52 protein-coding genes and 2 pseudogenes (1 of these 54 cut by a window edge) are annotated in these 55,309 nt (G+C 63.4%); 20 read left to right on the forward strand and 34 right to left on the reverse strand.

Annotated elements, in window-relative coordinates:
* From PMM47T1_RS24040 to PMM47T1_RS29305, 3 genes and pseudogenes are all read right to left on the reverse strand, one after another.
* The coding region (locus tag PMM47T1_RS24040) for a type VI secretion system Vgr family protein (protein ID WP_008373913.1) at positions 1–985 on the reverse strand (985 nt) is incomplete at its 3' end.
* 217 nt (positions 986–1,202) lie between these two features.
* A pseudogene (tssB, locus tag PMM47T1_RS24045) lies at positions 1,203–1,758 on the reverse strand (type VI secretion system contractile sheath small subunit).
* A gap of 386 nt (positions 1,759–2,144) precedes the next feature.
* Positions 2,145–2,320 (reverse strand): annotated as a pseudogene (locus PMM47T1_RS29305) (IS5/IS1182 family transposase); the annotation flags it as partial.
* A 188-nt stretch (positions 2,321–2,508) separates the two neighbouring features.
* Here PMM47T1_RS29305 and idi point away from each other — a divergent pair.
* On the forward strand, positions 2,509–3,105 hold the full coding sequence (gene idi / locus PMM47T1_RS24050; RefSeq protein ID WP_008373918.1) for an isopentenyl-diphosphate Delta-isomerase: 597 nt from the start codon (positions 2,509–2,511) through the stop codon (positions 3,103–3,105).
* A gap of 142 nt (positions 3,106–3,247) precedes the next feature.
* On the opposite strand, the gene PMM47T1_RS24055 is transcribed toward idi, so the two are convergent.
* From PMM47T1_RS24055 to PMM47T1_RS24090, 8 genes are all read right to left on the reverse strand, one after another.
* Positions 3,248–4,621, reverse strand: a complete 1,374-nt coding sequence (locus PMM47T1_RS24055) for a DUF1329 domain-containing protein (protein WP_008373919.1) — start codon at positions 4,619–4,621, stop codon at positions 3,248–3,250.
* Positions 4,622–4,634: 13 nt separating this feature from the next.
* Complete coding sequence (locus tag PMM47T1_RS24060) at positions 4,635–6,428, reverse strand: DUF1302 domain-containing protein (protein ID WP_008373921.1); 1,794 nt, start codon at positions 6,426–6,428, stop codon at positions 4,635–4,637.
* Between the two features lie 389 nt (positions 6,429–6,817).
* Positions 6,818–8,107: an MFS transporter gene (locus tag PMM47T1_RS24065; RefSeq protein WP_008373922.1), complete on the reverse strand. Its 1,290-nt coding sequence runs from the start codon at positions 8,105–8,107 to the stop codon at positions 6,818–6,820.
* A 43-nt stretch (positions 8,108–8,150) separates the two neighbouring features.
* Positions 8,151–9,290 (reverse strand): mandelate racemase/muconate lactonizing enzyme family protein, encoded by a 1,140-nt coding sequence (locus PMM47T1_RS24070; RefSeq protein WP_008373924.1) that lies wholly within the window; start codon positions 9,288–9,290, stop codon positions 8,151–8,153.
* 212 nt (positions 9,291–9,502) lie between these two features.
* Positions 9,503–10,459: a 2-hydroxyacid dehydrogenase gene (locus PMM47T1_RS24075; RefSeq protein WP_008373925.1), complete on the reverse strand. Its 957-nt coding sequence runs from the start codon at positions 10,457–10,459 to the stop codon at positions 9,503–9,505.
* A 31-nt stretch (positions 10,460–10,490) separates the two neighbouring features.
* Complete coding sequence (locus PMM47T1_RS24080; protein WP_008373926.1) at positions 10,491–11,255, reverse strand: SDR family oxidoreductase; 765 nt, start codon at positions 11,253–11,255, stop codon at positions 10,491–10,493.
* A gap of 33 nt (positions 11,256–11,288) precedes the next feature.
* Positions 11,289–11,978, reverse strand: a complete 690-nt coding sequence (locus PMM47T1_RS24085; protein ID WP_008373927.1) for a fumarylacetoacetate hydrolase family protein — start codon at positions 11,976–11,978, stop codon at positions 11,289–11,291.
* A 96-nt stretch (positions 11,979–12,074) separates the two neighbouring features.
* The gene (locus tag PMM47T1_RS24090; RefSeq protein WP_238536657.1) at positions 12,075–13,322 is read right to left on the reverse strand and encodes an MFS transporter; all 1,248 of its coding nucleotides are present in this window, start codon (positions 13,320–13,322) and stop codon (positions 12,075–12,077) included.
* 592 nt (positions 13,323–13,914) lie between these two features.
* On the opposite strand from PMM47T1_RS24090, the gene PMM47T1_RS24095 reads away from it, so the two are divergent.
* Entirely contained in the window at positions 13,915–14,817 is a 903-nt protein-coding gene (locus tag PMM47T1_RS24095; RefSeq protein ID WP_008373930.1) for a helix-turn-helix transcriptional regulator, read from the forward strand.
* Here the strand turns inward: PMM47T1_RS24095 and PMM47T1_RS24100 are convergent.
* On the reverse strand, positions 14,814–15,614 hold the full coding sequence (locus PMM47T1_RS24100) for an AraC family transcriptional regulator (protein WP_008373933.1): 801 nt from the start codon (positions 15,612–15,614) through the stop codon (positions 14,814–14,816). The two genes, PMM47T1_RS24095 and PMM47T1_RS24100, sit on opposite strands and share 4 nt — an antisense overlap.
* Positions 15,615–15,741: 127 nt before the next feature.
* Here PMM47T1_RS24100 and PMM47T1_RS24105 point away from each other — a divergent pair, with 127 nt between their 5' ends.
* The 3 genes from PMM47T1_RS24105 to PMM47T1_RS24115 all read left to right on the forward strand — a co-directional run bounded on the left by PMM47T1_RS24105 (position 15,742) and on the right by PMM47T1_RS24115 (position 17,851).
* A complete protein-coding gene (locus tag PMM47T1_RS24105) occupies positions 15,742–16,104 on the forward strand; it encodes a cupin domain-containing protein (protein WP_008373935.1) in 363 nt (120 codons plus the stop codon).
* A 256-nt stretch (positions 16,105–16,360) separates the two neighbouring features.
* A complete protein-coding gene (locus PMM47T1_RS24110; protein ID WP_008373937.1) occupies positions 16,361–17,485 on the forward strand; it encodes an alkene reductase in 1,125 nt (374 codons plus the stop codon).
* Positions 17,486–17,545: 60 nt separating this feature from the next.
* Positions 17,546–17,851, forward strand: coding sequence for an ArsR/SmtB family transcription factor (locus tag PMM47T1_RS24115; protein ID WP_008373938.1), 306 nt, complete (start codon positions 17,546–17,548; stop codon positions 17,849–17,851).
* Between the two features lie 64 nt (positions 17,852–17,915).
* On the opposite strand, the gene PMM47T1_RS24120 is transcribed toward PMM47T1_RS24115, so the two are convergent.
* From PMM47T1_RS24120 to PMM47T1_RS24140, 5 genes are all read right to left on the reverse strand, one after another.
* Positions 17,916–18,809, reverse strand: coding sequence for a metal ABC transporter substrate-binding protein (locus PMM47T1_RS24120; protein WP_008373939.1), 894 nt, complete (start codon positions 18,807–18,809; stop codon positions 17,916–17,918).
* Between the two features lie 9 nt (positions 18,810–18,818).
* A complete protein-coding gene (locus tag PMM47T1_RS24125) occupies positions 18,819–19,688 on the reverse strand; it encodes a metal ABC transporter permease (protein WP_008373941.1) in 870 nt (289 codons plus the stop codon).
* Positions 19,688–20,437: a zinc ABC transporter ATP-binding protein AztA gene (gene aztA, locus PMM47T1_RS24130; protein ID WP_008373943.1), complete on the reverse strand. Its 750-nt coding sequence runs from the start codon at positions 20,435–20,437 to the stop codon at positions 19,688–19,690. Before aztA ends, PMM47T1_RS24125 begins: the two co-directional genes overlap by 1 nt.
* A gap of 296 nt (positions 20,438–20,733) precedes the next feature.
* On the reverse strand, positions 20,734–21,666 hold the full coding sequence (gene folE2 / locus PMM47T1_RS24135; RefSeq protein WP_085989385.1) for a GTP cyclohydrolase FolE2: 933 nt from the start codon (positions 21,664–21,666) through the stop codon (positions 20,734–20,736).
* Between the two features lie 149 nt (positions 21,667–21,815).
* Complete coding sequence (locus PMM47T1_RS24140; protein WP_008373947.1) at positions 21,816–22,031, reverse strand: hypothetical protein; 216 nt, start codon at positions 22,029–22,031, stop codon at positions 21,816–21,818.
* 152 nt (positions 22,032–22,183) lie between these two features.
* On the opposite strand from PMM47T1_RS24140, the gene PMM47T1_RS24145 reads away from it, so the two are divergent.
* Positions 22,184–22,966, forward strand: a complete 783-nt coding sequence (locus PMM47T1_RS24145; protein ID WP_008373948.1) for a transporter substrate-binding domain-containing protein — start codon at positions 22,184–22,186, stop codon at positions 22,964–22,966.
* A 27-nt stretch (positions 22,967–22,993) separates the two neighbouring features.
* Here the strand turns inward: PMM47T1_RS24145 and PMM47T1_RS24150 are convergent, their stop codons facing one another.
* The 3 genes from PMM47T1_RS24150 to PMM47T1_RS24160 form a co-directional block, all read right to left on the reverse strand.
* Positions 22,994–23,884, reverse strand: coding sequence for a bestrophin family protein (locus PMM47T1_RS24150; protein ID WP_008373950.1), 891 nt, complete (start codon positions 23,882–23,884; stop codon positions 22,994–22,996).
* A 232-nt stretch (positions 23,885–24,116) separates the two neighbouring features.
* Positions 24,117–24,902, reverse strand: coding sequence for a sulfite exporter TauE/SafE family protein (locus PMM47T1_RS24155; protein ID WP_008373952.1), 786 nt, complete (start codon positions 24,900–24,902; stop codon positions 24,117–24,119).
* Positions 24,903–25,002: 100 nt separating this feature from the next.
* The gene (locus PMM47T1_RS24160) at positions 25,003–25,311 is read right to left on the reverse strand and encodes a signal peptidase II (protein WP_008373955.1); all 309 of its coding nucleotides are present in this window, start codon (positions 25,309–25,311) and stop codon (positions 25,003–25,005) included.
* A 158-nt stretch (positions 25,312–25,469) separates the two neighbouring features.
* On the opposite strand from PMM47T1_RS24160, the gene PMM47T1_RS24165 reads away from it, so the two are divergent.
* Positions 25,470–26,447: a zinc-binding dehydrogenase gene (locus tag PMM47T1_RS24165; protein ID WP_008373956.1), complete on the forward strand. Its 978-nt coding sequence runs from the start codon at positions 25,470–25,472 to the stop codon at positions 26,445–26,447.
* A 20-nt stretch (positions 26,448–26,467) separates the two neighbouring features.
* On the opposite strand, the gene PMM47T1_RS24170 is transcribed toward PMM47T1_RS24165, so the two are convergent.
* The 4 genes from PMM47T1_RS24170 to PMM47T1_RS24185 all read right to left on the reverse strand — a co-directional run bounded on the left by PMM47T1_RS24170 (position 26,468) and on the right by PMM47T1_RS24185 (position 29,920).
* Entirely contained in the window at positions 26,468–27,754 is a 1,287-nt protein-coding gene (locus PMM47T1_RS24170; protein WP_008373957.1) for an MFS transporter, read from the reverse strand.
* A 28-nt stretch (positions 27,755–27,782) separates the two neighbouring features.
* Complete coding sequence (locus tag PMM47T1_RS24175; RefSeq protein ID WP_008373958.1) at positions 27,783–28,175, reverse strand: tautomerase family protein; 393 nt, start codon at positions 28,173–28,175, stop codon at positions 27,783–27,785.
* A 95-nt stretch (positions 28,176–28,270) separates the two neighbouring features.
* Positions 28,271–28,639: an SMI1/KNR4 family protein gene (locus PMM47T1_RS24180; RefSeq protein ID WP_008373960.1), complete on the reverse strand. Its 369-nt coding sequence runs from the start codon at positions 28,637–28,639 to the stop codon at positions 28,271–28,273.
* A gap of 75 nt (positions 28,640–28,714) precedes the next feature.
* Positions 28,715–29,920 (reverse strand): sugar transporter, encoded by a 1,206-nt coding sequence (locus PMM47T1_RS24185; protein WP_008373961.1) that lies wholly within the window; start codon positions 29,918–29,920, stop codon positions 28,715–28,717.
* Positions 29,921–30,459: 539 nt separating this feature from the next.
* Here PMM47T1_RS24185 and PMM47T1_RS24190 point away from each other — a divergent pair.
* From PMM47T1_RS24190 to PMM47T1_RS24205, 4 genes are all read left to right on the forward strand, one after another.
* On the forward strand, positions 30,460–31,269 hold the full coding sequence (locus PMM47T1_RS24190) for a gamma-glutamyl-gamma-aminobutyrate hydrolase family protein (RefSeq protein WP_008373963.1): 810 nt from the start codon (positions 30,460–30,462) through the stop codon (positions 31,267–31,269).
* A 392-nt stretch (positions 31,270–31,661) separates the two neighbouring features.
* On the forward strand, positions 31,662–33,035 hold the full coding sequence (locus PMM47T1_RS24195) for a DHA2 family efflux MFS transporter permease subunit (RefSeq protein ID WP_008373965.1): 1,374 nt from the start codon (positions 31,662–31,664) through the stop codon (positions 33,033–33,035).
* A gap of 62 nt (positions 33,036–33,097) precedes the next feature.
* Positions 33,098–33,697, forward strand: a complete 600-nt coding sequence (locus PMM47T1_RS24200) for a plasmid pRiA4b ORF-3 family protein (protein ID WP_008373967.1) — start codon at positions 33,098–33,100, stop codon at positions 33,695–33,697.
* A 109-nt stretch (positions 33,698–33,806) separates the two neighbouring features.
* Positions 33,807–35,450, forward strand: a complete 1,644-nt coding sequence (locus PMM47T1_RS24205; RefSeq protein ID WP_008373968.1) for an ArnT family glycosyltransferase — start codon at positions 33,807–33,809, stop codon at positions 35,448–35,450.
* Between the two features lie 59 nt (positions 35,451–35,509).
* On the opposite strand, the gene PMM47T1_RS30475 is transcribed toward PMM47T1_RS24205, so the two are convergent.
* Both PMM47T1_RS30475 and fabV read right to left on the reverse strand, forming a co-directional pair.
* Positions 35,510–35,626 carry a fumarylacetoacetate hydrolase family protein gene (locus PMM47T1_RS30475; protein ID WP_238536656.1) on the reverse strand — a complete coding sequence of 39 codons (117 nt, stop codon included), beginning with the start codon at positions 35,624–35,626 and terminating at the stop codon, positions 35,510–35,512.
* 105 nt (positions 35,627–35,731) lie between these two features.
* Positions 35,732–36,928 (reverse strand): enoyl-ACP reductase FabV, encoded by a 1,197-nt coding sequence (gene fabV / locus PMM47T1_RS24210; RefSeq protein WP_008373970.1) that lies wholly within the window; start codon positions 36,926–36,928, stop codon positions 35,732–35,734.
* A 307-nt stretch (positions 36,929–37,235) separates the two neighbouring features.
* Here fabV and PMM47T1_RS24215 point away from each other — a divergent pair, with 307 nt between their 5' ends.
* The 3 genes from PMM47T1_RS24215 to PMM47T1_RS24225 are packed head-to-tail and all read left to right on the forward strand — an operon-like array spanning position 37,236 to position 40,196.
* Positions 37,236–38,018, forward strand: coding sequence for an endonuclease/exonuclease/phosphatase family protein (locus PMM47T1_RS24215; RefSeq protein ID WP_008373971.1), 783 nt, complete (start codon positions 37,236–37,238; stop codon positions 38,016–38,018).
* Positions 38,015–39,244 (forward strand): cardiolipin synthase ClsB, encoded by a 1,230-nt coding sequence (gene clsB / locus PMM47T1_RS24220; RefSeq protein WP_008373973.1) that lies wholly within the window; start codon positions 38,015–38,017, stop codon positions 39,242–39,244. Before PMM47T1_RS24215 ends, clsB begins: the two co-directional genes overlap by 4 nt.
* Complete coding sequence (locus PMM47T1_RS24225) at positions 39,237–40,196, forward strand: lysylphosphatidylglycerol synthase domain-containing protein (RefSeq protein ID WP_008373974.1); 960 nt, start codon at positions 39,237–39,239, stop codon at positions 40,194–40,196. The genes clsB and PMM47T1_RS24225 overlap by 8 nt, the downstream gene beginning before the upstream one ends.
* 117 nt (positions 40,197–40,313) lie before the next feature.
* Here the strand turns inward: PMM47T1_RS24225 and PMM47T1_RS24230 are convergent, their stop codons facing one another.
* From PMM47T1_RS24230 to PMM47T1_RS24245, 4 genes are all read right to left on the reverse strand, one after another.
* Positions 40,314–42,359: a hybrid sensor histidine kinase/response regulator gene (locus tag PMM47T1_RS24230; RefSeq protein ID WP_008373975.1), complete on the reverse strand. Its 2,046-nt coding sequence runs from the start codon at positions 42,357–42,359 to the stop codon at positions 40,314–40,316.
* A 76-nt stretch (positions 42,360–42,435) separates the two neighbouring features.
* Positions 42,436–43,113: a response regulator gene (locus PMM47T1_RS24235; protein WP_008373976.1), complete on the reverse strand. Its 678-nt coding sequence runs from the start codon at positions 43,111–43,113 to the stop codon at positions 42,436–42,438.
* Positions 43,110–44,492 (reverse strand): ATP-binding protein, encoded by a 1,383-nt coding sequence (locus PMM47T1_RS24240; protein WP_008373978.1) that lies wholly within the window; start codon positions 44,490–44,492, stop codon positions 43,110–43,112. Before PMM47T1_RS24240 ends, PMM47T1_RS24235 begins: the two co-directional genes overlap by 4 nt.
* A gap of 415 nt (positions 44,493–44,907) precedes the next feature.
* On the reverse strand, positions 44,908–45,960 hold the full coding sequence (locus tag PMM47T1_RS24245; RefSeq protein ID WP_008373980.1) for an NAD(P)-dependent alcohol dehydrogenase: 1,053 nt from the start codon (positions 45,958–45,960) through the stop codon (positions 44,908–44,910).
* A gap of 181 nt (positions 45,961–46,141) precedes the next feature.
* On the opposite strand from PMM47T1_RS24245, the gene PMM47T1_RS24250 reads away from it, so the two are divergent.
* Complete coding sequence (locus tag PMM47T1_RS24250; protein WP_008373981.1) at positions 46,142–47,044, forward strand: AraC family transcriptional regulator; 903 nt, start codon at positions 46,142–46,144, stop codon at positions 47,042–47,044.
* Positions 47,045–47,168: 124 nt separating this feature from the next.
* Positions 47,169–47,948, forward strand: a complete 780-nt coding sequence (locus tag PMM47T1_RS24255; protein WP_008373982.1) for a CSS-motif domain-containing protein — start codon at positions 47,169–47,171, stop codon at positions 47,946–47,948.
* 86 nt (positions 47,949–48,034) lie between these two features.
* On the opposite strand, the gene hppD is transcribed toward PMM47T1_RS24255, so the two are convergent.
* On the reverse strand, positions 48,035–49,123 hold the full coding sequence (gene hppD, locus PMM47T1_RS24260; protein ID WP_008373983.1) for a 4-hydroxyphenylpyruvate dioxygenase: 1,089 nt from the start codon (positions 49,121–49,123) through the stop codon (positions 48,035–48,037).
* A gap of 320 nt (positions 49,124–49,443) precedes the next feature.
* Between hppD and PMM47T1_RS24265 the strand changes: the two genes are divergently transcribed.
* The 3 genes from PMM47T1_RS24265 (at position 49,444) to PMM47T1_RS24275 (ending at position 52,045) form a co-directional block, all read left to right on the forward strand.
* Positions 49,444–50,268, forward strand: a complete 825-nt coding sequence (locus tag PMM47T1_RS24265; RefSeq protein ID WP_008373984.1) for an HDOD domain-containing protein — start codon at positions 49,444–49,446, stop codon at positions 50,266–50,268.
* A gap of 229 nt (positions 50,269–50,497) precedes the next feature.
* On the forward strand, positions 50,498–50,809 hold the full coding sequence (locus tag PMM47T1_RS24270; RefSeq protein ID WP_043301488.1) for an RcnB family protein: 312 nt from the start codon (positions 50,498–50,500) through the stop codon (positions 50,807–50,809).
* A 306-nt stretch (positions 50,810–51,115) separates the two neighbouring features.
* Positions 51,116–52,045 carry an AEC family transporter gene (locus tag PMM47T1_RS24275; RefSeq protein WP_008373986.1) on the forward strand — a complete coding sequence of 310 codons (930 nt, stop codon included), beginning with the start codon at positions 51,116–51,118 and terminating at the stop codon, positions 52,043–52,045.
* A 4-nt stretch (positions 52,046–52,049) separates the two neighbouring features.
* Here the strand turns inward: PMM47T1_RS24275 and PMM47T1_RS24280 are convergent, their stop codons facing one another.
* A complete protein-coding gene (locus PMM47T1_RS24280; RefSeq protein WP_008373988.1) occupies positions 52,050–52,904 on the reverse strand; it encodes an SDR family oxidoreductase in 855 nt (284 codons plus the stop codon).
* Between the two features lie 87 nt (positions 52,905–52,991).
* Between PMM47T1_RS24280 and PMM47T1_RS24285 the strand changes: the two genes are divergently transcribed.
* Complete coding sequence (locus PMM47T1_RS24285) at positions 52,992–53,366, forward strand: winged helix-turn-helix transcriptional regulator (RefSeq protein WP_008373990.1); 375 nt, start codon at positions 52,992–52,994, stop codon at positions 53,364–53,366.
* Positions 53,367–53,471: 105 nt separating this feature from the next.
* Here the strand turns inward: PMM47T1_RS24285 and PMM47T1_RS24290 are convergent, their stop codons facing one another.
* Both PMM47T1_RS24290 and PMM47T1_RS24295 read right to left on the reverse strand, forming a co-directional pair.
* On the reverse strand, positions 53,472–54,059 hold the full coding sequence (locus PMM47T1_RS24290; protein ID WP_008373993.1) for a PqiC family protein: 588 nt from the start codon (positions 54,057–54,059) through the stop codon (positions 53,472–53,474).
* 5 nt (positions 54,060–54,064) lie between these two features.
* Positions 54,065–55,309, reverse strand: partial view of a PqiB family protein gene (locus PMM47T1_RS24295; RefSeq protein ID WP_008373996.1) — the 3' portion only. Its footprint extends 423 nt past the window's final position; only the last 1,245 of its 1,668 coding nucleotides appear in the window; its start codon lies beyond the right edge, outside the window; it ends in the stop codon at positions 54,065–54,067.

Here is a 55,309-nt window from a genome sequence, read left to right on the forward strand (position 1 = left end):
TCGCACTGCTGCTGATGCCACTGAGTTGAGTCTGGCGGTTGAGATAACGCTCGTGACGCAGGCGTGCATAGAAAAAACCGCTTTCGCTTTGCAGGTCTTCGTCATGGGCATAAGGGTCGCCCAGTACGGTGTACGGTTCAGCGTAGTGATAGGCCTCGCCGTAGGTGGTACTGGCACCACGGGTTTGATCGATGTCGCCGTTCAGGTGAGCATTGGCGACGCGGTGATGGTAGGCACGGATGTTGACGTGCTGCTCCACCACGTGATGGCTCGATTGCAGGCTCCACGCCCCGTCTTGCCCGCTGCTGCTCAGCCCTGATTGCGGGCGATACGCCAGTGCGACGTCGAATTGGTAGTGACGCTGGTCATCGTGGAACTCCACTACATCGATTTTCAGGCGTTCGTCGCAGGTAAAGCGGTACCAGATGCCCACCTCGGCCAGCAGGCGGGAGATGAAGGCCAGGTCGCTTTCGCCGTACTGCATGACCTGCTCGCGCTTGGGGTATTCACGTACCAGGTTGAATAGAAAGTCCTGGCCTTCGAAGTCGTGGCGGCTGCGCAGGATGCTTTCGACGATCTGCGGCACTGACTGGTGTTGGTAGATCCGAAATTGCCGGCCTTGGCCAAGCAAGGCCAGGTGCGGTTCCAGGGTGATTTCGTAACGGGCTTCATCGACGGAGCCAGACAGCCGTTTAAATCCAGTAACCACACCGTGCAGCGTGCGTAGCGGCTTGACCATGGGCGCACTCAGGCCCAAGAAAGGCAGGTTGTGCGGTGCACCGTGCAGGCTGAAACTGGCGTCCTGACCGAGGATTTTTTCGGCGCCGATATCGCTGTCGACGCAGGTGAATTCCACGCGGTAGTTGAACGGTTGGCTCAGGGCTTCTTTGCCCTCGAAAGCCAGGACATCAAGCCGTGCGTCAATGTCGCGAACACTCAGTGTGTGACGGCTGTGATCAAAAAAGGTGCGCAGTTGATTGAGCATGTTCAGGGCCTCCATGACCACGGACCGTCGTGCTTGGGTAGCACCTGGCTTTCTTTCAAAAACAAGACTGGGGTACTAACCGGCTCGCGATATATCACTTCGAACATGTGGCCGCCCTCTGCAACTTCAATGATTCTTTGATCAAATGACCAGGCTGAACGTGAGCTATATAACTACCCATCACTTCCTGCGTTTTTCCATCCGTTTTTATTCACTTTCAATTCGCATTCGCGCAATCAAAAGGAACCAACAATGTATCCACCACAAAATCAGCAGGAACGCTTACCACAACTACAATCGGGCAAATGATGAGTTCGTCACTCAGCGCGTCGTCCTTGAGGATGCGTTCCAACCCGTGGCGGAAGGTCGCGTTGTCCAACAGATTGGATTTGAGGTCACGCAGTAGGTTGCGCATCGCCAGCAGGGCTCGCAGCTGCAGAATCTGCCGCGCCACTTGGTCAGGCTCGAAGTCTTTCAGGCCCTGGAAACTCAACGCGACAGCGGTGTCAACGTTGCCATCGGCCAAGGTATTTTCAACCGCCAGTTTCAGGCTCGGAGAGAACGCTGCCAGCACGCTGTCGAAGTTGTTTTTATTAATACCAACCTTGATTCTTTCAGACAACGGACGCTGTTCTTTACCGTTGTTGTCATCACCCATCACCACCAGCTTAAAGTGGCAATTCAATTTTCTTCTGGGCGCCACCGGCGTGTAAGTCAAGCTTGATGTTGACCCGCGCCTTGGGCACTTCATTTTGAAAGCTGTTTGATGCCATAAGTCCTCCAGACACAATTCTACGAGACGGAAAAACCCCATCACAAAAACCAAGTAGCTCAGAGAAAAAATAATACTTGGCGTACCGCAGAGTAGAAAATTGCAGAGTGGGGATTCTAGTCAGCTCACAAGCATAAAAACAACCAATAAATATTCAAGCGCCTTGAATCCTTATGAATTTTGTTTTGTATGTAGGATTTTTCCTAAAGCCTCTGAGATTTGTCTGATATTGATCAGCACGGCAATGAAATGCCATATTCAATGCACTTTTAGATCGAGATCAGAGCGCCTGTACATGCAGCGGCACTAGGGAGGCGCTGAACAATTAACCCAGTTGCGCCCGGCGTATTCGATCTTGCGCTTGACCCGGAACAGCGCGCTGCCTTTGCGCGACAACCCGATCGCCGGGCGCCCGCGCTTGCCTGTGGTGTCGCTATAGAAAGGAGCCACTTGCGCCTCGAGTTGCGCCCAGGGCACCAGCCGTTCAAGGTCGGCGAAGACGCGGTTGCGACGAGTCTGCTTTTTCTTGCCAGTGTATCGCGTTCGGAGAAGGTCTTCTGCACGCCCGTGACAGGCCCACGCCAGAGGGGGTGGTTGAAGGTGCTCAGTGTGCCAAGGCTAAGGGCTGTTGGCTATTTTTGCAGCGGCGCCCTAGGCTGAATGAACGGCGGTGCCGATGATCGACCGGCGCGCCGCACGCGCAACATTGTGCACTATAGTGAGAGGCGTTGATGGGCTCAGGAGGTTGACCTTGACCACTCCGGAACCGGAAGGTCGCCCATGGCGGCATTCACGCAGTGTCGTATCGTTCAACGACGAACCGCTGGTGTTGGTAGACGAACAGGACCGCGAAATAGGTTTTCTCGACAAGGCGTCGGCCCACGAGGGCCAGGGCGTTTTGCACCGCGCCTTTTCGCTGCTGGTGTTCAACCACCAGGGCGAATTGCTGGTGCAACAGCGCGCTGCCGGCAAGCGCCTGTGGCCAGGCTACTGGTCCAATACCTGTTGCAGCCATCCGCGCCGCGGCGAAGCTCTGGAGGTGGCCATAAGCCGCCGCCTGGAAGAAGAGCTGGGCATGCGTTGCAACTTCAGTTTCCTGTTCAAGTTTCAGTATCAGGCCCAATTCGACGCCCATGGCGCCGAAAACGAGCTGTGCTGGGTGTACGCGGGCCGCTGCGACGACCTACCGGTGCTCAACCTCAATGAAGTATCGGCGCTGCGCTACCTGTCCCCCCAGGCGCTGGACGCGGAAATGGCCGCCCGGCCACACACCTTCACCCCCTGGTTCAAGAGCGAATGGCAGCGGGTGCGTCGCGAGCATGCCGAGGTGTTTGCCCCCCTGCCCTGACCTCTTTTGTCCTGTAGCAGCGGTGCAAGCCGCGTCGTTGCCGCAGCGCAATGCCTGGCACACCGCGTCGCAAGATGCAGCCTTCTACAGGGCTTGGCGCTGGGGGGGGAACCGCGTGCCGGGCGGCACGCGGTGGGAGGGGTCAGCGGGTGCCGGCGCTGCGCAGGGCGTTCGGCGTGAAGTCGGCCGGCGAGCTCTTGAGGTCGAACTGCACGAAACTGCGTTCTTCGTTGCTCATGCCGGTGGCGATGTAGCGGCCGTTCTGCAAGTCAAACAATGCCTCGAACGCTTCGGCCTGCACCTGGCGAGTGTAATACGGCATCAGCATTGCCTGGCCTACACGCCACATTTGCCCGCGGCCGTCATACAGGTCCGACATGGCAATGTTCCAGCTGTCCTCGTCCACATAGAAGGTGCGCTTGCCGTAGATGTTGCGCGCGCTGGGCTTGAGGGTCGCTTCCACCACCCACACGCGATGCAACTCATAGCGGGCCAGGTCCTGGTTGGTGTGCCCGGCCTTGAGGATGTCGTCGTACTTGACCGTCGGCAGCGCCAGGCGGAAGTTGTTGTACGGGATGTACATCTCCTGCTTGCCGATCAGCTTCCAGTCATAGCGGTCCGGCGCGCCGTTGAACATGTCGAAGTTGTCCGAGGTACGCATGCCGTCCGACGCCGTGCCCGGACCGTCATAGGCTACCTGCGGCGCACGCCGCACGCGGCGCTGGCCAGCGCTGTAGACCCAGGCTTCGCGCGGTTGCTTGATCTGGTTCAGCGAGTCATGCACCAGCAGCACGTCACCGGCCAGGCGTGCCGGCGCGGTCACTTCCTGCTTGAAGTACAGCAGCGCGTTCTGCGCTTCCTGTGGGTCTATGCCAGGCATCTGGTCGGGGAAGCCCACCTGATCCTTCAACTGCACCAGGCTGTAGGAGCCATTGGTCTGCGGCGCGGCCTGGGTATAGATACGGCTGAGGTTGCCACCACGGTAGCGGGTGATGTGGTTCCAGATCACCTCCAGGCCGTTCTGCGGGATGGGAAACGCGTAGAAGCGGCTTTGGTCGAAGTTCTCCAGGCCGTTGCCGTCCGCCACCAAGTTGACCTTGGCCGCGCTGGTTTTCGCCGCGGCGGCGACGTTGGCCGGCACCGAGACGCTCCGGTGGGTGGTGTACACCGGAATCTTGAACGTGTCGGGATAGCGCTTGAACATCGCGATTTCCCCGGCCGAGAGCTTGGCCTGGTATTGGCTCATGTTCTGGGCAGTAATGGTAAACAGCGGTTTCTCGCCGGCATAGGGGTCGCCCAGGAAGCCATTGCTGGTCACCGGTGCAGCGTCGGTTTTCAGGCCGCCATCCCAGGCCGGGATAGTGCCTTCCTTGTTGCCGGCCTTCTCACCGCCCAGGGGCGTCAGGCTGGTACCCAGCTTGGCCACCTGGTCGGCGCTCACGGCCGCCATCACGTTCACTGCCACCAGGCTCAGGGCCAGGGCGGCGCATTGCATTGCCTGCTTGCCAATCATCATGAGGTTCCCCACCTTAGAAGTTCACGCCGAAGCTGAGGGCGATGAAGTCGCGGTCAGACACGGTGTTGTAATCGCCACCAAAGAAGTTGGTGTAGTTGAGGCTGGCGGTGTAGGTGTTCTGGTAGTCGGCATCCAGCCCCAGGCTCACGGCCTTGACCCCTTCGTTGAACACCGGCCCATAGCCGTGCACGTCATGGGACCAGGCAATATTGGGCTTCAGGTTGATGCCGGCGATGGCGTTGGCGTAGTCCCAGATCGCCCGGGCGCGGTAGCCCCACGAGGTGGTGGTGTAAAACCCGCCCGAGCCGTACTCGGCGTCGGCGGCGGCGTTTTCGGGAATGCCGAACACGGCGTCACGGCCAAAGCGGTCGCCAGCGATATCGCTGACCCCGGACACATGGTCCATGCCCACTTCGCCCACCAGCGTCAGGCGCTGGGCGCCCATCACCTGATCAAAGAAGTGGGTGAAGGTGGTCTGCACTTGGGTGACCGGCTTGCGCACATACCCATCGTTGACCTGGTTGGCCTCGGCCAAGGCCGCTGCCGCGCCGCCGGTGGCCGCTGCGGTGGCCACCGAGCTGGCCAGCAACGTGGTCACATCGGTGGTGTTGAGTTGCAGCGGCATGTTCGGCCGGTAGCTGACCTCGCCGCTCCACGCGGTGCCTTCCGGCAGCGTGGTGGCAAAGCTCAGGCCGTACAGGCGGATGTCCTCGGGGTAGTCGAGGAAGTAGCTGCCGCGCCCCAGCAGGATGGGCTGCGCCAAGGCTGGCGTGGTGAGTGCCCGGCCGATGTCCGCAGCGCTCGCGTTTTTCACGCTCACGTAAGGGGTGCGGCTGTGATAGTTCATCACGTACGCACCGTACTCGGTGTCGTCCCCCAGCCAGCGCAGGGCCAGGCCCCACTGCCCGGAGTCACGCGCATCGTCGTCGGAGCCACGCGGCACGATCAGGCCTTCAGGCGTGACGTTTACCCCCAGCGAGGCCAGCGCAGCCTTGGTGCCAGGCTGGTTCAACGCATTCACCGTCGGCGCATCGAGAATGGTGTAGTTGTTGCGGCAACCCTTGGCGGCCACGTCGGTGGAGGAGAAGAAGGTGCCGCAGTTGTCGAGGATGGTGTTGTCCCAGCCCAGCTGGTAGAACGCCTCGGCGGACAGTTTGTCGGTCAGGCCCTGGGACACATACAGCATGTTGACCGGAATCAGGCCTTCCTTGATTTCCGCACCGGGTCGGCGAAAGGCCGATACATCAATAGGGTTGATGGAGTTGATACCGCCACCAATAAATGTACTTTCCCCCCAACTGACCACCTGTTTACCCAAACGAACACTTCCAGGCTTGTCTGCTACCTGGTAGTTGTAATAGGCGAAAGCGTCAAGCATCTCGATGCCGGAAGACTTTGCCGCTTCCTGACGATGGTCGTTACTGACGTTCTTGAAGTCCTGGTTCTCGTCCTGAAGTTCGAAGTCATACCAATACTTGGCGCGAGTAAAAATGCCAAAATTATCGTATTTCAATTCCAGGTCGTGTATACCCTTGAAAATCTTGGAGAAAGTCTCGCCTTTCTCGAAGTTCAAGCGCCCGTCATCGTTGGTTTGGGTAAACCCATGACCACCGTTGGCCGAACCAATCAGTTTTTGCGATGGGCTTTGGGTACTCCAACTGGCGCCAATCGACAGGGACGAATCGAACTGCCCCTCGACTTCGCCAATATTGAAATTCACCGCCTGGGCATCAAGGCTGACTGCACACCCCGCCACGATCGCCACAATAGTTGATGAAAAACCCGCGAACCTTATTTTTGTTATCATTTGGCGCTCCCTGGTGAATCCCCACATTATTGTTGCAGCGCCCGCGCAAACGCCCGGTGATGCATTTTTTTATACCGTGAAGGACAGCTAAGATGCGGAAGGTAGTTTGACTGCAAGCAAGTGAAACACCTTGCCAACAATCTATGTGCCATATCCGATACTGTCAAATTGACCTTGAGGGCCGCAGGCCCATGGCGCCGGGCCTGGGTACGGATATTGCTTGGCGGGTTAAATCCTTTCAGCACCGCCAATTGCGAGGGGTACAACGGGGCAATGCCGGTGGCTTATGGCGCCCCATAATCAAAAGCCCGCTGTAAGCGGGCTGTGATATTCACGACGTAATGCAGGCTGTATCACCAAATAGCATGTGTCTGTACCGGCTATGGTGCTCACGCGTGACGCGGAACGTGACGGGCCTGAGGCCCTGCGCCACCCGGCCCCTTCACCGCCGCGACCACCACCAGCACGCCCAAGGCGCAGACGGCGGCAGCCACCACAAAGGCCACGTTGTAGCCACCACCGTATTGCACGATCAGGCCAGTGAGCGAAGGCGCGATGATACCGGCGATGTTGGCCAGCAGGTGCACGAAGCCGCCAGTGCCGCCCACCCGGTTTTTCGGCACGATGTCCTGAATCAGCGCCCAGCAGATCTGCGGGGTCACGAACAGAAACACGCTGGACACGGTGATGCACAGCACCGCCATAGGCAGCGAGGCCACGCGGGTGGTCAACAGCACGCAGGCCGCGGCGACGCCCAGGCCCAGCACCAGCATGATCTTGCGGGCGCGAATCACGCTGCCGAGTTTCTTGCCCAGCAGGTCGGTCAGTATGCCACCGCCCAGAAAGCCCACTGCCGCGCCCAGCCAGGGGATCACACCAATGATGCTCATGCTTTTGATGTCCAGGTGCTGGAAGTCCATCAGGTAGCTGGGCAACCAGGTCAGGAAGAAATACAGCACGTAGTTGAAACAGAAGAACGCCGTGGCCACCGCCAGCACAGGAGCGGAGAACAGGTAGCTGGCCAGGCTGCGGCCTTCCTTCACACCCTCGATCACAGGTTCTGCGCGGCTGCTGCGGATCAGCTCACGCTCGGCCTCGCTGACCCGCGGGTGCTGCTCGGGCGAGTCACGGAATATCAGCAACCACGCGGCCAGCCACAGCCCACCCAGGATGGCGATGACCACGAACGATACCCGCCAGCCGAAATTCAACGCCACCAGCCCCACGATCGGCCCCGCCACCGCCGCGCCCAGGGGCTGCCCGCAGTTGGTCAGGCCCAGCGCGCGGCCGGCTTCCTCACGAGGGAACCAGTGGGTGATGGCCTTGTTGGTGGTAGTACCCATGGGACCCTCGCCCATGCCGAAGAACACGCGGAACACCAGCAGTTGCAGGTAGCCGGTGATCAACGCGGTCAGCCCGCAGAAAATCGACCAGGTGCCCGCCGCCCAGGCAAACACGCGCTTGGGCCCGTAAGTGTCGGCAGCCCAGCCGCCGACGAAGCACAGCGCGCAGTAGCCGATGAAAAAGCTGCTGAAAATAAAGCCCATCTGCGCGTCGTCAATGTGCAGTTCGCCCTTGAGCAACGGCGCCACCACCGACAGTGCGGCGCGGTCCAGGTAGTTGAGCATGCCGGCGAAGAACAGCAGCCCGGCGATGCGCCAGCGATAGGTGCCTTTCATTTTTATATGGCCTTTATTGTGATGAAGATATGGCGTGCCGCGCTCAGCTGATCAGCACGCGTTCGATGCAGTAACGCTCGATGACCTCCTGGTCGGGCGCAAAGCCCAGCCCCGGCACGGCGGCCAGGGTCAGGCGCGGCTTGAAATCCAGCGCCGGGTACAGCAGGCGCTCGAACTCGATAAAGGGCACTTCCACCGCCACATCGGCGGGCAACAGCGTGCACAGGTGCGCCACCGCCAACAGCCCCGGGCCGAAGTAGAAACAGTGCGGCACCACCTTCACGCCGTATTCGCGGGCCAGTTCAAACACCTGCAGCATGGCCGTGATGCCGCCGACCTTGGCAACGCTGGGCTGGGCCACGTCGATGGCGCCCTGTTCGAACAACGCGCGCAACCCGTTGACCCCGGCGGCGTTTTCACCTGCCGACAGGGGCACCCCAGCCTGCCGCACGCGCGCCAGGCCATGGGCATCATCCGGCGGCCACACCGGTTCCTCCAGCCAAGTCAGGTCCAGCGTGCGCAAGCGCTCGGCCATGTCGCACGCCTGCGCCACCGACCAGGGGCAATTGACGTCCACCATCAGCTCGCCGTCGGTGGCCGGCAGCGCTTCGCGGGCGGCAGCGATGGCTTCGTAGCGGGTTTCATGCAGTTTGATCTTGCGAAAGCCCTGGTCGCGGGCGCGGCGCACCTGGCGGAACACTTCGTCGGGGTCGCCGCCGTAGCTGACCAGGCTGGCGTACAGCTCCAGCGCTCGGGGCTGACCGCCCAGGTAGTCATACAACGGTTTGCCGGCGGCCTGGGCGGCCAGGTCCCACAGGGCCATGTCGATGCCCGACAGCGCGTACATCACCGGGCCCGTGCTGCCAAAGCCATGCAGCGCGCGGCGCGCGGTTTCCAGGGTGCGCAGGTGCTGATCACACGCGGTGCCGATGAACAGCGGCGCCACCATGGCCTGCAAGGCCGTGACAGTGGCAGGATTGGCGCCATGGCCAAACGCCTCGCCCCAGCCGACCTGACCACTGTCGGTGGTGACCTTGATCATCAGGCTTTCCATGCGCCGATGGCGTGGCGAGGCGGCGTTGAAGGCGTCGTCGTCCTGAGCCTGGCCTACGGTCTGGCGCTGGACGGTGCCGGCGCTGAAGGGAATGCTGAGGCGGATGAGTTCTATGTGCTGGATGTTCACAGGGGTGGGGGCCCGTCTTATCTTGTTGTAGATATACGTTATCGTACAACACCAATAAATGACAGGGGGTTTTGGCTGTTCGCTTCGGGGTTGTGGCGTTCATGACACCGTGCGCCGCCCGCGCGGCGCGCGCTGTCATGGACGCCGAAGAAACATCGGCATGCGCTTGGACCCCACGGTGAAATCCCTCCAAACGCCCACCGCCCTACCCCTCACCCCGTCACACACCCCACTGCCCGTTTCCCCGCAAACGTATCCACCAGGCTGGCCACCACCATCTCACCCATCCGCGTGCGGGTCTGCACCGTGGCGCTGGCGCGGTGCGGTTGCAGCACCACGTCTTCACGGCTGAACAACGCCTCGGGCACGTTTGGTTCATCGACGAACACGTCAAGGCCCGCGCCGGCCAAGGTTCCGGCCTGCAAGGCGGCCACCAGGTCCGCTTCATTGACCAGCTTGCCGCGCGCCACGTTGATGAGGTAGCCACCCTCGCCCAGCGCCGCCAGGACGCGCGCATCAATGATGCCTTCGGCCTTGTCGGCGGCGGCCGCGATAATCAAGGCGTCGCTCTGGCGGGCCAGTTCCACCAGGTCGGCGACGAAGGTATAAGGCACGTCGCCCATGGCTTGCAAATCGGTGTAGCTGATGGGGCAACCGAACGCGGCGGCGCGGGTGGCCACCGCGCGCCCTACCCGGCCCAGGCCGACAATGCCCACGCGCATGCCACTGACCTGGCGCGCCAGGGGCAAAGGCGCCAACGGCGTGGCACTGTGGGGCCATTGGCCGCTGCGCACGTAGCGGTCGCTGGTGCACAAGCCGCGGCAGGCGGCAATCAACAAGCCCATGGCCAGGTCGGCGACGTCTTCGGTCAGCGCGCCCAGGGTGGCGGTCACCACGATGCCACGGTCGCGGGCATAGGCCAGGTCCACCGCATCGGTACCCACGCCATTTACCGCCACCACTTCAAGGTTGGGCAACTGCTCCATCACCTGGCGGGTGATACCGGTATGCCCGCCGGTGATCACGCCACGGATCTGCGCGCCTACCTCACGCAGGTAGGCGGCTTTGTCGGTTTGCTGGTAGTAGGGATGCACGGTGAACAGGCTCGCCAGTTGCTCGCGAACTTCCGGGATGAGGATAGGGCTCAGTTGCAGGACATGGGGTTTCATGTAGACCTCGACAGCAAAAGGGGCGGACGGCTCAGCCGCGACCGACGAAAGGCATGTTGGTGGCCATCACGGTCATGTTCAGTACGTTGGCCGACAGCGGCAGGCCGGCGATGTAGCGCACCGCGTCGGCGATGTGCTGCACGTCCACCATGGGCTCCACGGCGATTTCACCATTGGCCTGGCGCACGCCCTTGGTCATGCGCACCGACAGTTCGGTCAAGGCGTTGCCGATGTCGATCTGGCTGCAGGCGATATTGAATTCGCGGCCGTCGAGCGCCAGGCTCTTGGTCAGGCCCAGCACCGCGTGCTTGCTGGAGGTGTACGAGGCACTGAACGGCCGTGGCGCGTGGGCCGATATCGAACCGTTGTTGATGATGCGCCCGCCCTGGGGCTGCTGCCGGCGCATCAGGCCGAACGCCCCGCGGCTGCACAGGAACACGCCGGTCAGGTTGGTGTTGATGACGTTCAGCCACTGGTCCACGGCCAGTTCGTCGATGGGCACCGCCGGGGTGTTGACCCCGGCGTTGTTGAAAATCACGTCGAGGCGGCCGTACACCTCTTCCACGGTGGCAAACAGTGCGTCAACGCTGGCTGGGTCACGCACGTCGGTCGGCACCGCCAGAGCTTCGCCGCCATTGGCGCGCGCCGTTTCCACCAGTTCCTGCAACGGTTCGGCGCGGCGGCCGGCCAGCACCAGGGTAAAGCCGTCGGCCAGCAGGCCCAGGGCCACGGAGCGGCCAATGCCGCTGCCGGCGCCAGTCACCAGGGCTACTTTGCGAGCAGTTGTTGTGGTCATTGTTGTTGCTCCTTGAGTAATAAGTGAAAAGCCTTAACGACGCGCGCCCACGCGCACGTCCAATTGACCGATGCCGTCGATGCCCGCGTTGATCACATCGCCCGGCTGCAGGGCCCCCACGCCCGGCGGCGTGCCGGTCATGATCAGGTCACCGGCGCGCAGGCGAATGGACTGCGACAGGCGACTGATGATTTGCGCCACCGACCAGATCTGCGCGTCCAGGCTGGAACGCTGGCGCTCCACACCGTTCACCTGCAACCACACCGCACCCTGCTGCGGGTGGCCGATGAGGCTCACCGGTACCACCGCAGTGATTGGCGCCGAGCCATCAAAGGCCTTGGCCGCTTCCCACGGTTGGCCGGCGGCCTTGGCGGCCATTTGCAGGTCGCGCCGGGTCAGGTCCAGGCCGGCAGCGTAGCCCCACACATGCTCCAGGGCACAGGCTTCGGGAATGTCGCTGCCCTCGGTGCCGATGGCCACCACCAGTTCAATCTCATGGCAGAACTCTTCAGTCAACGGCGGGTACACCAGTTCACCCTGCGCCTGCACCACGGCGGTGGCCGGCTTCATGAAGAACATCGGCGCCTGGCGCACTGCGTCCTGGGCGTCGCCCCAAGGGTAATTGCGGCCCAGGCAGAACACCCGGTTCACCGGAAAACGCGCCTCGCTGCCCTGCACGTCCAGGGTGACACCCGCGTCGGGGGCAAATACGTAATGACTCATGGCAACCCTCATGGCGTGTACGTCATGCCTCAAGCGTACGGCGCTGGAGGCTGAAAAAGTTGGAGGAAACCGGCGTTGATTTGGAGTAACCGGTGTTTAACGGGTGCGCAGTTGGATGCGGTACAGGCGCCCCAACAACAGCGAATACGACAGCGTGCCGCACAGCGCCACCGCGCCGATGAACCAGAACGCGTAGGCAAACGAGCCAGTGAAATGGACGATGCCGCCGATGACGATGGGGGTGATGATGCCGCCGATGTTGGCCGCCAGGCTGGTGATGCCGCCGGTCAGGCCGATCAGTTCCTTGGGCGCCACTTCCGACACCGCAGCCCACGACGCCGAGGCAATGCCCTGGGCGAAGAACGCGGTGGTCAGCACGGCAATGCACACCACGTTGGAGTCGGTGAAATTCACCAGCACGATGGACATGCCCAGCATCGAGCCCACCACCAATGGCAGCTTGCGGGCGAACGACATGGAGTGGCCACGGCGAATCAGCCAGTCCGAGACAATCCCGGCCAGCAGGATGCCCACGGTGGCACCCAGGAACGGCATGATGGCGAAGATGCCGACCTTGATCATGGTCAGGTGGCGTTCTTCGATCAGGTAGGTGGGGAACCAGGTCAGGAAGAAGTACAGCGCCGAGGTACTGGCGAACTTGCCGATGCAAATGGCCCAGATTTGCCGGTAGCTGAGCAGCTCACCGATCTGCCCCCAGCTGAAGCGGGTACGCTGGGCGCTGCTCTTGACCAGGCCGCCGCCGTCCTCGATGTACTTCAATTCCTCTGGGCTGACGCGCTTGCAGGCCAGCGGGTCGCGGTACAGGTAAAGCCAGGCGACACCGAAAGCGATGCCCACCAGGCCCGTACTGTAGAACACGTGCCGCCAGTCGCAGGTGGTGGCCAGCCACAACAGCGCGCCCGTGAACAGCGCGGTGCCCAGATACTGCCCGCACACGTAGATGCTGCTGGCCAGGCCACGCTCGCGGGCGGGAAACCACACCGCCACGGCGCGGCTGTTGGCGGGGAACGCCGGCGCTTCCAGGGCACCGACCGCCAGGCGCAGGCCGAACAGCGAAGCAAAACTGCCCGCCAGGCCCTGCCCCACGGTGACGGCCGACCAGGTGATCAGCGACAAGCCGTAGGTGAACCGCGAACCGAAGCGATCGGCAACAAAGCCGGCGGGCACCAAGGCCAGCGCGTAGGTCCAGGCGAAGCCGGAGAACACCAGGCCCATCTGAATCTTGTCCAGGCCCAGGTCCTTGGCCATGAACGGCGCGGCGATGGAAATGTTCACCCGGTCCACGTAGTTGATGATGGTGGCGATCAACAACAGCGACAGCATGAACCAGCGGCGGCGCGTGGGCAGCCGGGTGGCGCTGAGGGTGTGGTCAAACGTCTCGGTGGGGGCGGCGGTCAGCTCGGCGTCGACGTTGGGCATCTGCCGGCTGCTGGGTGCCAGATACTCGTGGGGAGTCGTCTGCATGGTACGAACACCTTCTAATTATTGTTGATAGATGTCGAATCGGACGCCTTCAAGGTGATCGTACAACTGATGAAAATCAACGGGGTGGTTAGAACGTTTTTGCACTGATGGCGGGGGGCGGGGTGAAAAGTCCAAAAATAAAACGCGGAAAAAATGGCGATAAAAACACGCGCAAAATCAGCTTAAGTATTGAAATAGAGCCATCGCGCCTACCAATGAGCAGCGAGGCATTTTTGTACTTGGCAAATGGCAGGAAGCAACGCAGAGTGAGCAAAGAGATCGTACAATTAGCGTCAAAGGGAGGTGTGGCCGGGAAAACACCGCGAACCCTGGAGATGCCCCGGACCAAGGCATCACCGCTGTCCGCGTTGTTTGCCAGGCGCCAGATATCAGCGATGCTGAAAAAACAACAAGCCAGGCAGCCCCCAAGGCTGACCCACAGGAGTCCCCCATGCAGTCCTCCAGCCGCGTGCCCACGTTCGGCATGCAGCAACGCAGCGAACGCCCCGATTTCTACATTCGCGACGAAAGCGTGCGCAAGGCCGAAACCGCGCCTCATCGGCACGAGTATTTTCAGATCCAGGTGAACCTGGGCGGCGACACGGTGCAGCACATCGGCAACGTGCAACGGCCCTTCCCGTCCCGGGCGCTGGCGTTCATCCTGCCGCACCGGGTGCACGTGATCCCGCACCCGCAGGACGCGCACTTCCAGGTCATCAACTTTTCCCAGGCGTTCCTGCTGCCGCACCTCACGTGCGACCCGCTGGACCTGGAAGACGTGTCCATTGCCCTGGCGCCCGAGCTGGCACCGTTCCGTTTCCAGGAGCATCTGGACTTCATCCTCCACCCGGGGCCCTTTGCCCAGGTGTGTGCGCTGCTGGAACAGATGCACGTGCTGGACCGTGATCGCCAGTTCGGCATGCGCGAATCGCTCAAGGGCCTGCTGTTGCAGTTGATTGGTGGGGTGTGCAGCCAATACGCCGAGCCGCTCAAGGCCCTGGCCAGCGGCAAGGCCGCCCAGGTTAGCCGTCGCGATGCCCTCAAGCGCATGTCGGACTACGTGCGCAAGCACCTGGCCGACCCCGAGCTGGACCTGAAGAAAGTGGCCGCCGCCACCTACCTGTCGCCCCATTACCTGACCCACTGGCTGCGCAAGGAAATCGGCAAGAGCTTCAGCGAACTGGTGCTGGAACGGCGCATGCACCTGGCCCGCCAGTTGCTGCTCGACACCCTCAAGCCAGTGGGCGAAATAGCCCGGTTGTGCGGCTTTGCCGACGAGGCCTATTTTTCCCGGCGCTTCCGCCACATCCATGGTTTGCCGCCGGGGCAGTACCGGCGCCAGCAGCAGGCCTAGGCCTTGCCGAGCATTCTCAGCCACCGCCCTGGTGAAACACCGAAGGCCTGGGTGTACAGGCGCGTCATGTGGCTCTGGTCATGGAAGCCTGCCATCAGCGCCGCATCCACCAGTGAGCTGCCGGCACGCAACGCGCGCCGCACGGTGTCCAGCCGGCGCTGGAGGATGTAGCGGTAGGGGCTGGTGCCATACAAGGCGCGAAAATCCCGTGACAGGCTCCAGCGGTCGCAGCCGCTGGCCTGGGCAAGGTCGTGCAGGGTGACGGGCTGGCCCAGGGTGGCGTGAATGAACGCCCGCGCACGCTCCGTGGCGACAAAATCCAGCGTGCGGCGCACAGGCCGCTGCCCGCCTGCGGTGGCCAGCGCCTGGGCCACCTCGAACAGGGCATCGTCCTCGGCCAGCGGGTCGATGGCGCTGTGCATGTCGCCCAACAACACTTGGGTGGCTGCAAACAGACGCGGGTCATCACACAGCCCACCTTCGATGAACGGCAAGGGCTTGCCGCCCAGCACCTGCTGGATCAGCGCCGGCTCCACGTAGATCATGCGGTACTGGAAGCCCGCCTCGGTGCCCGCCTGGCCGTCATGCACCTCGTCGGGGTGCAGCACCAGCGTGCCGCCCGGCAGGCTATGGCGCAGCGAGCGCCGGTAATTGAAGCTTTGCACCCCGGCCAGGGTGCGACCGATGGCGTAGGTGTCGTGGCGGTGTGGGGTAAAGCCATGGCCGGCAAAGCGCGCTTCAAGGCGCTCCACCCGCGTGGGGTGCGCGGCGGGCAGCACCCAATCACTGACAGCCATGTGACACCTCCCTGATCAACCCCATGCCGTGTTCGAGAAGCCCTCGCAACACTGCACGATCATACAAGACCGCGGCCGGACACGGTCATTAAGGTGTGACCCATCCCACACAGGAGCAACACTCACCATGGCCACCCCGATCAATTTTCAGCAAAAATTCAGCCTGCTCAGCGAACACTGGTCGCCCCGGGTCATCGCCGAGATGAACGACTACCAATTCAAGATCGCCCGCCTGCAAGGCGAGTTCGTGTGGCACAGTCACGCCGACACCGACGAAGCGTTCATCGTCCTCGAAGGCTGCCTGCGCATCGAACTGCGCGACGCAGTGGTGGTGCTCAACGCAGGCGATATGTGCGTGGTGAACAAGGGCATCGAACACCGGCCATGCGCCGAAGACGAGGTAAAACTGCTGCTGATCGAACCGCGTGGCGTGCTCAACACGGGCGACCAGGGCGGCGAGCGTACCGCGGCCAACGATATCTGGATCTGACCACGACCCTGTAGCCGCAGCCTTCGGCAGCTTGTGCCTGCGATGGCGCCCTCCAGCGCTGCCGATAGGCTGCGAAAGGTCCGCAGGGCCTTGCGCGGTGTGACGCCGATCGCGGGCACGCGGTGCGCGCCTTCGCAGCCTGGTGGCAGCTCCACGACGCCTGACAAGTCCGTTGCTGCAGCAGGCATCTTAATATTGCGATATCTCGATATCTAGTTTAGTCTGTGGGCCTTCATTTCCCCACAGGTTGTGCTCCTTGAAAGATTGCGCGCTGTTTCGCCCCGCCACCCTTGGCCCCTTCGCCTTGAAAAACAGCATCGTGCTGCCGCCCCTGACCCGCTCGCGCAGCAGCCAGCCGGGCAACGTTGCCAACGCGCTGATGGCCACCTACTACCGGCAGCGCAGCAGTGCCGGTTTCATGGTGACCGAAGGCACACAGATCGAACCACGCGGCCAGGGTTACGCCTGGACCCCAGGCATTCACAGCGCCGAGCAGGTGGCCGGCTGGCGTCTGGTGACCGACGCGGTGCACGCTGAAGGCGGTGTCATCTTCGCCCAGCTGTGGCACGTGGGCCGTGTCTCCCATACCTCGCTGCAACCCAATGGCGACGCCCCGGTGGCGCCATCGGCCATCGCCGCCAGCAACGTCAGCGTGTTCGTCGAGACCGGGGCCGGCACTGGCGAACTGTGTGCACCGTCCACGCCTCGGGCGCTTGACCGCGAAGAGATCGCCGAACTGGTGCAGCTGTACGCCAGCGCCGCGCGCAACGCGCTGGCGGCCGGTTTCGACGGCGTGGAAATCCACTGCGCGAACGGCTACCTGATCAACCAGTTCATCTCGGCCCACAGCAACCAGCGCGACGACGAATACGGCGGTTCGCTGGCCAACCGCCTGCGGTTCCTGCGCGAAGTCACCGAAGCGGTCGCCGCCGTGGTGGGCAAGGACCGCCTGGGCGTGCGTTTCTCGCCGCTGTTCGAGACCACCGACGAGGCCCGCGTGTACCTGGGGCTGGTGGAAGAAGACCCGCGCCACACCTACCTGCAGGCTATTCAGGTGCTGGAAGACATCGGCATTGCCTACCTGTCGGTGGCCGAGGCCGATTGGGACAACGCCCCGGAAATGCCCGCAGACTTCCGCCAGGTGGTGCGCAAGACCTTCAGCGGCGCCATCATCTACGCCGGCAAGTACACTGCCGAGCGCGGTAACCGCGTGCTGGACGCAGGCCTTGCCGACTTGATCGCCTTCGGTCGCCCATTCATTGCCAACCCTGACCTGCCCCGTCGCCTGGCCCAGGGGCTGGCGCTGAACCCGGTGGACGCAGCCAGCATGTACGGCGGCACTGAACAAGGCTATACCGACTACCCGGCATACAGCGCTTAAACCCCTGACGCGCCAGGCACAAGTGTCGTAAAATCACGGGATTACCCGACTGTGTGATTTATGAGCATCGATATCAACGAAGCCCTCAAGGCACTCGACAACCCGACCCGCCTGGCGATTCTTGGCTGGCTGAAAGAACCGAGCAAGCACTTCCCCGAGCAACAGGTGAACCCGGACGAGGTTGGCGTGTGCGTGAGCATCATCCAGGCACGCGCCAACCTTTCCCAGTCCACCGTGTCGCTGTACCTCACGGCCTTGCAGCGTGCGCAACTGGTCACCTCCCAGCGCATCGGGCCGTGGACCTACTACAAACGCCACGAGCAGAACATCGAGGCGTTCCAGCAGGCACTGCGCGCGCTGATCTGATGTAACGCCGCACACCCCTCACGCAGCCTGAGACTGCCTGCGTCAGGGGCAGCGCTAAACGCCGTTAATGGCTGGCCTTCATGGCCGCCACCAGTTGATCCACGTTGTAGCGGAACATTTTCGCGTAGGTGGGCGCCGGACCGTCGGCGGGGCTCAAGGCTTCCACGTACAGTTCGCCGCCGGGCTGTGCGCCGGTGGCCGCGGCAATCTGCTTGACCAGACGCGGGTCACCGGAGTTTTCGAAGAAGTAGGCGCTGACGTGCTCGCGCTTGATCTGGCGAATCAGCGTCGACACATCGGCCGCCGATGCTTCGTTCTCGGTGGAAAAGCCCAGCGGCGAGAGGAACGTCACGCCATAGGCGTCACCAAAGTAGCCGAACGCGTCATGGGAGGTCAGCACCTTGCGCCGGGTTTTCGCAATGGCCTGCACCTGGGTGCGGGCGTAGCTGTCCAGGTCCTGCAGTTCCTTGATGTAGCGATCACCATTGGCCTGGAACTGAGCCGTATCCGCCGGGTCGGCCTGCTTCAGCGCCGCCACGATGTTGCGCACATACACCACGCCATTGGCGGCGCTGTTCCAGGCGTGAGGGTCGACGATCTGCTGGCCGTCCTCCTCCATGCTGCGGGCCTTGATGCCCGTGGACAACACCACGGGGGTACCCTGATAGCCGGATGCGGTGATCAGGCGGTCCATCCACCCTTCCAGGTGCAAACCGCTGACAAAGGTGATGTCGGCGTGGCGCAGGGCCTGGGCATCGGCCGGGGTGGGTTCGTACACATGGGGGTCGCCGTTTGGGCCGATCAGCGAGGTCACGTGCACGTGGTCGCCGCCCACGGTCTTCACCATGTCGGCAATCACGGTGAAGGAGGCCACGGTTTCCAGTGGTTTGGCCTGGGCCAGGGCACTGAACGCGGACAGGGAGAACACGGCGGCGGCCGCAAGGTAATGGCGTTTCATGGTGATCCTTTAATTTGACAGGTGAGGTTGAGGGAAAAGCCGGCGCAGCATGCCGCTTCGCCCAAACAGCAATGACACGCCGTAGAACGCACTGGCGGTCAGCACGATAGCGGGGCCGGAAGCCACGCCCAGGTGATAAGAGACGATCAGTCCAATCAACCCCGACAGCGTTGCCAGCAGGGTCGAGATCAGCATCAATGCCGTCAGCGACGTGGCCCAGAACCGCGCGGCGGTGGCTGGCAGCATCATCATGCCCACCGCCATCAGCGTGCCCAGTGCCTGGAAGCCCGATACCAGGTTGAGCACCACCAGCAGCAAAAACAGCACGTGGAACAGCGATCCACGTCCGCCCACGGCACGCAGGAAACCGGGGTCGAAGCACTCCAGCACCAGCGGCCGGAAGATCAATGCCAGCAGCACCAGCGTGAACGAGGCAATGCCGGCGACCATGTAAATGGCTTGGTCATCAATGGCCAGGATGGTGCCGAACAGCACATGCAGCAGGTCGATATTGGAGCCGTGCAGGGACACGATCATCACCCCCGCGGCCAGCGAGGTCAGGTAGAAGCTGGCAAAACTGGCGTCCTCCTTGAGACTGGTAAGGCGGCTGACCAGTCCTGCCAGCAAGGCCACTGTGAGCCCGGCGATCAAGCCACCCAGGCCCATGGCCGGCAGCGACAGGCCGGCTACCAGAAAGCCCAGCGCCGCGCCCGGCAGCACCGCATGGCTCATGGCATCACCCACCAGGCTCATGCGCCGCAACATCAGCAGCACACCCACCGGCCCCGAGCCGATGCCCAGGGCCAGGCACGCCACCAGGGCTCGACGCATGAAGCCGAACTCCACGAAAGGCTGCACCAACGCGCTATAGAGGACCATCAACGCCCCTCCCCGCCCGCCTGGCACAACGGGCTGTCGGCGCTCCAGCACTCGGCCATGTTGCGTGCCTGGCGCAAATTGGCGCTGCACAGCACCTCGGCCGTGGCGCCCCAGGCGATGGACTCACGGGCCAGCAACAAGGTGTTCGGGAAGTGCTCGCGCACCTGTTCAAGGTCGTGCAGCACGGCAATGACCGTGCGCCCCTGACCATGCCAGGTGCGCACCAGGCGCAGCAGGTCTTGGGTGGTGCGTGCGTCGATGGCGGTGAAGGGTTCGTCCAGCACGATCAACTGCGCGTCCTGCACCAGCAGCCGCGCGAACAGCACCCGCTGCATCTGCCCGGACGACAAGGAGCCGACGCTGCGTTCCTCGAAGCCCTCCAGCCCCACGGCAATCAGCGCCTGGCGGGTGCACTGGGCGTGGTCGCGGGTGAGTGCGCGCCAGGCACCGATATGGCGCCAGGCGCCCATGGCCACGGTGTCGGCGACGCTGATGGGAAAACTGCGGTCGATCTCCGCCGCCTGGGGCAGATAGCCGATAGCGCGGGCACTGAGCCCGCCCAGCCGGACCCGGCCGTGGGCCGGCTTCATCACACCGACGATGGCTTTGATCAGCGTCGACTTGCCGGCGCCATTGGGGCCCACCACGGCGGTCAGGCTGCCGCCGGCAAAGCAACCGCTGAGATGGTGCACCGCCGCGCGGCGCTCGTAGGTCACGGTCAGGTTTTCCAGGGTAATGGCGGCGCTCATGGAATGGCCACCGCCCAGACCACGGCGGCCCACAGCAAGGCCAGCAGCAACAGCGCCATGGCCACGCGCTGGGGGGCGGACCGGGCCAGCATGGAAGGGCCGAGCGAAGGGAGTTGAGATTTCAAGACAGATGACTCGACAGGATTTGTTACACTATAACATTACAACTCCATCGACTGTCCAGCGTTCTGATTAAAGCGATTCTTCAAGGCGCCAGTTGCTGTCGCGGCACACGCCGCGTCACAGCCGCCGCGCCATGCCTGGCACACCGCGTTGCAAGACCTAGCCTGCGGCAGCTACATCGGTTGGAACGCGCCATGGCCTGACTGCGCTGGCCCCGCCCATGCCACCGCGTCATGGGGATGCAGGCTTTCACCATGGCTGACGAACACCTGCACCCCAGGATACTGCGGTTGCAACGCCCGCATTAGCGTGCGCGCCGCATCCTCCACGTACATCAGGTGCTGGCCATTGAGCTGGGCGAAGGCCTGTTCGTCGGCGCGTTTCACCGCGGTCTGCAACGGTGTACCCAGTGCCGCCTCGGCGCGCTCGATCAGGGCCATCAGGCCCAGGGTGTCAGCCTGCGGGTCGAGGCTGAATGCGATTCGCGCCGTGCTGCGCTGGCTGTGGGGGGTGGCGGCACTGGCGTGTTCCAGCAGCCAAGCCATGACGTCATCACGGGCAACGGACTCCTGATCGACAAACCGTTGGTCAAATGCCTGCGCCACCACCTGGCGCGACAACGCTGCCGAGCAGGGGCAGGTGGAGGAGTACCCCACGTCCACTTGGGCCTTGATGGTCAAACGGCCGTCCTGACGCTGGGCAAGCACTTGCACCGGGTAACACTTCCAGCCGCTGAGCTCGACGGTCACCAAGGCAGGGCGACGGCACAGCAGGTTGAAATCCAGTTGCACGCGCGCGTGCCGTGAATGGCAATCGGCGTGGCTCTCGATCATCTTCGCCAGCAATCGCGCGAGGCCACGGGGCTTGACCGGACCAGAGGCCAGGGTGTCGAGCAACCGATACAGGCGCGACATATGGATGCCCTTGATGGCGGGTTCGGGCAGGTCCACCTGCACGCTGGCACGGCTGGCCACGCTGGGCAGGCAACCGGGCTCGGCGAGCTGAAGCGGCACATCGATGTGCTGCATACCCACCCAGTCCAGCGGACCGTGGGCGGAGGGAGAATCGGTGAGGGCGACGTCGGGGAGCGGGAAACCAAGAGGCATCGCGGTATCCATTAAAAAGACATTGAAATGCTACAGTATAACATTTCAATTAATGACACCACTGACCGTTAATTGCCGTAACACCTCTACCGCCCTGAGCAGGATTTGAACAGCGTCAGGCGCTCAGGGCATCGCACGATTGCTGATGCTCAGGCACGCTTGAAATGGTCGCCTTGCACTTCATCACGGGCCAGGCGCAGCTCTTCGGCATCCTGGTTCAGGCGGTGGATCACACCCAGCAGGCGCTGGCGCAATACTTCGTCGCCCAGCTGGTCTGCGGCGCGCATCACGTCCAGTGCCGCCGACTGATTGTTGGCCGCCACGGCGTCGAGGGTTTTGCGCAGGTGTCTTGCTGGTCGGTTCACATCACAGGTCCTATTCAATCTTGGCGTGGACTGTAGGACAACAATGTTTCGGTTTGATTTCAGCGATTTAACCCGACAGACGCCTGTGCCGGTGCATTTGCCCTGGGGCTGTGGTTTTATCCGTGCACCTCCCGACAACAAGAGAGCAGCCCATGAAGCTTCTGCACCTCCCTTGCCTGCTGGCTACCCTGCTACCCAGCCTCGCTCTGGCCGACGCCCTACCATCGCACCTGGAACGGGTGCAGCAACGCGGCCAGTTGAATGTTTGCACCACCGGCGACTACAAGCCCTACACGTTCAAGAAAGCCGACGGCAGCTACGAAGGCATCGACATTACCCTGGCGCAGTCACTGGCCCAGAGCCTGGGAGTCAAGCTGAACTGGGTACCCACCACCTGGAAAACCCTGATGCCGGACTTCCTCGCCGGCCACTGTGACCTGGCCGTGGGCGGCATTTCGGTGACCCTTGAACGGCAGAAGCACGCCTTCTTCAGCAGTACCCTGGACGTGGACGGCAAGGTGCCGCTGGTGCGTTGCGAAGACCAGGCCAACTACCAGACGGTGGAACAGATCAACCGCCCCGAGGTGCGCGTTGTCGAGCCGGCCGGCGGCACCAACGAAGCGTTCGTGCACGCCTACCTGCCCAAGGCCCGGCTCAGCCTGCACGACAACGTGACGATCTTCGATGAGTTGCGCCAGCACAAGGCCGACGTGATGATCACCGACGCCTCCGAAGCGCTGTACCACCAAAAGCTGCAACCGGGGCTGTGCGCGGTGAACCCTACGCGTTACCTGCAATATGGCGAGAAGGCCTACCTGCTGCCCCAGGGCGACATGACCTGGAAATTGTTCGTGGACCAGTGGCTGCACCTGAGCAAAGTGACCGGCGCGTACCAGCAGGCGCAGGCGCAGTGGATCGCCACACCAGCGCCCTGACTCCCACACAGCCCCTGCTCACCCACCTCAATCAATCAACACACCCTGCTGGGCATCGCGCTGCATGGATTCGAGGTTTTTCTCGATGGTCTCGCAAATGGCGTCCATCTTGATCTGATGTTCGCTGGGCTTGAACGGGCTCTGCAAATCAGTGCCAATGCGTTCGATGGCCAGCAGCATGAAACCCACCACGGTTGAGGCCAGCGGCGTGTACCACTCCAGCGACTCCACCAGGCCCACCGGTACAATCAGGCAGAACAGCGAAATGAACAGCCTGGGGAAGTACACGTAAGGGTATGGCAGCGGCGTGTTGCCAATGCGCTCCAGGCCGCCCTGGCTGTTGGACAGGTCCACCAGGGTGGACTCCAGTCGCGCCAGGCGGATGCTGTCCAGGCGCCCGGCCTTGTATTCGCGGGCCAACAGGTTGGCCGAGCCATTGAGAATGTCGTTGGCAAAGTTGTTCGAGGAACCGCGCCGCTCGAATGCCTCGGCCCGCACAAACTCGCACAACTGCGCCGGGCAAGGCGCGCCCTTGAGCGCCGCCGCCAGGCTATAGACATAGGCCACGTGGCGGCGCAACAGCATGGCCTTGACCGGGTTACTGTCACCGTTGGCATCGTCCACCAGGGTCAGCACCTGGCGGGCGAAACTGCGCGAGCTGTTCACCAGCCCGCCCCACAGGGTGCGGGCTTCCCACCAACGGTTGTAGGCGCTGCTATTGCGAAAACTGATCAGCACCACCAGCGCCGAGCCCAGCAGGGTCAACGGCATCAGCGGCAAGGTGACCTTGCTGTTGAGGTACAGCATGAAGTCCACCGTGACCACGATGTCCCAGATCAGCAACCAGAACAGCGCCCAGCCCACGTACCCGAGGGTCTTGATGATGAGGCGGTATTTCTTGACGATGGCGTCTCTCAAAAGCGGTGACCTCAGGTGGCGGATGAATCGATACACCTGTGGGACGCCCGCTGCCGGCCAAGGTTCGTCAAGTACACATGTTGTTGCACCTTGCCCTGTTTCTCAGCCCGTGTACCAGGGCCAGGCCCGCTCCGCCGCCCCGGCAGCGCCAGACCCACCACGCAAGGCTAGCCTGGAGCCCTTTGCAAGCGGTTATTTGCAGCGCTTCGCTGGTATACATTTCACACAGCCCCTAAAACGCCAGCTTGTAGCCGATGGACAGCAGCATCAGCGCCAGGCATGGGCGCAACACCGCGTCGGGAATGCGCCCGGTCAACTGGCTGCCCAGGTAGATGCCGGGCAGCGAGCCCATCAGCAGAAAGCCCAGCAGTTCCCAGTTCATGTTGCCCATGCTGGCATGCCCCAGGCCCGCCACCAGAGTCAGGGGCACGGCGTGGGCAATCTCGGTGCCTACCAGGCGCCGGGTGGGCAGCAGCGGGTAGAGGATGAACAGCGCCACGGTGCCCAGGGCGCCCGCGCCAATGGAGGTCAGCGCCACCATGGTGCCCAGCACCAGGCCGGTGATCACTGTCAGCACATTCAGGCGCGTGCCGGTAAACAGCGAGGTGCCGCCACTGCGGCGGTGGGCGAACGCCAGCAGCTTGTGCTTGAACAGCACCGCCGCCGAGGTCAACAGCAGCACGTAACCCAGCGCTTGGGTGATGAACCCGTTCAAGGCTTTGGGGTTGGTGTCGAAGCTTTTCAGAAACCACAGGGTCAGCGCCACCGCGGGCACACTGCCCAGGGTCAGCCAGCCCGTCACACCCCAATCGATGTTCTTGTTCTTGCGATGCACCAGCACACCACCGGATTTGGTGATGGCCGCGTACAGCAGGTCGGTGCCCACGGCAGTCGCGGGGTTGATACCGAACCACAGCAGTATCGGGGTCATCAGCGAACCGCCGCCGACGCCGGTCATGCCCACGACAAAACCCACGATAAGCCCTGCGATCACAAAACCGAAATTACCGACATCCATTGCTGAGCCTTAAATCACGCGCAAAAACTGGCGGGCAGCATAGCGGCTTCCGTTATGACCGTTTAGAACGTTATTGACTATAGTTATAACTGAATTTATTTCACGCCGGTTTGCCGTCCGCCTTGGCAAACAGGTCCCAGGCCAGCACCATCGCCCCGGCCGTGATGGCGATATCGGCGATATTGAACACCCCAGTGTGCAGGGCGCCGACGTTGACAATGAGGTAGCCCACCACATGCCCGTCACGGAACACCCGGTCGATCAGGTTGCCCACGTCGCCCAGGGCGATGGCGTACAGGGCAAAGGCCTTGTGCGGTAAAGCCGCCCAGTGCCTGAGCGCCCAATACCCCGCCCACACCACCACCGCCACGGCAAGAATGAAGATCAGCTGTTTGACCAGCGGCGGCAAGCCCGCCCCCACGCTGAGGAAGGCCCATCAATTTCACAAGACAGTTGCGGCGACAGGACGTTGGCTGAATGCCATGGGCGCGGCGGCTTGCATTACGCCGTGAAGCACATACTCTCTCCCCCACCGTGGCATCCACACGCCCCCCCAAGGAGATTCACATGCGCAGCGCCCTGCACCCCACCTTTGGCGAACCATCCGAGGTTCTTTGCCTGGGCGACAGCCCGATGCCCGAGCCAGGCCCTGGCCAGGTGCGGATCAAGACTCTGTTGGCCCCGATCCACAACCATGACCTGTGGACCGTGCGCGGCAACTATGGCTACAAGCCGACCCTGCCAGCCATTGGCGGCAGTGAAGCGGTGGGCGTGGTCGATGCCCTGGGCGAAGGCGTGGAAGGCGTTGCCCTGGGCCAGCGCTTCGCCGTCGCCGCTGCCCATGGCACCTGGGCCGAATACTTTCTGGCGCCGGCCAAACTGCTGGTGCCGCTGCCAGAGGCCATTGCCGACGAGGCCGCGGCGCAGTTGATTGCCATGCCCCTCAGCGCACTGATGCTGCTTGAGTTCCTGCAGGTGCAACGTGGCGATTTCGTCGTACAGAACACCGCCAACGGCGCCGTAGGCAAGACCCTGGCAATGCTCGCTGCGGCGCGCGGCATTCACACCATCAACCTGGTGCGCCGTGATGCCGGCATCGGTGAGCTGGCTGAGCTGGGTGTCGGCAACGCCGTCTCCACGGCACAACCAGGCTGGCAGGACAAGGTGCGTGCCATCGTCGGCGACGCCCCCATCCGCGCGGCCGTGGACTCGGTGGGCGGCACCGCAGCAGGCGACCTGCTGGGCCTGCTGGGCGAGAACGGGCTGCTGGTGTCGTTCGGTTCGATGACCGGCGAGCCCATGCAGATTTCCTCCGGCGACCTGATTTTCAAACAGGTCACTGTCAAGGGCTTCTGGGGCAGCACCGTGGGCGCCTCGCTGTCGGTGGACGAGAAACGTCGACTGATCGGCGAGCTGCTGCGCCTGGCCGCCACGGGCGAACTGAAACTGCCGGTAGAAGCCATCTTCGACCTGGCCGATGCTCACCTGGCGGCGGCCGCCAGCCTGCAACCGGGCCGCAAGGGCAAGGTGCTGCTGCGCCCCTGAGGCCAGGCCAGAGGCAACGGCTAGGCGGCGCGCGCCGGCCTGAGCCGCAGTGGAATCGACAAGGCAATCAACGACGCCAGCACGCACAGCATCCCGGCCACGAAAAACGCCGGGATGTAGCTGGCCATCAGCGTGCGGGTCAGCCCAGCACCATAGGCTGCGAAGGCTGCGCCCAACTGGTGGCCGGCGAACACCCAGCCGAAGACGATATTGGCGCGCTCGCTACCGAACGTCTGCGCCACCAGCTTCACTGTGGGCGGCACCGTGGCGATCCAGTCCAGGCCATACAGCACGGCGAACAGCGACAGGCCCCACACGGTGAAGTCGGTGAACGGCAGAATCATCAGGGCAATACCGCGCAGGCCGTAGTAGCAGAACAGCAGCCAGCGGTTGTCGAAACGGTCTGACAGCCAGCCTGAACCCACGGTGCCGAAGAAGTCGCAAATGCCCATCATCGCCAGGATGCCCGCGGCACTGGTGGCCACCAGGCCGTAGTCGCCGCACAGGCTGATGAAGTGGGTCTGCACCAGGCCGTTGGTGCTGGCACCACACACAAAGAAGGTCAGAAACAGCACCCAGAACGTCCAGCTGCCACTGACGTCGCGCAATACTCGCCAGGGGCTGAGCAGCATGTTCAGCAGGCTGGTGGCACCGGCGGGAGTCGCCGCCACGGCGGCCTCACCGTAGGGTGGCAATTCCATGTCAGCCGGGCGGTCGCGCAACAGCGCCACCACCGCCACAGCAGCCACGGCCATGGCGCAGCATATGAACGACAGGCCAATGCGCCAGCCATGGTGCTCGGTAAGCGAGGCGAGCAAGGGCATGAACACCAGTTGGCCGGTGGCGGTGCTGGCCGACAGCAGCCCCACCACCAGGCCCCGACGCTGGTTGAACCAGCGCGTGGCCACTGTGGCGCCGAGCACCATGGCGGTCAGCCCGGTGCCCAGGCCAATCACCACGCCCCACAACAGCACCAGTTGCCAGAACTGGGTCATGAACATCGAACCGATCAACCCGCCCAGCACCACGGCCAGCGCCACCAGTACCACCCGACGCAGGCCGAAGTAGTTCATGAACGCCGCGGCAAACGGCCCCATCAGCCCGAACAAGGCAAAGCGAATGGCCAGCGCCGAAGAGATCTGCGCACTGCTCCAGCCAAACTCGCGTTCCAGGGGCACAATGAACACCCCCGGCGCGCCCATGGCGCCCGCCATCACTAGCATGGTCAAGAAGGTCACGGCGGCCACGACCCAGCCATAGTGGACGTTGCGCGTTGCCAGGCGGGTGGCGACAAAGGTGGAAAACATGGTCAATCCTTGCACAGGCCGGTGGCAGTCAGAGGGTAGGCACGTACTGCATGTCACCGTTGCCGAAAGACCAGTCCTCGCGGTTGACCTCCACCAGGCTGATCCACACGTCTTCCTTGCGCAGCCCGGTGCGAGCATGAATGCCGGAGGCCACCGCCTGGTAGAACGCCTTCTTCACCGCGGTACTGCGCCCGGTGTTCCAGGTGACCTGGATAAACACGATCTGCGGGCTGTAGGTTACGCCCAAATAGCCCTCGGCGGGGTACACCAGTTCGTCGCGGGCATGGCGGCTGATGATCTGGAACTTGTCATTGGCCGGCACGTTCGCGGTACTGGTCATGGCCTCGTAGACCACGTCGCTGATGGCCTTGAGGGTGTCGGTGGGCATGTCCTGGGCGACGTCGATGCGTACGAGCGGCATGGCGGTTAATCCTTTTATTGTCAAAATAGATGATGAACAACCTTTATACAGTCACTGTTTTACAACATGTGTGCAAAGCCGGCAAGCGCCAGGCTTCAACCGGTGGCCAGGCACACCTGTTCATGCCACACCTTGAGGCTGGACCACCGCGGTTGCGGCGGCCCCTGGCGCGACCAGTACAGCACCTGGCCACGGGCATTGAGGCAGAAATAATCACCGTTGTCTTCGATAAAAGGCAGCAGGTCGCGGGGCACGCCCTGGTGCTTCCAGGCCGCCGTGGCAATATCGATCAGGTCAAGGTCGGCGGAGCCTGGCAACACCACGGCAGGCTCGAATGAGGCGTTGGCGACATCGCTGCCACCCTTGAGAAAGGCCCTGTAGGCTGGGGGGAAATCCATGCCCAGACGTTGCTCGGCGGCATCGATCTCGGCATCGGTGGGTATACGAAACGGGTCATGACGCATAGGCAAGTGTCCTCGGACGCCGGTGGCGTGAGGACACTAAAGCACGGATGACGGCCTGGTGGAAACCGCTTTGGGTCAGGCCTGGCGAGGGTGCAGGATGGCCTCGACGGTTTGCGGGCGGCCGTAGCGCAGCGTAATGATGGCGCACCACACCAGCCCGGCCAGGGCCAGCACACCGCCGACCACGCCCACGTTGGCCACGCCCATGTGGCTGCTGACCACACTGCCCAGCAGCGCACCGCCGCCGATGCCGACGTTGTAGATGCCCGAATGCAGGGCCATGGCCACGTCGGTGGCGTCAGGCGCCAGCGCCAGTACCCGGGCCTGCAGAATCAGGCCGAAGCACATGATCGACATGCCCCACACCACGCTCATGCTGCCCAGCCCCGCGGCATGCCCTGCCAGCGGCAACAGCAACGCCAGGCACAGCGCCAGCGCGCCGATGGAGGCGATCAGCAGGCCGCGCGGAAAGCGGTTGTTGAACAGGCTGAAAACAATGGAGCCGATGATGCCGGCGCCACCGAACAGCAGCAACAGCAAGGTGGTCATCTCGCCGCTCAGGTGCGCCACAGCCTGGGCAAAGGGTTCGATGTAGCTGTAGGCGGTGAACTGCGCGGTAACCACTACCGCCGTCAACAGGTACAGCGACATCAGCGCCGGGCGCTTGAAAATGATGGGCAGGCTCTGCAGCGAACCGGAGTTCTGGCTGGGCAGCAGCGGCAGCGAGCGCGCCAGGATCAGCACGGTCACCGCCGACACCCCGGCAATGGCCAGGAAGGTGGTACGCCAGCCCAGCCACTCACCCACTACGCGGCCCAGCGGAATGCCCAGCACCATGGCCAGCGAGGTACCGGTAGCCAGCAGGCCCAGCGCCTGCACCTGCTTGCCGGCCGGCGCCACGCGCACGGCCAGGGAAGCGGTAATGGACCAGAACACCGCGTGCGCCACGGCGATGCCGATGCGGCTCACCAACAACACCGCAAAGCTGGGCGCCACGCTGGACAGCACATGGCTGACAATGAACATGGCGAACACGAACATCAACAGCTTGCGCCGCTCGATGTTGCGCGTCAGCAGCATCATCGGCAGCGACATCAGCGACACCACCCAGGCGTACACGGTGAGCATCAGGCCCACCTGCGCCGGGGTCATCTGGAAGCTGCCGCCAATGGCGCTGAGCAACCCCACCGGCACGAACTCGGTGGTGTTGAAGATAAAGGCGGCCAGCGCCAGGGCGATCACGCTCAGCCAACTGCCGTTGCGGGTATCGGTGATGTTCATGAGTTGCAGTCATTGCCTCTGCTGGATAAAGACGTCACTTGCGAAAAAACCACGCACGAACGCCCTGCCCGGACATTAAGTAGCCCGGGCAGAGCGTTCGGTCGGATTCTTATGGGTATTGGAGGTAAAGCCAGATGGCCGCCATTCTACGCCTGGATGGGTGCGCTCACAACCGCCCAAGCCCGAGGTTGAGCGGCCGCTGACGACTGGTGCGACCTGTGGCGCGCGGGGGCGAGCATTCCATTATCCTGAACACTCAGACCCTTTTATTATTTCCAAACTTACAACAAAAAACCAAAAAAATGGGCTGAAAGGCAAATTACAAGGGCTTTCAAGCCTCATGGCGAAAAATATTTTGCACATATAAAGCCGGGAAGTGTTTGACATAATAAACAGTTCTGGCAGGCTATGAGGCAGGTTACCGACCGGCGTGGACCCCTTGTCGCACTGCCGGCAGTGCTCGGAACCTCAGGTAGCACCCGCTTGATCGGGCCGCGCCTGCACAAAAACGATAGGCCGTGCCTGTCCCAAGGTGATATATGTCCAACAGCAACATTGGCAATAACAAACAAAAATTCCGCAAACCCGTTGTCCTCATGTCCATGGGTGCCCAGGAGCGCAAAGGGCACGACTATCAGGTCATGACCCACAAATACATTGTTCCCATCGTCGACCATGCCGGCTGCGTACCGGTGCTGGTGCCCACTTGCTGTGGTACCGACGACCTGGAGCAATACCTGGACATGGCCGATGGCGTGTACCTGACCGGTGCCGGCAGCAACATCGACCCGGCGCTGTACGGCCAGGAAAACCAGACCCCCGGCAAGTCCCAAGACCGCGACCGCGACCTGTTCGACCTGCCGCTGGTGCGTGCTGCCATTGCCCGTGGCCTGCCGATCTTCGGCGTTTGCCGCGGCATGCAGGAGATCAACGTGGCCCTGGGCGGCGACATCTACCAGAAGGTCTACGCCGAGCCTGGCTTCAATGACCATCGCGAAAACAGCGAAGACCCGGTGCAGGTGCAGTACGCACCGGCCCACAGCGTCAAGGTTGCGGCCAACAGCTGGTTGCGCACCTTGCTGGGCAATGACTCGATCCAGGTCAACTCGTTGCATGGCCAGGGCCTGAAGAAGCTGGGCAAGGGCCTGGAAGCCATCGCCCACGCCGAAGACGGCCTGGTCGAGGCGATTCACGGGCCAAGCCTGTCGCCGTTCCTGTTCGCCGTGCAATGGCACCCGGAATGGCAGGCGGCGAAAAACCCCGATTCGGTGAAAATCTTCGAAGCCTTCGGCCAGGCATGCCGTCGCCAGGTGCAAAAGAAGGCCGGCGCCTATGGCAGCGCCGCGTAACACGAGCACAACCCCGTAGCAGCGGCTGCCCGGCCGCCTCATGAGCGCCGCGCGGTACCAGACGCGCCACAGTAGGGTCTGACGCGACCTGGCGGCCGCTGCTACGGGTTTGCGGCACACAGTGCCGCACTCCCCTTACCTCCTGCCCGGCCCTCGCGCCGGGCTTTTTTTTTAAAGATCGCCCCAGCCTCCCGGCAGCGGTTACATCTGTAGCAGGCGCAAGCCGCGTCACCGGCACCACGCAGTGCCTGGCCTACCGCGTTGCAACACGCAGCCTGCGGCCGTTGCACAGGAACCGAGCGATAGATTGAGGCGTTTCTTCATCCGCGGCGCTTTGACGCAAGCACCCGCCGAACGGTAAATTCACTTCCATACGCGAAGTGGAGTTCACCATGCCTGCCTCACCCAGAAACACCGCGCTGCTGTGGATCGTGGCCTCGGGTTTCTTCATGCAGACGCTGGACACCACCATCGTCAACACTGCCCTGCCCTCCATGGCCAGCGCCATGGGCGAGAACCCGCTGGACATGCTGCCGGTGGTGGTGGCCTATTCGCTGACAATGGCCATGCTGACGCCGGCCTCCGGCTGGCTGGCCGATCGGTTCGGCACGCGGCGCATCTATTTCCTGGCCATTCTGCTGTTCGTCATCGGCTCGGTGCTGTGCGCGGCCTCGCAAAGCCTGCCCGAGCTGGTCACGGCTCGGGTGGTGCAAGGCATCGGCGGTTCCATGCTGTTGCCCATCGGCCGCCTGGCGGTGCTGCGCAGCGTGACGGGCGAGCAATACATCGCCGCGCTGGCCATGGTCTCGGTGGCCGGCCAGGTGGGGCCGCTGATCGGTCCAGTGCTGGGCGGCTGGATTGCCCAGAGCATGGCGTGGAACTGGATTTTCTTGATCAACATCCCCATTGGTGTGTTGGGCATGGTGGCAGTGCGCCGTTTTCTGACCGACGACGCCCTGCAAAAACCGCCACCCTTCGACTTTATCGGCTGTGGCCTGCTGTCCCTGTGCATGGCCAGTTTTTCGCTGGCACTGGATGTACCGGGCGACCGCCATCAGGGCCTGCTCAGCGCCGCGCTGTTCGGCATCAGCCTGATCACCGCGCTGTGCTACATCCCTCACGCACGACGCCGGCAGAATCCGCTGTTCTCGCTGACGCTGTTCGGCCAGCGCAATTTCAGCGTCGGCCTGATTGGCAACCTGCTGTGCCGCATCGGCTCGGGCGCCGTGCCGTTCCTGCTGCCATTGCTGATGCAACTGCAACTGAGCTATTCGCCCCTGCACTCAGGGCTGATGCTGCTGCCGGCGGCGGTGGGCGGCATCCTGTCCAAGCGCTGGGTGGTGCCCTTGGTGCAGCGCTTCGGCTACAACCGCTTCTTGCTGATCAACACGGTGCTGGTGGGCGCCAGCATCGCCTCGTTCGGGCTGATCTCGCCGGGCTGGCCATTGCCGCTGGAGATCTTCCAGATCGCCCTGTTCGGCGCCACCAATTCCATGCAGTTCGCGGCGATGAACAGCGTCACCCTCAAAGGCCTGGGCCCACGGGACGCCGGCAGTGGCAACAGCCTGTTCTCCATGGTGCAGATCCTGGCCATTGGCCTGGGGGTGATCATTGGCGGCGGCGTGGTCAACCTGCTGTCGGCCAGCGCTGGCGAGGCGGCATTGGCGTACCGCTGGGCCTTTATCGTGGTGGGCCTGTTTACCCTGGCCTCGGGGGTGATTTTTCGCGCGCTGGAGTCCGAGCGACGGCTGGCACCCTCGCCGTAGAGGGCACGCGCTGTTTTTCGATTAGACTCAAGCGACCTGCCAACACCCTCGGGTCGCCGCTCATGCCCAGCCCCAGCGCTCCCCTGCCCTCGTTGCTACTGCGCATAGAACTGGCGGACATCGAGCCCACCATCTGGCGCCACGTGCTGGTGCCGCCTGCCATCACCCTGGCGCAACTGCATGACGTGCTGCAGGCGTCACTGGGCTGGCACGACCTGCACCTGCATGAATTTCACATCGACGGCATCAACTATGGCGTGCCGGACCCCGACGGCGGCGATAGTCCACCGCTGCAGGATGAAGCCGGCAAGACCCTGCTGGGCGTCCTGGGCAGCGCCACCTCGTTCAATTATGTCTATGATTTTGGCGATGACTGGGAACATCAGATCACCGTCCAGCCTTACCGGCCCGCCAAGCATGCGCCGCCAGCCCCCGTCTGCCTGGATGGCGCCAATGCCGGGCCGCCTGAAGACGTTGGGGGCCCTTGGGCCTTCGGCCAGTTCGTGGAAGCCATGGCCGACCCGCGTCACCCCGAACACGAGACAATGCTGGACTGGCACGGCCAGCCCTTCGACCCGCAGGCCTGGGACATTGAACGGGTGAACCGCCGTCTGAAACGGCTCAGTCACACCTGGAGACGCCATGACTTGAACATCAGCTGAACGAGGAAACGTTTTCATGGAGCGATGACTCGGCTTCGACATTCCTTTCACAACTGTGCAATGGGAAGTGACTAGCATCACCGGCACTTGATCGACCAATGGATAGAAGATGGATCACGCCCACCGAATTCGGCTTCACGCTCTGCTGATTTTTGTCGTTGCCCTGGCGTTGTTCACGCAAGGTATCTGGAACGAACAACCCCAAGGGTTCGACGACCGCTGGGCCCTGTTCCTTCAGGAAATGTTCCGCCACGGCCCCAGCCTGTTCCCTACCACGTACGGCCAGCCCTATGCCGACTACCCCGGCACCGCGACCTTCCTGAGCTACCTGTGCGCCCGCCTGTTCGGCGCGCCAAACCACCTGGCCAACGTGCTGCCCACCGCCATCGCCTCGGCCGGCGTGCTGACCCTGTTGTATCGGTTGCTGGCACCGTCGAATCGCGCCTGGGCGTTGCTGGCCGTGCTGCTGACAGCGCTGACCACCCAGTGGCTGGAGAAGTCGCGTTCGGTGTGCCTGGACCAAATGAGCTCGCTGCTGTGCCTGGCCTGTTTTTACCTGCTGCACCGTGGTGAACAACTGGGTTCGAGGCTGCTGCGCTGGTCGGTATTCTCGCTGTTCGCCTTGGGCTTTGCGATCCGGGGCCCCTTGGGGCTGGTGGAAGTCTGCGGGGTAGCCTGTACTTACTGGGCCCTGGGCGTGGCCCATAGCCGGGAGCAGTCCATCACCCGAATCAAGCGCGTGCTGGTCTACGGTGTGGTCGGGCTGCTGCTGTTGGGCGGTGGTTGGTGGCTGCTGATGGAACTGGCGCGCATCGCCGGCGGCGAAGCCTTCGCCCAGGACGTGCGCAACATGCAGGTCGGCGGTCGCCTGGACGAAAGCGGCAAACCGTTCTTCTTCTACTTCCAGCTGAGCCTGTATCGCTATTTCCCGGTAGTGCCGTTGGCGCTGGCCACCTTGATTGCCCTGCGCCACCGCTGGAAAGTGCGCGACCAGGACGCCGACGTGCAAATGGCGATCCGCCTGGGCGCCTGCGGCCTGATGATTTTGCTGGGCCTGTCGGTGCCGCACTTCAAGCGCGCCTACTACGTGCTGCCCATGGTGCCGATGTTTGCCGCGGTGGCGGCGTACGGCCTGCTGTACGCCCAGGGCTGGCTGGCCCGTGTGACCCGCATTTACACCTGGCTGGTGGCGGTGTTGCCGGCGCTGGGGGTTGTGGTGGTATTTGTCTGCCGCCACCTGTGGCACAAACATGGTTACTGGCCGGATGTCTCCCTGTTGCTGCTGGTCGGCGTGCTGGTGGTGCTGCAAGTAGCCGCAGTGTGGGCCTGGCGCAGCAGCCCGCAGCGGGCACGGCAACTGCTGTTGCTGAGCACTATCGCGCTGGCGGCGCAGTGGTGGCTGCTGGTGAAAATGGTTGAACCCGAGCAGGACCGTCAGTTCGACACTCAAGCGTTCGTCAGCCAGGTTGAAGCGCTGCGTGCCAGTGCACCCGGCACCCTGGTGTTCGTGAACCTGGGACGTGATACCTGGGCGATTCGCTACATGATGAACCTGGACCACGACGAAGTGCCGCAGCCCCTGTTCATTGGCCAATCGGACCTGACCGCGCTGGCCACCCTGCCGCACCCGGCCTGGGTGATCGTTGCCCGCAGCGAACGCAACCTGCTGGACGGCACCCCACTGCAAGGCCAGGAGCCGGTGTACAGCGGCCGCCTGAACGGCAACGCGCTGCTGGTATTCAAGGCGCCGTAGCCTACCCGGAGCTGCCCCCAGGCTAGGAAGGCCCGCACAGCGGGCCCGTGCTCCACGCGCTACACGGGCTCGGCGACAATGGTGTTTTCGATGTAGCCGACGCCCTCGATCGACACCCGCCCCACGTCACCTACCGCCAGATACTGCGGCGGGTCCATTGCATTGAAACGCTGCACGCGACGCGTGAAAACAGGTGGGGGATGACGTGAAAGCCGGGCTCGAACGAGCCCGGCCGGACACTCAGGCGCCGCTGCCAGGCGGCAGCGGCGACGGGGCTGGAATCAGCCCTGGATCAGGTTGGGGATATCGACCTTGGGGCTAACGTCGGCGTCGTAGTCGACACCTGCGATTTCGAAACCGAACAGGCGCAGGAACTCGTGCTTGTAACCGGCGAAATCGGTCAGCTCGCTCAGGTTCTCGGTGGTCACCTTGTTCCACAGCGCTTCAACCTGGTCCTGGACCTCAGGGGCCAGTTCCTTGTAGTCGGCGCGCAGGCGGCCGTCGGCGTCCAGGATAGGCTGGTCGTTGTACAGGCTGTCCTTGAACAGGCCGTAGACCTGCTCGATGCAACCTTCGTGGGTGCCTTGCTCTTTCATCACCTTGAACAGCAGCGACAGGTACAGCGGCATGATCGGGATGGCCGAGCTGGCCTGGGTGACCACGGCCTTGAGCACCGACACGCGCGCGTCGCCACCCAGCGGGGCGAGGTTGTCGCGGATGGTCAGGACCTTCTTGTCCAGGTCTTTCTTGGCTTCGCCGATCGAACCGTTCCAGTAGATGTCGTGGGTCAGCTTCTCGCCCAGGTAGGTGAAGGCGGTGGTCTTGGCGCCGTCGGCCAGTACACCGGCTTGCTGCAGCGCGTCCATCCACATCTGCCAGTCTTCACCGCCCATCACGGCAACGGTGCCGTCGATCTCGGCCTGGCTGGCAGGCTCCAGGGTGGTTTCCTCCACGGTGCCCTTGTCGGTGTTGACACCGCGCTGGGTCACCGATTTGCCCAGCGGCTTGAGGGTGGAGCTCAGCAGCTCGCCGGTTTTCGGGTGCAGGCGGCGCGGCGCGGCCAGGCTGTAGACCACCAGGTCGATCTTGCCCAGGTCCTGCTTGATGGCTTCGATGGTCTGGCGCTTGATCTCGTCGGAGAACGCATCGCCATTGATGCTCTTGGCGTACAGGCCTTCAGCGTCTGCGAACTTGTGGAACGCGGCGGTGTTGTACCAGCCAGCGGTGCCTGGCTTCTTCTCGTCGCCTTCACGCTCGAAGAACACGCCCAGGGTCTTGGCACCGCAACCGAACGCGGCGCTGATGCGCGCGGCCAGGCCGTAACCGGTGGAAGCACCCAGCACCAGCACGTTCTTCGGACCATTGGCGACAGCGCCGTGCTGCTTCACGTAGTCGATCTGTTCCTTGACGTTCGCTTCGCAGCCTGCCGGATGGGTAGTCACGCAGACGAAGCCGCGAACGCGTGGTTTGATGATCATGTATAGAGCTCCCTGTACGGTGTGCTTTGGGCCAACATTGCGCGAACAACGTGACGTGGTTAAGTCATAGACGCGCGTAACGCGTGCGCGTCACGGCGGATGCCCATTGAGATGAGAATTCCGGAATGCGCGCATTGTAAACGCATTTACGAAAAACATAGCACCCACCCCGCGCCACACCCGCTCAAGGCCGTTGCCGCTGGCTCCGTTAAGCCAATATGCCCGGCATCGCAACGCCTCTACTGAAGAACTTTGCGCCCTCCCCCGAGTCGGTATTCACATACGCCCCGCCCCGGAAGGTAGCCCCATGCTCACACCCCAAGCACAGCCACTAGCCGACCAAGCCCCCGCCGTGCGGACGCTGCGGATTCTGACGGTGAATACCCACAAGGGCTTCAGCGCGCTGAACCGTACCTTCGTGCTGCCCGAGTTGCGCGAGGCCGTACGGGCGGTATCGGCCGATGTGGTGTTTTTGCAGGAAGTGCTGGGCATGCACCGGCTGCACGGCCAGCGGTTTGCCAATTGGTCGGACGTGCCGCAGTACGAGTTCCTGGCCGACAGCATGTGGCCGGTGTACGCCTATGGCCGCAATGCGGTGTACCCCGACGGTGAGCACGGCAATGCGCTGCTGTCGAAGTTTCCGATCCTGAGCCATGAAAACCTCGACATCACGGTCAGCGGCACCGAGCAGCGCGGGCTGCTGCATTCGATTTTGGCAGTGCCAGGGCACCGGGAGGTACACACGGTGTGCGTGCACCTGGGGTTGGGCGAGCGCCAGCGCCAGCAGCAACTGCACTTGCTGTGCCAACTGCTGGACGCCCTGCCCATCGACGCCCCGGTGATCGTGGCCGGAGACTTCAATGACTGGCGCAAGCGCGCCGACACCCTACTGGCCGGCTGCGGCATGACCGAGGTGTTCGCCCATGCCTATGGCGCCGTGGCCCGGACCTTCCCCGCGCGCCTGCCGCTGCTGTGCCTGGACCGGGTGTACCTGCGCAACGCCACGGCCATCACCCCCAAGGTGCTGGCGCGCAAGCCCTGGTCACACTTGTCCGACCATGTACCGCTGGCCGTGGAGGTGCGCCTGTGAATCGGCCATGGCGTGAGGACAACGCCGTGCAGTTGCTGATCAACGGCGAAGCGTTCTTCGACAGCGTGTTCCAGGCCATTGCCGCGGCCCGTGAAGAGGTGTTGATCGAGACCTTTATCCTGTTTGAAGACCAGGTCGGGCGCCCCTTGCAGCACGCGCTCATCGCCGCGGCCAGGCGTGGCGTGCGCGTGGAGGTGCTGGTGGACGGCTACGGCACCGCCGACCTGAGCCGTCAGTTCCTGCGCGAGATGGTCGAGGCCGGTGTGCACCTGCAAGCCTTCGACCCGCAGCCGAAAGTGCTGGGCATGCGCACCAACCTGTTCCGGCGCCTGCACCGCAAGATCGTGGTGGTGGACGGTGAAACCGCGTTTATCGGCGGTATCAATTACAGCGCCGACCACCTGCTGGAGTCTGGCCCCATGGCCAAGCAGGATTACGCGGTAAAGCTGCAAGGGCCCATCGTTGCCGACCTGCACCAGGCCACCCTGACGTTGCTCGACGACAGCAGTCGCGTGCGCCGGGCGGCGAAGCCTTGGCTGACCCCGCGCCAGACCATCGACGCCGACAGCGCCAAGGCGCGCATGCTGTTGTTGATCCGCGACAACCAGGCCCACCGCAATGACATCGAACAGCAGTACTTGGTGGCCATCCGCCAGGCACGGGAGCGCATCCTCATTGCCAACGCCTATTTCTTCCCCGGCTACCGGCTGCTGCGCGAATTGCGCGACGCCGCCCGCCGTGGCGTGGCGGTGACCCTGATTTTGCAGGGCATGCCCGACATGCCCCTGGTGCGCCTGTGTTCACGGCTGTTGTACAACTACCTGTTGCGCGATGGCGTGCAGATCCGCGAATACACCCAGCGCCCGTTGCACGGCAAGGTGGCTGTGGTGGACCGCCAATGGGCCACGGTAGGCTCCAGCAATCTGGACCCGTTGAGCCTGTCGTTGAACCTTGAGGCCAATGTGATCATTGACGATGAGGACTTCAACCAGCGCTTGCACGCGCATTTGGCGGAGCTGGCCGAGCACCACTGCAAGACCGTGACCCTGCAGCGGGTGCTGCGCGGTTACTGGTGGCGGGCGCCGCTGATTTTTCTCAGCTTCCACTTTCTGCGCCATTTCCCGGCCATTGTCGGCATGTTTCCGGCCCACTCGCCCAAGCTGGCACCCTTGGGCCCGGTGATGCCGGAGCCGGTGGAAACGGCCCAGGACAAAGCCTATGACTAGCCACGCACAACGCTGGAAATGGCTGCGCCGGGGCGTGAACGCGCTGTTCCTGGTGCTGGTGCCCGTGCTGTTGGTGGTGTTGCTGCGCAACCTGGACTGGCAGGAAGTGGGCCGCGCCCTGCGTGCCTACCCCTGGCCACTGTTGGCCGCGGGCGCGGCCATTGCGCTGGTCAGCTATGGGGTGTTTGCCAGTTACGACTTGCTGTCGCGCCGCTACACCGGCCACCACCTGCCCGCGCGGCAGATACTGCCACTGGCGTTCGTGTGCTACGCGTTCAACCTCAACCTCAGTTCCTGGGTGGGCGGCATTGCCCTGCGGTACCGCCTCTACGGCAAGCTGGGCCTGGACGTGCCGACCATCACCCGCATCCTCAGCCTGGGCCTGATCACCAATTGGCTGGGCTACCTGCTGCTGGGCGGCGCGCTGTTTGCCGCCGGGCTGCCGGTGCTACCCGACAGCGTCAAGGTGGGCGAGACCGGCCTGCGCCTGATTGGCGTGGCCATGCTGCTGGCCGGGGCCGCTTACCTGTTGGCCTGTGCATTCGCCACGCGCCGTACCTGGCGGGTTCGCCGCCAGTTCATCACCCTGCCCGGTTTTCGCCTGGCGGCGGCCCAGGCACTGCTGGGGGCGCTGAACTGGTGCCTGATGGCGTCACTGATCTACCTGTTGCTGCCCGACAAGGTGGGCTTCCCCAGCGTGCTGGCGATTTTGCTGATCAGCAGCATCGCCGGGGTAATCGCCCACATTCCTGCCGGCCTGGGCGTGCTGGAAGCGGTGTTCATGACCCTGCTGCAAGGCCAATACTCCAAAGGCACGCTGCTGGCCGCCCTGCTCGGCTACCGGGCCTTGTACTTTTTACTGCCGCTTTTGATCGCTTGCGTGATCTACCTGTACCTGGAACGGCGCGCGCGCAACGTGGCCCAACGCCGGGCGCACGCGGCCGAGCACTGAGCCGCTAGTGTCCTGTCTTCGAAGTACGTTCTCTTTTGATGAGTGGCTGTTGTCGCAACACCGCCTGGTAACGACAGACGCCGTCAAAAGTGAACAGCTTATTTCCGAGACAGGACACTAGGCGTCCAGCACGGCCCGGACGCGTTCGGTCAATGCCTGCATGGCAAATGGCTTCACCAGCACGTGCATGCCCGGCTCCAATTGTGCCCTGGCGGTCACCGCCTGTTCGGCATAGCCGGTGATGAACAACACTTTGAGCCCGGGACGAATGCGCGCGGCCGCGTCGGCCACCTGGCGGCCATTGAGGCCGCCCGGCAGGCCCACGTCGGTGATCAGCAGGTCGACCTCGCCGGTCATCTGCAACAGGGCCAGGCCGGCCACGCCGTCAGCAGCCTGCAATACCTGGTAGCCCATTTCTTCAAGCTGCTCGGCCACCAGCATGCGCAGGGTGGCCTCATCGTCGATCAGCACCACCGTTTCGCCCAGCCGCGCCGGGCGCGCCACCGGGTCGGCGCACGGCCCCGCGGGTGCTGGCACGTCGCCCAGGTGACGCGGCAGGTACAGGCGCACGGCCGTGCCCTGGCCCAAGCTGGATTCGATGCGCACGCGCCCACCCGACTGGCGCGCGAAGCCGTAGACCATGGACAACCCCAGCCCGGTGCCCTGGCCCAGGGGCTTGGTGGTGAAGAAGGGGTCGAAGGCCCGCTCGATTACCTCGGGGCGCATGCCGGTACCGCTGTCCACCACGCTCAGGCACAGATACTGGCCCTCGGGCAGGTCGTCATCGTTGTGGGTGGGGCGCGACTGTTCGTGGCGCTCGACTTGCAGCACCAGGTGGCCGCCATCGGGCATGGCATCACGGGCGTTGATGCACAGGTTCAACAGCGTGCTTTCCAGCTGGTTGGCGTCCACCAGCACCGTCCACGGCGCGGTTTCGGGGTGCCAATCGAGCACCACGGCAGGCCCCAGGGTCTGGCGGATGAGGTCGTGCAGGTCGTCAATCAGTTGCACCACGTCGGTGGGACGTGGGTCCAGGGTCTGCCGCCGGGCGAACGCCAGGAGCCGGTGGGTCAAGGTTGCGGCGCGGTTCGCCGCGCCATGGGCGGCGTCCAGGTAGCGGTCCAGTTCATTCATGCGCCCCTGGGCGATGCGCCGGCGCAGCATTTCCAGGCTGCCGGTGATGCCGGAGAGCAGGTTGTTGAAGTCGTGGGCCAGGCCACCGGTCAACTGGCCCACCGCCTCCATTTTCTGGCTATGGCGCAGCAACTCTTCGGCCTGGCGCAGGGCCTCGGTGCGCTCACGGTCCTGGGTTACGTCGCGGCCCACGGCATTGAAAAAGCCATCGCCTGGCACTGCGGACCAGTTGATCCAGCGGTAGCCGCCCAGGCTGTCGCGCAGGCGGCAATCAAGGTCGTGCACCGACTCGCCCCTGGCCAGGCGGGCCTGGGCAGCAAGTACCCGAGGCCGGTCATCGGCATGCACCAGGTCGAGCACGTCGCTGCCCTGAAGCTGAGCTTCGCTCCAACCCAGTACCTGCTGCCAGGCCGGGTTCAAGGTCACCACTTCAAGGGTGGGGCGGGTCACCAGGATAATGTCCGAGGACAATTGCCACAGGCGGTTGCGGTCGGCCGTACGCTCAGCCACCTGGCGCTCGAAGCTGGCGGCCAGTTCATGTGTGCGACGCTGGGCCAGGATGGTATCGGTGGTTTCGATCACGGTGTCGAGAAAGCCCACCACCTGGCCGTGCTCATCGCGCAACGGGCTATAGGAAAAGGTGAACCAGGCCGGCTCGAAAAAACCGCGACGGTTGACCATCAAGGGCAGGTCACGGGTGAAGGTTGGCTCTCCCGCCAATGCCCGCAGCGCAATAGGCTCGACGGCGGGCCATACCTCCTGCCACACCTCGTTGAACGCCCGGCCCAGCGCCTCGGGTTTGTCGCCCAGAATGGGGATAAAGGCGTCATTGTGCACCGCCGTCAACGCCGGGCCCCACACCAGGCACGCCGGAAAGGCGTTGGACAGCACCAGTTCCACAGAGATACGCAACGCCTGAGACCACTGCTCCATGGGCCCCAACGGCGTAGCACGCCAGTCGAAACGACGTACTTTCTCGCTCATCTCGCCCTTGGTGGCGGGAAAAGCTCCCAGCGATACTTCCTGCATCGGCTGACTCTTCAATGGCTGAACTCAACAGAATAGACCCTGCGCGAGCGCACACGCCAGCGAGTTCGGGCGCTGCTTACCACTCCAGTTTGTAACCTACCCCATAGATCGACTGGATGGGCTCCTGCCCCGGCGCGGCCTGCTCCAGTTTGCGCCGCAGGTTCTTGACGTGGCTGTCGACGGTGCGGTCGGTGACCACCCGGTGGTCGCTGTACAGGCGGTCGATCAACTGGTCACGGGAAAACACCCGGCCCGGGTGTTCGTTCAGCGCCTTGAGCAAGCGGAATTCTACCGGCGTGAGTTCCAGTTCCACCTGGTTGAAGCGGGCCTTCCAGGTGGTTTCGTCCAGGCGCAGCCCGCCATCACTGACGCTGCGCGGCCGGCGCCGCAGGATAGCGCGGGCGCGGGCCACCACTTCCCGTGGGCTGAACGGTTTGCAGATATAGTCATCGGCGCCCAGGTCCAGGCCCAGCAGGCGGTCCACCTCCTCTACCCGCGCGGTGATGATGATCACCGGCACGTCGCTGAAGGTCCGCAGTTCGCGGCAGATCGCCAGGCCGTCACGCCCGGGCAGCATCAGGTCCAGCAGGATAAGGTCAGGCATGGCTGCGCGCACCGCGGGCAGCACCTCAAGGCCATCGGCAATGCACTGCACCTGATGGCCCGCAGCACTGAGGTAGTCGCGCAGCAGCGCCGCCAGCTTCGGCTCGTCCTCCACCACCAGGATTTGCGCCGGCGTGTCCTGGACAGTCATACAACCTCCAACGGCAGTTCGATGGCCAGCCACAGGCCGCCCAGGGGCGACGATTGAGCCTTGAGGGTACCGCCGTGGGCCTCGACGATGGCATGACTGATGGCCAGGCCCAGCCCGGCACCGCCACTGGCGCGGTTGCGCGAGGCTTCACCGCGGTAGAAGCGCTCGAACAGGCGCGGCAGGAACTCAGCGGCCACGCCGGGCGCCGTGTCCATGAAGTCGATGTGCACCCGCCCCCCTTCGGCGATGGCGCTGACGCGCAGGTGACCGCCGCGGTGGGTGTAGCGCAGGCTGTTTTCCATCAGGTTGTTGAACAATTGCTGCAGGCGCCCTTCATCGGCCAGCACCTGGATGGGCCCGCGATGGGCTTGCAAGTCCAGCCGAATGCCGTGGCTGGCAAAGCGCTCGCGGAACATGGCCGCGGACTGGCCCAGGGTATCCACCACGTCCACCGAATGCTTGCGATAGGACAGCGCCCCCACGTCCGCCAGTGATAGTTCATAGAGGTCGTTGATGAGTTTGCCGAGCATGCCCACCTCGGCCAGCAGCGACTGCAATGATTGGGCATCCAGCTTGCGCACCCCGTCTTCTAGGGCTTCGAGCTCACCGCGCAGCACCGAGAGGGGCGTGCGCAGTTCATGGGAGACGTCAGCCATGAACTCGCGGCGCATGCGCTCGTTGCGCTCAAGCGTCAGGGCCAGCTGATTGAAGTCACGGGCCAACTGCCCCACTTCATCATCGCTGTCCACGGCCACCCGTTCGCTGTAAGTGCCGGCGGCCAGGCGGTGGGTGGCCGCGGCCACGCGGCGCACCGGGCTCAGCAGGCGGCGCGACACCCACCAGACAATCAGTGCGGCCAGGGCCAGGGCCACCATGGCCACGATCAGGCTGGAGGCCAGTTGCTGGCGCATGAAGCGCTCGCCGCCGGCCTCGGTGACGCTTTGCAGAGGCGTGGTGGCCAGCCAGCCGACGGGCTTGCCGTCTACCACGATGGGCAGGCGCAAGGCGTCGTCGCTGACGTCGTTGTAGCCCATGACCGGCTGATTGTCGGCATCCAGCAGGCTGATGCGAAACACCGCGCCGGTCAGGTCGGACACTGGGGTGAAGCGCACCTCTTCATCGGTAGTGGGAGCATCGGGGCGGATCAGTTGGAACCAGGCGTGTGACTGATGGCGCACGAAATCCCAACTGCCGTGCTCACGGTAGGCCTGCACAAAACGTGGCTGCGCTGCACGGGTGCGCTGCTCGGCCAGTTCGTTGATATACCCCAGGAAGCCACGGGTGAAGCTCAGGCCATTGGCAAAGGCCATGGCCAGCACCAGCAGGATCATGGTGGTCATCAGGGCCAGGAAGAGTTTGGTCGAGAGGCGGGTTTTCATCAGGCGATACGCGGGCGGGCTGTAGCCCTGTATTAAGGCGCGCCGGGGGATGGGGTGCAAGGGGCGGGGGTGGAAGTTCTTATTTGCTGCACATTTGGGGAATGTGAGAGGGTTCGAGGTGCCAGGCGAGGTTTTTAGGGTGTTCATCAGATCGCGCGTCGCGTCGCCGCCTGACGCGCAAGCCCGCTCCCACCGTTTGCTTCGGGCCAATTATGTCTATCGCACCACCTGGTCCGCCTTGTTTGCTCATCGCAGATCTGCGTTGATCCCAACAAAACGGTCAAGGTGACCTCACAGACAAAACTGGCCCGGAATAAACGTGGGAGCGGGCTTGCGCGTGAGGCGGCGAAACGCCGCCCACGCGGCGCTCGATGCTGGCCTTGATCAAGATCTCAGGGCGGGCCGACCGCCCCAATCACCCCTTCAAAGTAGCCATGTCAATGACAAACCGGTACTTCACATCACCCAGCAGCATGCGCTCAAACGCTTCGTTGATGTTGCGAATGTCCAACATCTCGATGTCACAGGTAATCCCGTGCTCGGCGCAGAAATCCAGCACTTCCTGGGTTTCTGCGATGCCGCCGATCAGGGAGCCCGCCAGCACGCGGCGTTGCAGCACCAGGTTGGCAGCGTGCAGCGGTGGCGATACCGGTTCGATCAGGCCGACCAGAATGTGCACGCCATCAAAGGTCAGGGTTTGCAGGTAGGGGTTGAGGTCGTGCTGCACCGGGATGGTGTCGAGCAGGAAGTCGAAACGACCGGCCGCGGCAGCCATCTGCGTGTCGTCGGTGGAGACGATGACGTGGTCGGCGCCCTGCTTGCGGGCTTCGGCTGCCTTGCTGGCCGAACGGGTGAACACGGTGACTTCCGCGCCCAGCGCCTTGGCGAACTTGATGCCCATGTGGCCCAGGCCACCCATGCCCAAGATGCCGACCTTGTGGCCAGCGCCCACACCATGGTGCTTGAGCGGCGAATAAGTGGTGATGCCGGCGCACAGGATGGGCGCGGCAGCGGCCAGGTCCATACCTTGGGGAATGCGTACCACGAACTCTTCGCGCACAACGATATGGTCGCAGTAGCCGCCCATGGTGTTGGTGCCGTCGATGCGGTCCGGGGTGGCGTAAGTCATGGTCGGGCCGGCCTGGCAGTATTGCTCCAGGTCCTTGCGGCAGGCCGAGCACTGCTGGCAGGAGTCGACCATGCAGCCCACGCCCACCAAGTCGCCGACCTTGTAGTTGCGCACCGCTGGGCCCACGGCGGTGACCTTGCCGACAATCTCGTGGCCGGGCATCAGCGGGTACACGGCAATGCCCCACTCGTTGCGCGCCTGATGCAGGTCGGAGTGGCACACGCCGCAGTACAGGATATCGATGCTGACATCGTTGGCCCGCGGGTCGCGGCGTTCGAAGGCCAGCGGGGCCAGTGGCGTGGTAGGGGTCAGGGCGGCGTAACCTAGCGCTTTGGACATGCGGTACCTCTTTTGCGATAACAGGGCATAAGCCCTTAAAGCGGCGGCATTGTCCGGATTGGCAGGCGGTTCGGCCATGGGAAATCCTGCGCGATGTATGCCTAATCCTCCGGCACCTGCCGCACACGGGCAAAAATTTGCGATCATGGCACCTTGATTGTCATTTACTGCGGAACCCCTCATGCCCCCCACTTGCCACCTGGACGCCAATGCGCGGCTGGTGTCCCTGCTCCAGCCACTGGCCCACAGCGATGGTTTCCTGCCCACCGCCATCGATGGCCTGCGCGTCGTCAGCTCCCACGGCAATGCTGCCCGCTGCCCACAAATCTATGACCCCAGCCTGATGATCATTGCCCAAGGCAGCAAAATCGCCTACCTGGGGGAGCGCTCGCTGGAATACGGCGCCGGGCATTACCTGGTGCAGGCGCTGCCGGTGCCGTTCCAGTACGAAACCTTCGCCACCGAGCAACTGCCGCTGCTGGGCGTGAGCATTCCCATCGACCGGCTGGTGCTGGGCGAGCTGGTGCTGGCCATGGGGCCCGCCGAGGTCCAGGCACAGACACCGTCGTCGATGGCCAGCGCCGAGCTGGACGAGGACATGCGCTGCGCGGTGGAACGCCTGCTCGAATGCCTGCACGACCCGCAGACCTGTCGGATCCTGGGCCCCTCGCGCCTGCGCGAAGTGCTGTACGCCGCCTTGCGCGGCCCCCAGGGCGGCGTGCTGCGGGCGCTGGTGGAACAGCAGGGCCAGTTCGCCCGCGTGGCCGCCGCCCTGACCTGGCTGCACAGCCATTACGCGCAACCGTTGCAGGTGGACGAGCTGGCTCGCCGCGCCAATATGAGTGCCTCGACCTTCCACGAACACTTCAAGCGCGCCACCCTCGCCTCGCCCATCCAGTACCTCAAGCAACTGCGCCTGATCAAGGCGCGCTCGATGCTGGTGGCCGAGAGCATGAGCGTCAGCCAGGTAGCCCACCGCGTGGGCTACCAGAGCAGCTCGCAGTTCAGCCGCGAGTACAAGCGCTACTTTTCGCGCAGCCCGGCGCAGGAGCGACTGCCGCGCGCGGCCGGGGTGGAGCTGTGAAGCTTCGCTTGCAACTGAGCGTCAAGTCGCACGAAAAGCTCGGATAACGGCTACAAAGTCGCTGCGAAGCGCCCCTTTATGCTGGGTGGATGATCATCATCCCCCACCTCACAAGGACGTGCGCATGAAATACTTCCTCCCTTTCCCACCCGCCCTGCGCGGCGTGGTCGCCGCCGTGCTGATCGGCCTGCTGCCGGTGGCCAGCGGCTTGCTGGTGATGCGCTGGCACGTGGAACGCAGCCTCGCGGTCGAAGCCGGCCATATCGCCGGCGAGGCGGTGCGCCAGGTCGACAACATCATCGACCAGGCCGCCCAGAGCGCCAAGCGACTGATGCCACTGGCGGGCCAACCGTGCGCAGCGGTACTGCAGCGAATCCGCGACGAAGTCACCCTGGAGCCTCTGGTGCGCTCGGCCAATCTGCTGCGTAACCAGCAGGCGTACTGCAGTTCCTTCTATGGCGCCTACCAGCGCACCGTGGACGCCACTGAATACTCCGACCACAACCTGCTGCTGCGCGCCAGCAACTCGGTCACGCCCGACGAAGCCTCGCTGGTGTACCGCCACTACGAGCAGCCACTGGGGGTACGGGCGGTGATCGACGGCCGCACCCTGGCCAGGGTGCTGCGCCAGATCGAAGGCAACGCGACGTTGGTGTTGCAGGTGGGCGATGCGCTGCTGTGGAGCAACGGTTCGATCAGCGACGGCGACGGCCCTGACCATGCCGAACACCACACCCTGCTGGCCTCCGAGCGGTATGGCTACCAGATGCACAGCGGCTTTGCCCCCGGCAGTACCCGGGCACACCTCAAGACCCAGGCGCTGTCCACCGTGGGCGGACTGTTGCTGCTGGGCGTATTGACCGGCGGCGTGTGCCATTGGCTGTACCGCCGGCCGCGGCGTTGATGCGCAGCCACCGACATGGCAACGGCTACCCGGTGGTAGCCGCTGCCGTCAGGTTGCACTGGTTCTGAAGGGCTCGACCAGGGGCGTCACGAACCAGACGCTTGGGCACTCAGCACCCCGCGCTGCACCTGGTCCCGTTCGATGGATTCAAACAGCGCCTTGAAGTTGCCCTCGCCAAAGCCGTCGTCGCCCTTGCGCTGGATGAACTCGAAGAACACCGGGCCCATCAGCGTCTGCGAGAAAATCTGCAACAGCAAGCGCTGGTCGCCCTGCTGCGACGAACCATCGAGCAGGATACCCCGTGCCTGCAACTCGCCCACCGGCTCGCCATGGCCGGGCAGGCGCCCTTCAAGCATCTGGTAGTAGGTGTCGGGCGGCGCGGTCATGAAGCGCATGCCGATGGCCTTCAGCGCGTCCCAGGTCTTGACCAGGTCCTGCGTGAGGAAGGCCACGTGCTGGATGCCTTCGCCATTGAACTGCATCAGGAACTCTTCGATCTGCCCGGCGCCTCGGGATGACTCTTCGTTGAGCGGTATACGGATCATGCCGTCCGGGGCGGTCATGGCCTTGGAGGTGAGCCCGGTATACTCGCCCTTGATGTCGAAGTAGCGGATTTCACGGAAATTGAACAGTTTCTCGTAGAACCCCGCCCAGTAAGCCATGCGCCCGCGATACACGTTGTGGGTCAGGTGGTCGATGATCTGCAGGCCGGCGCCCACCGGGTTGCGGTCAATACCGGGCAGCCAGTTGAAGTCGATGTCGTAGATGGAGCTGCCTTCGCCGAAACGGTCGATCAAGTACAGCGGTGCGCCGCCGATGCCCTTGATGGCTGGCAGGTTCAGCTCCATGGGGCCTGTGGGAATCTCGATGGGCTGCGCACCCAGTTCCAGCGCCCGGGCATAGGCTTTATGCGCGTTGGCCACGCGAAAGGCCATGCCGCACACCGACGGGCCATGCTCGGCGGCGAAGTAGGACGCCACGCTGTGCGGCTCATTGTTGAGAATCAGATTGATACTGCCCTGGCGGTACAGGTGCACGTCCTTTGACCGGTGCTCGGCCACCCGGGTGAAACCCATGATCTGGAAAATAGGCTCCAGCGTGTTGGGCGTGGGCGATGCGAATTCAATGAATTCAAAGCCCATGAGGCCCATGGGGTTTTCAAAGATATCGGCCATGATTGGCTCCTCGGCAGTGCGCTAATGACGAAAGGTAGTCGTTTGCTCAGGCACGTGTTCGAGGAGGCGCGCAAGGGATGCCCCGCACGCTGCGGGCGAGAAAGTCACCAAAGATCAATTTGAACCCGAGTCGCTTCATGTGGACTCATTCCCCGCCGGTTTATTCTTGTATGCGTAAATTGATTCTACAGCGCGTAATTGATTTTGTCCCCTACCGGTTTTCCCGTCGCCCCACGTGCACATTGCGTCGGGATTTGCCGGGCAACCCGGCAAAAATTGCCTATGGTTGAAGCTACCGCGTCCACTACAGGTGTCATGCCATGGAAATCGAAACGCTCTTTGCCGACCTGCACAGCCTGCCGAGCATTCCCAAGGTAGCCCAGGACCTTATTCAACAGTTCGACAGCCCGTCCACCAGCCTGGAAAGCGTGGCGCGCAATATCGAGAAAGACCCGGTGATTGCCGCCAAGATCCTGCGCCTGGCCAACTCGGCGCGCTTTCGCGGCGCCCGCGAATCATCCAGCATCGAAGATGCCGCGCTGCGCCTGGGCTTCAACACGTTGCGCACGCTGGTACTGGCCTCGGCCGTGACCGGTGCGTTCAAGGCCAGCGCCAACTTCGACCTCAAGGGTTTCTGGCTCAAGAGCTTCCAGGTGGCCGGGATTTGCCGCCTGCTGGCCAAGCAGTCCGGTGTGGACCCTGAAACCGCGTTCACCTGCGGGGTGATGCACAACATCGGCGAACTGCTGATCCAGACCGGCGCGCCAATGGTGGCCGCGCAGATCAACCACGCCCACAAGGCCGGCAACGCGGGCCGTGCGGCCAGCGAAACGCTGCACCTGGGCTTCGGCTACCCCGAGGTAGGCGCCGAACTGGCCCGTCGCTGGCAGCTGCCAGCGTCCATCCAGCAAGCCATCGCCTTCCAGGCCCGGCCCATGCAGGCGCCGCCACCGGGCGAGCTGCCACGCCTGGTGGCCCAGGCCATCGCCATCTCCGACGCGCTGCAAAGCACCGCCGGTGATACCGACGAGGCACGCCAGGTGGTGAGCGGGCCGCTGCTCGAGGGCATCGACCTGGAAGCGCTGTTCACCGCCCTGCCCGCTGTGCTGGAGGCCGACAAGGCGTTTGCCGAGTTGTTGACCTGATTCGTTCGCGGCGGCCCTGTAGCTGCCGGAGCTGCCGCCACGCTGCGCAAAGGTGCGCAGCGTGGCGGTGTCTGAGCAATTGCGGGCGTGCCTTGCACGCCTTCGCAGTTTTTTTGGCAGCGCCCGCGGGGGTAATCAGGGTCGCCACGTGATACGAATGACGCCAAAGGAATGTTTCCGGCGCCCCGGGGTCAGAGGTTGTGACGACCTCAATCACCGGGAGTACAGGATGAAGATCACGACATGGACCGCAATGGCGGTCGTGGTGGCAAGTCTGGGTGGCGTGACCGGCATGGCCCAGGCCGCCGAGTCTACCGAGCCTGCGGTGCAGATACCGGGTACCGACACGGGCCAGTTCAAGGTGGGCGACAAGATCCCCGACCATTTCCGCCGCGGCTCCGAAGAGGTCAAGGACTGGAAGGCGCGCGGCCTCTCCGCCCCCGAGGACGACAAGAGCCACTGGGTGCGGGTGAACGACAAGTACGTGCTGGTGCAACTGAGCAACAGCGTCATCGAGAAAATCGTGCCGGTAAAACGCTGAACAAAAGCCCCTTCGTGGGCTTTTCCGCAGGAAAACAAAAAACCCGCCGAAGCGGGTTTTCTTCAAGACCATCCAACTCCTTGTCGGCAGCCCTCCGGGCCAATGGTCGATCTTCCCTGATCCCGCCGCACTCCTGTGCGGCAGTTGATGGATCCAACTATACGGTGATGTCGCCGGTTGCCATAGAGGAGATCAGCAGCAGCGCGTGTAAGCATTTACCTACACGACGGCAAACAATGATTGGACGCTAACGATTCACTTCCCTAACCTTGCGCCCTTGTCCGGCGCTTAAGGTTCCTGCTGCCCATGTCTTCCGTGTTCAACGTTCTGCTGCCCATTTTCGCCTTGATTTTGGTAGGTTTCGTGTGCCGACGCACCAACCGCCTGGGGGCCACGGCCGCCTCGGAAATCAACCGCATGGTGGTATGGCTATGCTTGCCTGCCCTGCTATTCACGGCCACCGCCACGGCCACCTGGGAGCAGATCTGGCACCCCGGCTTTGTGGCCACCTTTACCCTGGGCACCCTGGCCATGTTCGTGCTTACCCTGGCGCTGCGCTGGAAGAAGGCCGGGCATTTCGCCGACGCCAGCATTGATGCCCTGAGCGCGTCCTACGCCAACACCGGCTATATCGGTATTCCCTTGTGCGTGATGGTGCTGGGCAGCAACGGCCTGGAGCCGGCCTTGATTGCCTCGTTGCTGGTGGTGTGCGTGCTGTTCGGGCTGGCACTGGTGTGCATCGAAGTGGGCTTGCAGAGCGAAGCACGGGTGCACCGCATCGTGCTCAAGGTGCTGGTGGCGCTGGCCAGGAACCCCCTGGTGATTTCACCGATCCTGGGCGCCTGCTGGGCCATGACCGGCGTACCACTGCCCGCCCCCGCCAGCAAGTTCCTCAGCCTGCTGGGGGCGGCCACCACGCCGTGCGCGCTGATTTCCCTGGGGCTGTTCCTGGCCCAGAAACAACAAGGTCCCCGCCAGGGGACCTCGATGCTGGTGCTGATCAAGCTGGTGGCCCACCCGCTGCTGACCTGGTTCCTGGCCTACAAGGTGTTCCACCTGCCGCCCTTGTGGGCGCATTCGGCGCTGCTGCTCAGCGCCCTACCCACCGGCACCGGGCCGTTCATGCTGGCCGAGTACTACAAGCGCGAGGCGTCGGTGGTGTCCAGCACCATCCTGATCTCCACACTGGGCTCGCTGGCGACCCTGTCGATCTGCCTTTACATTATCAACCATTGAGGGCTCAGCCCTTCAGCGCCACTGCCACCGCGTCGGCCACCGGCGTGGTGGGCCTGCCGATCAGTGTGCTCAGCACCTTGCTGTCATCAAACAGCGCACCCTTGGCGGCGGCCGCGTCCGAATTGGCCAGCAGCTCGGCCACAGGCTCAGGCAGGCCAACCTGTACCAGCACCGCTTTGTATTCGGCTTCGGGCAGGTTCTTGTAGGGCACGGTCTTGCCGGCCTGGCGCGACACTTCGGCGGCCAGTTCGGCCAGGGTGTAGCTGCCGTCACCCGCCAGTTCGTAGGTTTTGCCCACATGGCCTTCGCTGCTCAGCACCACTGCGGCCGCTTCGGCGTAGTCGGCACGGGCGGCCGAGGAAATCCGCCCCTCGCCGGCGCTGCCCAGCAAGGCATCGTGGGCCACCGCAGCCGGCACGCCGGCGCTGTAGTTTTCGTTGTACCAGCCGTTGCGCAGCAACACATGGGGCACGCCGCTGGCACCCAGCGCCTGTTCGGTCTGCACGTGCTCGGCGGCCAGGCCCAGCGCCGAACCCACGGCGTGCAGCACACTGGTGTAGGCCAGCAACTTGACCCCGGCCTGCTTGGCGGCGTTGATCACGGCCTGGTGCTGAGTGGCGCGCTGCCCCAGTTCGTTGGATGAGATCAGCAGCAGTTTGTCGATGCCTTGCAGGCCAATCACCATGGCTTCGGGCTGGTTGTAATTGAAGTCACGCACGCTGACGCCACGCTTTTCCAGGTCGGCGGCTTTCTCCGGGTGGCGCGCCAGGGCGACGATCTGATCGGCAGGAACGCGCTTGAGCAGCGCGTGGATAACAAGACGACCCAGCTGACCGGTGGCACCAGTGATTGCAATCATGAGAATTTCCTAGGCAAGTGATGGAAGAGAGACCACCCTATAGCCTAAACTAACGGAAAGTAAGTACGCACATTAAGGTAAGTATTGATGACCGAGCACTCCTTTCAGGCACAGGCCCGCCGTGGCGAGTTGATGCACGCCGACTGCCCTTCGCGCGAAGTGCTCAAGCACGTCACCAGTCGCTGGGGGGTGTTGGTATTGGTGATTCTGTCGGGGGGCATGCACCGCTTCAGCGACTTGCGGCGCAAGATTGGCGGGGTCAGCGAGAAGATGCTTGCCCAGACCTTGCAGGGCCTGGAAGGCGACGGGCTGGTGTTGCGTACCTCATTGCCGGTGGTGCCGCCCCACGTGGAATATCGCCTGACGCCCTGGGGCGAAGAAGCGGCGGCGCTGGTAGGCAATCTGGCCGACTGGATCGAGCGTACCCTGCCGCAGATCATGGCGCACCGCGAAAGCGCGTAGCCGCACCGCCAGGCTGCGCGGCCCCCTGAGTACGCTGGAGATTTTCAGCCAGCGCAGCCTGCCGCAGCAGCTACAAGTCGGCAGGCGCGATGGATGGGGTTGTGGTTAACCCGGGCAGGTCCAGCTGTTGGCGGCGCGGGCGATCTGGGTAGCCAGTTGGCCGATGGCTTTCTGGTGCGCCAGCACCAGGTCGTTCATGGCCACGCCCGATGGTTCGCGGATCACGCTGCCACAGGTCAAGCTGCGACGCTTCTGGCCGTCATTGCGCTGGCTCAGGCTCCACACCACGTCAATCAGCGCGTACTGCCCCGGCAGCGAGTCGAAACGGCGCACGTCGGTCTGCAACGACACCACCGGCTTGTCCGCCACCTTCGGCAGGCCCGCCAGGTCACGGGTGCCCAGCTTCAGCTCAAGCTGGCCGGCCAGGGCATCATGGAACTCGTCGGCCAGGGGCGCGCCCCAGCGTTCGGTTTCCAGGATAGCCAGGGCGCCGGTGCTCTGGCGCACCACCATCTGCGGCTGGTCGACCTGCACCGGCATGCGCACGCCCAGCATTTCGAACTGGAACGCCGGCGCCGCGACGGCTTCAGGGTTCTGCGGGGCCGTGGGCACCAGGGTGTAGTAATGGGTTGGCGCCGAGCTGCAGGCCGCCAGGCCCAGGGTGGCCAGCAAGGCCAGGGAACGAAGGGTCATGGCGGTCATTCCTGATCAGGTTCACGAGAGGTTGACGACGTCGGCTGGTACGCATCCGGCTTGCCATCCTTGAGGCGCCCGCGGATCAATGCCTCTGGGTGACGGCCCAGGAAATCGGTAAGCACACGCACCGAGCGTGCCGTGCGCTGTACTTCATCCAGGGCCTGGCCCAGCTGCTGACGCTGCGGCGAGTCCTCGGCGAAGCTGTCGTTGGCGGTGGCCAGGGTTTTCTTGGTTTGCACCAAGGTGTCACGCATCTGCGGCAGCACCTGGCCGTTGACGTTCTCCAGGGTCTTGTTCAACTGCCCCAGGCTGCCATTGAGGTTGTCGGCGATCTGGTCGATCGGGATTTTGCTCAGCTTGTCGACAAAGGCCTGCAGTTGCTCCTGCAGCTTGTCCAGGCTGCCCGGCACGGTCGGAATCACCATGGGCCGGGCGTTCTGGTCGAACGGCACCGACTTGGCGTTGGGAATGAAGTTCATCGAAATATACAGCTGGCCAGTCAGCAGGTTGGCGCTGCGGGCCTGGGCGCGCAGGCCATGACGCACGAACTGGCCCATCAGCAGCGCACCCTTGGCGTCGTCTTCGCCGCCCATTTGCGCCAGTAGCTTGTCGTGGGCCTTGCCCAGGCGGTTGGGGTAGATCACCGCACCGATGACGGTGGGGAAGGTTTCGGCCTTGGCGTCATAGTCCAGGTCCACCGACACCACCTTGCCCACGTTCACGCCCAGGAACTCCACCGGAGCGTTCACCGCCAGCCCGCGCAGCGACTGGTCGAAGCGCATCTGCACGTAGCGCGCCTCGCCATCGGGTGGCGCCACGGCGGTTTCCTGGTCGTCGAACAGGGTGAACTGCGCGCCTTCGTCGGCCAGGGCCTTGTCGGTGCTGTAGTTGGGTTCGATGAAGGCAATGCCGCCGGACAGAATCGAGGCCACCGACTGGGTGTTCACTTTCAGGCCATTGGCGCCCAGGGTGACGTCCACGCCGCTGGCGTTCCAGAACCGGCTGTCCTTGCGCACGTACTGGTCGTTGGGGGCGCTGATGAAAACATCCACGTCCACGCCCTTGCCGTCATCGGCCAGGTGGTAGGACACTACCTGCCCCACCTGGATGCGCCGGTAATACACGGCCGAACCGATGTCCAGCGAGCCCAGGTCGGCGGTGTGCAGGGTGAAGCGCTTGCCCTTCTGCCCGTAGGTGATGGCAGGCGGGTTCTCCAGGCCCACGAAGTTCTTTTCAGTGTCTTCGGC

The sequence above is a fragment of the Pseudomonas sp. M47T1 genome (assembly GCF_000263855.1).
GTDB lineage: Bacteria > Pseudomonadota > Gammaproteobacteria > Pseudomonadales > Pseudomonadaceae > Aquipseudomonas.

What these genes read in the sequence shown, in the direction of transcription:
- PMM47T1_RS24055 (WP_008373919.1), bottom strand. Translation starts at nt 4,621, where the DNA reads ATGATGATTGGCAAGCAGGCAATGCAATGCGCCGCCCTGGCCCTGAGC.
- PMM47T1_RS24060 (WP_008373921.1), bottom strand. Translation starts at nt 6,428, where the DNA reads ATGATAACAAAAATAAGGTTCGCGGGTTTTTCATCAACTATTGTGGCG.
- PMM47T1_RS24065 (WP_008373922.1), bottom strand. Translation starts at nt 8,107, where the DNA reads ATGAAAGGCACCTATCGCTGGCGCATCGCCGGGCTGCTGTTCTTCGCC.
- PMM47T1_RS24075 (WP_008373925.1), bottom strand. Translation starts at nt 10,459, where the DNA reads ATGAAACCCCATGTCCTGCAACTGAGCCCTATCCTCATCCCGGAAGTT.
- PMM47T1_RS24080 (WP_008373926.1), bottom strand. Translation starts at nt 11,255, where the DNA reads ATGACCACAACAACTGCTCGCAAAGTAGCCCTGGTGACTGGCGCCGGC.
- PMM47T1_RS24085 (WP_008373927.1), bottom strand. Translation starts at nt 11,978, where the DNA reads ATGAGTCATTACGTATTTGCCCCCGACGCGGGTGTCACCCTGGACGTG.
- PMM47T1_RS24090 (WP_238536657.1), bottom strand. Translation starts at nt 13,322, where the DNA reads ATGCTGTCGCTGTTGTTGATCGCCACCATCATCAACTACGTGGACCGG.
- PMM47T1_RS24095 (WP_008373930.1), top strand. Translation starts at nt 13,915, where the DNA reads ATGCAGTCCTCCAGCCGCGTGCCCACGTTCGGCATGCAGCAACGCAGC.
- PMM47T1_RS24100 (WP_008373933.1), bottom strand. Translation starts at nt 15,614, where the DNA reads ATGGCTGTCAGTGATTGGGTGCTGCCCGCCGCGCACCCCACGCGGGTG.
- PMM47T1_RS24105 (WP_008373935.1), top strand. Translation starts at nt 15,742, where the DNA reads ATGGCCACCCCGATCAATTTTCAGCAAAAATTCAGCCTGCTCAGCGAA.
- PMM47T1_RS24115 (WP_008373938.1), top strand. Translation starts at nt 17,546, where the DNA reads ATGAGCATCGATATCAACGAAGCCCTCAAGGCACTCGACAACCCGACC.
- PMM47T1_RS24120 (WP_008373939.1), bottom strand. Translation starts at nt 18,809, where the DNA reads ATGAAACGCCATTACCTTGCGGCCGCCGCCGTGTTCTCCCTGTCCGCG.
- PMM47T1_RS24125 (WP_008373941.1), bottom strand. Translation starts at nt 19,688, where the DNA reads ATGGTCCTCTATAGCGCGTTGGTGCAGCCTTTCGTGGAGTTCGGCTTC.
- aztA (WP_008373943.1), bottom strand. Translation starts at nt 20,437, where the DNA reads ATGAGCGCCGCCATTACCCTGGAAAACCTGACCGTGACCTACGAGCGC.
- folE2 (WP_085989385.1), bottom strand. Translation starts at nt 21,666, where the DNA reads ATGCCTCTTGGTTTCCCGCTCCCCGACGTCGCCCTCACCGATTCTCCC.
- PMM47T1_RS24145 (WP_008373948.1), top strand. Translation starts at nt 22,184, where the DNA reads ATGAAGCTTCTGCACCTCCCTTGCCTGCTGGCTACCCTGCTACCCAGC.
- PMM47T1_RS24155 (WP_008373952.1), bottom strand. Translation starts at nt 24,902, where the DNA reads ATGGATGTCGGTAATTTCGGTTTTGTGATCGCAGGGCTTATCGTGGGT.
- PMM47T1_RS24165 (WP_008373956.1), top strand. Translation starts at nt 25,470, where the DNA reads ATGCGCAGCGCCCTGCACCCCACCTTTGGCGAACCATCCGAGGTTCTT.
- PMM47T1_RS24170 (WP_008373957.1), bottom strand. Translation starts at nt 27,754, where the DNA reads ATGTTTTCCACCTTTGTCGCCACCCGCCTGGCAACGCGCAACGTCCAC.
- PMM47T1_RS24175 (WP_008373958.1), bottom strand. Translation starts at nt 28,175, where the DNA reads ATGCCGCTCGTACGCATCGACGTCGCCCAGGACATGCCCACCGACACC.
- PMM47T1_RS24180 (WP_008373960.1), bottom strand. Translation starts at nt 28,639, where the DNA reads ATGCGTCATGACCCGTTTCGTATACCCACCGATGCCGAGATCGATGCC.
- PMM47T1_RS24185 (WP_008373961.1), bottom strand. Translation starts at nt 29,920, where the DNA reads ATGAACATCACCGATACCCGCAACGGCAGTTGGCTGAGCGTGATCGCC.
- PMM47T1_RS24190 (WP_008373963.1), top strand. Translation starts at nt 30,460, where the DNA reads ATGTCCAACAGCAACATTGGCAATAACAAACAAAAATTCCGCAAACCC.
- PMM47T1_RS24195 (WP_008373965.1), top strand. Translation starts at nt 31,662, where the DNA reads ATGCCTGCCTCACCCAGAAACACCGCGCTGCTGTGGATCGTGGCCTCG.
- PMM47T1_RS24200 (WP_008373967.1), top strand. Translation starts at nt 33,098, where the DNA reads ATGCCCAGCCCCAGCGCTCCCCTGCCCTCGTTGCTACTGCGCATAGAA.
- PMM47T1_RS24205 (WP_008373968.1), top strand. Translation starts at nt 33,807, where the DNA reads ATGGATCACGCCCACCGAATTCGGCTTCACGCTCTGCTGATTTTTGTC.
- fabV (WP_008373970.1), bottom strand. Translation starts at nt 36,928, where the DNA reads ATGATCATCAAACCACGCGTTCGCGGCTTCGTCTGCGTGACTACCCAT.
- PMM47T1_RS24215 (WP_008373971.1), top strand. Translation starts at nt 37,236, where the DNA reads ATGCTCACACCCCAAGCACAGCCACTAGCCGACCAAGCCCCCGCCGTG.
- PMM47T1_RS24225 (WP_008373974.1), top strand. Translation starts at nt 39,237, where the DNA reads ATGACTAGCCACGCACAACGCTGGAAATGGCTGCGCCGGGGCGTGAAC.
- PMM47T1_RS24230 (WP_008373975.1), bottom strand. Translation starts at nt 42,359, where the DNA reads ATGCAGGAAGTATCGCTGGGAGCTTTTCCCGCCACCAAGGGCGAGATG.
- PMM47T1_RS24235 (WP_008373976.1), bottom strand. Translation starts at nt 43,113, where the DNA reads ATGACTGTCCAGGACACGCCGGCGCAAATCCTGGTGGTGGAGGACGAG.
- PMM47T1_RS24240 (WP_008373978.1), bottom strand. Translation starts at nt 44,492, where the DNA reads ATGAAAACCCGCCTCTCGACCAAACTCTTCCTGGCCCTGATGACCACC.
- PMM47T1_RS24245 (WP_008373980.1), bottom strand. Translation starts at nt 45,960, where the DNA reads ATGTCCAAAGCGCTAGGTTACGCCGCCCTGACCCCTACCACGCCACTG.
- PMM47T1_RS24250 (WP_008373981.1), top strand. Translation starts at nt 46,142, where the DNA reads ATGCCCCCCACTTGCCACCTGGACGCCAATGCGCGGCTGGTGTCCCTG.
- PMM47T1_RS24255 (WP_008373982.1), top strand. Translation starts at nt 47,169, where the DNA reads ATGAAATACTTCCTCCCTTTCCCACCCGCCCTGCGCGGCGTGGTCGCC.
- hppD (WP_008373983.1), bottom strand. Translation starts at nt 49,123, where the DNA reads ATGGCCGATATCTTTGAAAACCCCATGGGCCTCATGGGCTTTGAATTC.
- PMM47T1_RS24265 (WP_008373984.1), top strand. Translation starts at nt 49,444, where the DNA reads ATGGAAATCGAAACGCTCTTTGCCGACCTGCACAGCCTGCCGAGCATT.
- PMM47T1_RS24270 (WP_043301488.1), top strand. Translation starts at nt 50,498, where the DNA reads ATGAAGATCACGACATGGACCGCAATGGCGGTCGTGGTGGCAAGTCTG.
- PMM47T1_RS24275 (WP_008373986.1), top strand. Translation starts at nt 51,116, where the DNA reads ATGTCTTCCGTGTTCAACGTTCTGCTGCCCATTTTCGCCTTGATTTTG.
- PMM47T1_RS24280 (WP_008373988.1), bottom strand. Translation starts at nt 52,904, where the DNA reads ATGATTGCAATCACTGGTGCCACCGGTCAGCTGGGTCGTCTTGTTATC.
- PMM47T1_RS24285 (WP_008373990.1), top strand. Translation starts at nt 52,992, where the DNA reads ATGACCGAGCACTCCTTTCAGGCACAGGCCCGCCGTGGCGAGTTGATG.
- PMM47T1_RS24290 (WP_008373993.1), bottom strand. Translation starts at nt 54,059, where the DNA reads ATGACCCTTCGTTCCCTGGCCTTGCTGGCCACCCTGGGCCTGGCGGCC.